General features: G+C 70.7%; 46 protein-coding genes and 1 tRNA gene. 16 read left to right on the top strand and 31 right to left on the bottom strand.

Annotated features, from left to right (window positions below):
* Nucleotides 1-3: 3 nt before the first annotated feature.
* On the bottom strand, nucleotides 4-345 hold the full coding sequence (locus tag ACWEV3_RS40110) for a hypothetical protein (protein ID WP_452618913.1): 342 nt from the start codon (nucleotides 343-345) through the stop codon (nucleotides 4-6).
* 55 nt (nucleotides 346-400) lie between these two features.
* Between ACWEV3_RS40110 and ACWEV3_RS40105 the strand changes: the two genes are divergently transcribed.
* Nucleotides 401-1807 carry an MFS transporter gene (locus ACWEV3_RS40105; protein ID WP_452618912.1) on the top strand — a complete coding sequence of 469 codons (1407 nt, stop codon included), beginning with the start codon at nucleotides 401-403 and terminating at the stop codon, nucleotides 1805-1807.
* A 17-nt stretch (nucleotides 1808-1824) separates the two neighbouring features.
* Nucleotides 1825-2313: a pyridoxamine 5'-phosphate oxidase family protein gene (locus tag ACWEV3_RS40100; protein ID WP_452618911.1), complete on the top strand. Its 489-nt coding sequence runs from the start codon at nucleotides 1825-1827 to the stop codon at nucleotides 2311-2313.
* Between the two features lie 171 nt (nucleotides 2314-2484).
* On the opposite strand, the gene ACWEV3_RS40095 is transcribed toward ACWEV3_RS40100, so the two are convergent.
* From ACWEV3_RS40095 to ACWEV3_RS40085, 3 genes are all read right to left on the bottom strand, one after another.
* Entirely contained in the window at nucleotides 2485-3018 is a 534-nt protein-coding gene (locus tag ACWEV3_RS40095; RefSeq protein ID WP_452618910.1) for a hypothetical protein, read from the bottom strand.
* A 367-nt stretch (nucleotides 3019-3385) separates the two neighbouring features.
* The gene (locus ACWEV3_RS40090) at nucleotides 3386-4747 is read right to left on the bottom strand and encodes an SGNH/GDSL hydrolase family protein (protein ID WP_452618909.1); all 1362 of its coding nucleotides are present in this window, start codon (nucleotides 4745-4747) and stop codon (nucleotides 3386-3388) included.
* Nucleotides 4748-4870: 123 nt separating this feature from the next.
* Nucleotides 4871-5071 (bottom strand): hypothetical protein, encoded by a 201-nt coding sequence (locus ACWEV3_RS40085; protein WP_452618908.1) that lies wholly within the window; start codon nucleotides 5069-5071, stop codon nucleotides 4871-4873.
* Between the two features lie 55 nt (nucleotides 5072-5126).
* On the opposite strand from ACWEV3_RS40085, the gene ACWEV3_RS40080 reads away from it, so the two are divergent.
* Complete coding sequence (locus tag ACWEV3_RS40080) at nucleotides 5127-5507, top strand: hypothetical protein (RefSeq protein WP_452618907.1); 381 nt, start codon at nucleotides 5127-5129, stop codon at nucleotides 5505-5507.
* A 9-nt stretch (nucleotides 5508-5516) separates the two neighbouring features.
* On the opposite strand, the gene ACWEV3_RS40075 is transcribed toward ACWEV3_RS40080, so the two are convergent.
* Nucleotides 5517-5590: transfer RNA gene (locus ACWEV3_RS40075), tRNA-Thr, on the bottom strand.
* Between the two features lie 231 nt (nucleotides 5591-5821).
* Here ACWEV3_RS40075 and ACWEV3_RS40070 point away from each other — a divergent pair.
* Complete coding sequence (locus ACWEV3_RS40070) at nucleotides 5822-7255, top strand: hypothetical protein (RefSeq protein WP_452618906.1); 1434 nt, start codon at nucleotides 5822-5824, stop codon at nucleotides 7253-7255.
* A 53-nt stretch (nucleotides 7256-7308) separates the two neighbouring features.
* On the opposite strand, the gene ACWEV3_RS40065 is transcribed toward ACWEV3_RS40070, so the two are convergent.
* Nucleotides 7309-9654 carry a helix-turn-helix domain-containing protein gene (locus ACWEV3_RS40065; protein WP_452618905.1) on the bottom strand — a complete coding sequence of 782 codons (2346 nt, stop codon included), beginning with the start codon at nucleotides 9652-9654 and terminating at the stop codon, nucleotides 7309-7311.
* 191 nt (nucleotides 9655-9845) lie between these two features.
* Between ACWEV3_RS40065 and ACWEV3_RS40060 the strand changes: the two genes are divergently transcribed.
* Nucleotides 9846-10922 carry an alpha/beta hydrolase gene (locus ACWEV3_RS40060; RefSeq protein ID WP_452618904.1) on the top strand — a complete coding sequence of 359 codons (1077 nt, stop codon included), beginning with the start codon at nucleotides 9846-9848 and terminating at the stop codon, nucleotides 10920-10922.
* Between the two features lie 84 nt (nucleotides 10923-11006).
* Nucleotides 11007-11246 carry a hypothetical protein gene (locus ACWEV3_RS40055; RefSeq protein WP_452618903.1) on the top strand — a complete coding sequence of 80 codons (240 nt, stop codon included), beginning with the start codon at nucleotides 11007-11009 and terminating at the stop codon, nucleotides 11244-11246.
* Nucleotides 11247-11312: 66 nt separating this feature from the next.
* Here ACWEV3_RS40055 and ACWEV3_RS40050 read toward each other — a convergent pair whose 3' ends face one another.
* The 6 genes from ACWEV3_RS40050 to ACWEV3_RS40025 all read right to left on the bottom strand — a co-directional run bounded on the left by ACWEV3_RS40050 (nucleotide 11313) and on the right by ACWEV3_RS40025 (nucleotide 20068).
* On the bottom strand, nucleotides 11313-12536 hold the full coding sequence (locus tag ACWEV3_RS40050; RefSeq protein ID WP_452618915.1) for a DNA polymerase III subunit delta': 1224 nt from the start codon (nucleotides 12534-12536) through the stop codon (nucleotides 11313-11315).
* A 63-nt stretch (nucleotides 12537-12599) separates the two neighbouring features.
* Nucleotides 12600-12932, bottom strand: coding sequence for a hypothetical protein (locus ACWEV3_RS40045; RefSeq protein WP_452618902.1), 333 nt, complete (start codon nucleotides 12930-12932; stop codon nucleotides 12600-12602).
* 63 nt (nucleotides 12933-12995) lie between these two features.
* Entirely contained in the window at nucleotides 12996-15866 is a 2871-nt protein-coding gene (topA, locus tag ACWEV3_RS40040; RefSeq protein ID WP_452618901.1) for a type I DNA topoisomerase, read from the bottom strand.
* A 179-nt stretch (nucleotides 15867-16045) separates the two neighbouring features.
* The gene (locus ACWEV3_RS40035) at nucleotides 16046-16639 is read right to left on the bottom strand and encodes a hypothetical protein (protein WP_452618900.1); all 594 of its coding nucleotides are present in this window, start codon (nucleotides 16637-16639) and stop codon (nucleotides 16046-16048) included.
* 211 nt (nucleotides 16640-16850) lie between these two features.
* Nucleotides 16851-17453: a hypothetical protein gene (locus ACWEV3_RS40030; protein WP_452618899.1), complete on the bottom strand. Its 603-nt coding sequence runs from the start codon at nucleotides 17451-17453 to the stop codon at nucleotides 16851-16853.
* Nucleotides 17454-17692: 239 nt separating this feature from the next.
* Nucleotides 17693-20068, bottom strand: a complete 2376-nt coding sequence (locus ACWEV3_RS40025; protein WP_452618898.1) for a sodium-translocating pyrophosphatase — start codon at nucleotides 20066-20068, stop codon at nucleotides 17693-17695.
* A gap of 443 nt (nucleotides 20069-20511) precedes the next feature.
* Here ACWEV3_RS40025 and ACWEV3_RS40020 point away from each other — a divergent pair, with 443 nt between their 5' ends.
* On the top strand, nucleotides 20512-22890 hold the full coding sequence (locus tag ACWEV3_RS40020; RefSeq protein ID WP_452618897.1) for a DEAD/DEAH box helicase: 2379 nt from the start codon (nucleotides 20512-20514) through the stop codon (nucleotides 22888-22890).
* A 102-nt stretch (nucleotides 22891-22992) separates the two neighbouring features.
* Here the strand turns inward: ACWEV3_RS40020 and ACWEV3_RS40015 are convergent, their stop codons facing one another.
* From ACWEV3_RS40015 to ssd, 8 genes are all read right to left on the bottom strand, one after another.
* Nucleotides 22993-23664 carry a bifunctional DNA primase/polymerase gene (locus ACWEV3_RS40015; RefSeq protein WP_452618896.1) on the bottom strand — a complete coding sequence of 224 codons (672 nt, stop codon included), beginning with the start codon at nucleotides 23662-23664 and terminating at the stop codon, nucleotides 22993-22995.
* 329 nt (nucleotides 23665-23993) lie between these two features.
* Nucleotides 23994-24341, bottom strand: a complete 348-nt coding sequence (locus ACWEV3_RS40010) for an Rv3654c family TadE-like protein (RefSeq protein ID WP_452618895.1) — start codon at nucleotides 24339-24341, stop codon at nucleotides 23994-23996.
* Entirely contained in the window at nucleotides 24338-24721 is a 384-nt protein-coding gene (locus ACWEV3_RS40005; protein ID WP_452618894.1) for a TadE family type IV pilus minor pilin, read from the bottom strand. The genes ACWEV3_RS40010 and ACWEV3_RS40005 overlap by 4 nt, the downstream gene beginning before the upstream one ends.
* Entirely contained in the window at nucleotides 24721-24930 is a 210-nt protein-coding gene (locus ACWEV3_RS40000) for a DUF4244 domain-containing protein (RefSeq protein ID WP_132484423.1), read from the bottom strand. The genes ACWEV3_RS40005 and ACWEV3_RS40000 overlap by 1 nt, the downstream gene beginning before the upstream one ends.
* A gap of 34 nt (nucleotides 24931-24964) precedes the next feature.
* Nucleotides 24965-25666 (bottom strand): type II secretion system F family protein, encoded by a 702-nt coding sequence (locus ACWEV3_RS39995; protein WP_452618893.1) that lies wholly within the window; start codon nucleotides 25664-25666, stop codon nucleotides 24965-24967.
* A complete protein-coding gene (locus ACWEV3_RS39990; protein ID WP_452618892.1) occupies nucleotides 25663-26463 on the bottom strand; it encodes a type II secretion system F family protein in 801 nt (266 codons plus the stop codon). Before ACWEV3_RS39990 ends, ACWEV3_RS39995 begins: the two co-directional genes overlap by 4 nt.
* Nucleotides 26457-27626: a TadA family conjugal transfer-associated ATPase gene (locus tag ACWEV3_RS39985; RefSeq protein ID WP_452618914.1), complete on the bottom strand. Its 1170-nt coding sequence runs from the start codon at nucleotides 27624-27626 to the stop codon at nucleotides 26457-26459. Before ACWEV3_RS39985 ends, ACWEV3_RS39990 begins: the two co-directional genes overlap by 7 nt.
* A gap of 155 nt (nucleotides 27627-27781) precedes the next feature.
* On the bottom strand, nucleotides 27782-28867 hold the full coding sequence (ssd, locus tag ACWEV3_RS39980; RefSeq protein WP_452618891.1) for a septum site-determining protein Ssd: 1086 nt from the start codon (nucleotides 28865-28867) through the stop codon (nucleotides 27782-27784).
* A gap of 685 nt (nucleotides 28868-29552) precedes the next feature.
* Between ssd and ACWEV3_RS39975 the strand changes: the two genes are divergently transcribed.
* From ACWEV3_RS39975 to ACWEV3_RS39960, 4 genes are all read left to right on the top strand, one after another.
* The gene (locus ACWEV3_RS39975) at nucleotides 29553-30392 is read left to right on the top strand and encodes an HAD family hydrolase (RefSeq protein ID WP_093268185.1); all 840 of its coding nucleotides are present in this window, start codon (nucleotides 29553-29555) and stop codon (nucleotides 30390-30392) included.
* A gap of 510 nt (nucleotides 30393-30902) precedes the next feature.
* Nucleotides 30903-32678: a glycoside hydrolase family 3 protein gene (locus ACWEV3_RS39970; protein ID WP_452618890.1), complete on the top strand. Its 1776-nt coding sequence runs from the start codon at nucleotides 30903-30905 to the stop codon at nucleotides 32676-32678.
* 26 nt (nucleotides 32679-32704) lie between these two features.
* Nucleotides 32705-33952 carry an exo-beta-N-acetylmuramidase NamZ family protein gene (locus ACWEV3_RS39965; protein ID WP_452618889.1) on the top strand — a complete coding sequence of 416 codons (1248 nt, stop codon included), beginning with the start codon at nucleotides 32705-32707 and terminating at the stop codon, nucleotides 33950-33952.
* A gap of 10 nt (nucleotides 33953-33962) precedes the next feature.
* Nucleotides 33963-35699: a serine hydrolase gene (locus ACWEV3_RS39960; RefSeq protein ID WP_452618888.1), complete on the top strand. Its 1737-nt coding sequence runs from the start codon at nucleotides 33963-33965 to the stop codon at nucleotides 35697-35699.
* Nucleotides 35700-36179: 480 nt separating this feature from the next.
* Here ACWEV3_RS39960 and ACWEV3_RS39955 read toward each other — a convergent pair whose 3' ends face one another.
* On the bottom strand, nucleotides 36180-37031 hold the full coding sequence (locus tag ACWEV3_RS39955; RefSeq protein ID WP_452618887.1) for an MBL fold metallo-hydrolase: 852 nt from the start codon (nucleotides 37029-37031) through the stop codon (nucleotides 36180-36182).
* Between the two features lie 64 nt (nucleotides 37032-37095).
* Between ACWEV3_RS39955 and ACWEV3_RS39950 the strand changes: the two genes are divergently transcribed.
* Nucleotides 37096-37509: a MarR family winged helix-turn-helix transcriptional regulator gene (locus ACWEV3_RS39950; RefSeq protein ID WP_452618886.1), complete on the top strand. Its 414-nt coding sequence runs from the start codon at nucleotides 37096-37098 to the stop codon at nucleotides 37507-37509.
* Between the two features lie 84 nt (nucleotides 37510-37593).
* Nucleotides 37594-37986, top strand: a complete 393-nt coding sequence (locus ACWEV3_RS39945) for a PPOX class F420-dependent oxidoreductase (protein WP_452618885.1) — start codon at nucleotides 37594-37596, stop codon at nucleotides 37984-37986.
* Between the two features lie 42 nt (nucleotides 37987-38028).
* On the opposite strand, the gene ACWEV3_RS39940 is transcribed toward ACWEV3_RS39945, so the two are convergent.
* The gene (locus tag ACWEV3_RS39940; protein ID WP_452618884.1) at nucleotides 38029-39636 is read right to left on the bottom strand and encodes a purine-cytosine permease family protein; all 1608 of its coding nucleotides are present in this window, start codon (nucleotides 39634-39636) and stop codon (nucleotides 38029-38031) included.
* 249 nt (nucleotides 39637-39885) lie between these two features.
* On the opposite strand from ACWEV3_RS39940, the gene ACWEV3_RS39935 reads away from it, so the two are divergent.
* Both ACWEV3_RS39935 and ACWEV3_RS39930 read left to right on the top strand, forming a co-directional pair.
* The gene (locus ACWEV3_RS39935; RefSeq protein WP_452618883.1) at nucleotides 39886-40806 is read left to right on the top strand and encodes a MurR/RpiR family transcriptional regulator; all 921 of its coding nucleotides are present in this window, start codon (nucleotides 39886-39888) and stop codon (nucleotides 40804-40806) included.
* 58 nt (nucleotides 40807-40864) lie between these two features.
* Nucleotides 40865-41776 carry an N-acetylmuramic acid 6-phosphate etherase gene (locus ACWEV3_RS39930; protein ID WP_452618882.1) on the top strand — a complete coding sequence of 304 codons (912 nt, stop codon included), beginning with the start codon at nucleotides 40865-40867 and terminating at the stop codon, nucleotides 41774-41776.
* Between the two features lie 451 nt (nucleotides 41777-42227).
* On the opposite strand, the gene ACWEV3_RS39925 is transcribed toward ACWEV3_RS39930, so the two are convergent.
* The 9 genes from ACWEV3_RS39925 to ACWEV3_RS39885 form a co-directional block, all read right to left on the bottom strand.
* Nucleotides 42228-42524: a DUF1330 domain-containing protein gene (locus ACWEV3_RS39925; RefSeq protein WP_452618881.1), complete on the bottom strand. Its 297-nt coding sequence runs from the start codon at nucleotides 42522-42524 to the stop codon at nucleotides 42228-42230.
* A gap of 33 nt (nucleotides 42525-42557) precedes the next feature.
* On the bottom strand, nucleotides 42558-43991 hold the full coding sequence (locus tag ACWEV3_RS39920; RefSeq protein WP_452618880.1) for an MFS transporter: 1434 nt from the start codon (nucleotides 43989-43991) through the stop codon (nucleotides 42558-42560).
* Nucleotides 43988-44446, bottom strand: coding sequence for a MarR family winged helix-turn-helix transcriptional regulator (locus ACWEV3_RS39915; protein ID WP_452618879.1), 459 nt, complete (start codon nucleotides 44444-44446; stop codon nucleotides 43988-43990). The genes ACWEV3_RS39920 and ACWEV3_RS39915 overlap by 4 nt, the downstream gene beginning before the upstream one ends.
* Nucleotides 44447-44533: 87 nt before the next feature.
* On the bottom strand, nucleotides 44534-44902 hold the full coding sequence (locus ACWEV3_RS39910) for a LysR family transcriptional regulator (RefSeq protein WP_452618878.1): 369 nt from the start codon (nucleotides 44900-44902) through the stop codon (nucleotides 44534-44536).
* Nucleotides 44903-45034: 132 nt separating this feature from the next.
* Nucleotides 45035-45403 (bottom strand): MerR family transcriptional regulator, encoded by a 369-nt coding sequence (locus ACWEV3_RS39905; RefSeq protein ID WP_358567385.1) that lies wholly within the window; start codon nucleotides 45401-45403, stop codon nucleotides 45035-45037.
* A complete protein-coding gene (locus tag ACWEV3_RS39900) occupies nucleotides 45390-45584 on the bottom strand; it encodes a hypothetical protein (RefSeq protein ID WP_452618877.1) in 195 nt (64 codons plus the stop codon). The genes ACWEV3_RS39905 and ACWEV3_RS39900 overlap by 14 nt, the downstream gene beginning before the upstream one ends.
* On the bottom strand, nucleotides 45581-46762 hold the full coding sequence (locus ACWEV3_RS39895; RefSeq protein ID WP_452618876.1) for an MFS transporter: 1182 nt from the start codon (nucleotides 46760-46762) through the stop codon (nucleotides 45581-45583). Before ACWEV3_RS39895 ends, ACWEV3_RS39900 begins: the two co-directional genes overlap by 4 nt.
* Nucleotides 46763-46883: 121 nt before the next feature.
* The gene (locus ACWEV3_RS39890; RefSeq protein WP_452618875.1) at nucleotides 46884-47816 is read right to left on the bottom strand and encodes a nucleoside hydrolase; all 933 of its coding nucleotides are present in this window, start codon (nucleotides 47814-47816) and stop codon (nucleotides 46884-46886) included.
* A gap of 34 nt (nucleotides 47817-47850) precedes the next feature.
* Nucleotides 47851-48597, bottom strand: a complete 747-nt coding sequence (locus ACWEV3_RS39885; protein WP_093268140.1) for a Fic family protein — start codon at nucleotides 48595-48597, stop codon at nucleotides 47851-47853.
* A gap of 215 nt (nucleotides 48598-48812) precedes the next feature.
* On the opposite strand from ACWEV3_RS39885, the gene ACWEV3_RS39880 reads away from it, so the two are divergent.
* Nucleotides 48813-49024, top strand: a 212-nt coding sequence (locus ACWEV3_RS39880) for an acetyl-coenzyme A synthetase N-terminal domain-containing protein (protein ID WP_452618874.1), incomplete at its 3' end; no start/stop codon positions are given.

The raw sequence follows: 49024 nt of genomic DNA, 5'->3' as shown, positions 1-49024 counted from the left end.
CCGCTACCCGCACCGCCACGCAAAACGAGGTTGGAAAGACCCCATTGAAATCGAACCTTCGATTTCAATGGAAATTGCGGACGACCTGGGGAGACCTGCGGAGCGGATGTTGGCGACGACGTCGGGGACCAGGATGCGGCCGAGGAGCGTGCCGTCCGGGTCGTAGCAGTGCACGCCGCCGTCCATGGCTGCGGCCCAGAGCCGGCCGGCGTCGTCGAAGCGGAGGTTGTCGGTGCGTGAGGCTCGCCGCCGCATGCCAGGAACTTGAGGAAGCGATGTCCCCGGCGGGAGACCGGTAAGCCTGGCTGAACGAATGTCGAGATCTTCGCCGTTGTTCGCCCGCACGCCTCGGCAGATCGTGTTGGTACGAGGTTTTTTCCAACGAGAACGAGGAATTCAGATGCGTGCGCGCGACTGGGGAGTGCTCTTCGCCATGTGCGGAGCGATCTTCCTGGAAGGCATCGACGTGGCGATGCTCAACGTGGCCCTCCCCGCCATCAGGGCCGAACTCGGTATGTCCACCGGCGAACTGCAGTGGGTGATGAGCGCCTACGTCCTCGGCTACGGCGGGTTCATGCTGGTCGGCGGCCGGGCCGCCGACCTCTTCGGACGCCGCCGGATGTTCGTCTTCTGGCTGGCCGTCTTCCTGCTCTTCTCCGGCCTGGGCGGGCTCGCCTCCGAAGGCTGGATGCTGATCGTCGCCCGATTCGTCACCGGCGTCGCCGCCGCCTTCATGACCCCGGCCGGGCTGTCCATCATCACCACCAGCTTCGAAGAAGGCCCGCAGCGCAACAAGGCCCTGCTGATCTACTCCGGCACGGCGGCCGGTGGCTTCTCGATCGGCCTGGTCGTCGGCGGCCTGCTCACCTCCGTCCACTGGCGGTGGGTGTTCTTCGCACCGGTCGCGATGTCGTTGCTCATCCTGGTCGCCGCGCTCGCCCTGGTGCCCAAGTCACCGCGCCCCGAACGGACCGGCCAGCGCATCGACCTGGCCGGCGGCATCACCATCACCGCCGCCATCGTGCTGCTCGTGCTCGGCGTCGAACGCGCCACGCACACCGGAATCAGCTGGACGCTGGGCACGTTCGCCGCGGGGCTGGCCTTCCTCGCCGCCTTCATCGCCATCGAACGCCGAGTCGCCGCGCCACTCGTCCGGCTGGGCATCTTCCGCTCCTGGGCGGTGGTCCGCGCCAACGCCATCGGGGTGCTCTTCGTCGGCGCGTTCTTCGGATTCCAGTTCCTCGTGGTGCTGTACCTGCAGGAACTGCGCGGCTGGTCGACGCTGCAGACCAGCTTCGCGATGATCGTCATCGGCCTCGACGCCGTCCTCTCGCCCACGCTCACCCCCAAGCTGGTCAACCGGTTCGGCAATGCCCGGGTGACCTTCGGCGGGCTGCTGCTCGCCGCGCTGGCGTACGCGCTGTTCCTGCCGGTCGGCGCGGACTGGGCGTACCTGATGATGCTCCCGAGCCTGATCCTGCTGAGCCTCGCGTTCTCGCTGGTGTACGGCCCGCTCACCATCGTCGCCACCGACGGGATCAACGAGGCCGACCAAGGTCTGGCGGGCGGGCTCCTCTACACGTCGTTCCAGTTCGGTGCCGCGCTCGGGCTGTCCACGGTCACGGCCGTCAACATCGCCGCCACGGCCTCCGAAACCCCGGCCGCGATGCTCGACGGCTACCACGCGGCCCTCGTCGTTCCCCTCGCCGCCGCGCTGATCGCCGGCCTCATCAGCGCGTTCGGGCTGCGATCCCGCAAGAGCCCGGCTGTCGAGCCGGACGACGCCAAGATCCTCACCACGCACTGACCGCACAGGAGCCCGGCATGACCACCAGGACAACCGACTTCGCGGACGTCCAGGACACGTTCAACAGCTACCTCCGCGACATCAAGTACGCCACGATGATCACCGTCGACAGCCGGCACCGCCCCCGGGCCAGGGTCCTGCTCCCGGTCTGGGAAGTCGTCGACGGACGGCCGGTCGGCTGGCTCGCGGCCTACAAGACGCCGATCAAAACGGCGCACCTCGCCAACAACCCGCACACGACGTACTCGTACTGGAACCCGCGCCAGAACGCGGTCTTCGTGGACAGCACCTCGGCCTGGGCGGACGACGAGGAGTCCAAGCGCCACGCCTGGAACGTGTACGTCGAAGGAGGCCCACGAGGAGTGGGCTACGACCCGATCCACTACTGGCGAGGAGGCCCGGGGGACCCGGAGTACGCGGTGATCCGGATAACCCCCTGGCGAATCCAACTGGTCCGGGGAACGGACCTCCACACCACGATCTGGCAACCAGAAAAAACCGGCTGAACCAGGCGCCCAAGCACGGTCGGCTCGCCCGAACCCGGCGAGCCGACCACTCACGTCGGCTCTCCGGTCCGCCCGACCAAAGAGATTCAGTGCGCTTCTTGACCGGAAACCGCCCTTGAGCGTCGTCCGCCGGACCGTTCGGAGGCACGAACTCGCTGCGATGGGACTGGGTCAGGGCTGGTACCGCGCGGCGATCTTGATGACCTGGCCGCTCTCATCGAACCAGATCTTGGCCGACTGGTTGTCCTGCTGGATGAAGTCATCCAAGGTGATCGGCACTACCCCCAGCCCCTCCGAGTCGAGCTGGGGCTCGGCGGTCGGCGTGGCGCCTTCGAACGGGCTCAGCAACTCGACATCCGGAGCGAGCGCGACCACCTGAGTCGGTCCGCCTGCGCTGACCGGGCGGGGAGCCGCCATGGAGGAGTCGTCCCACTTGCCTTCGACGTAGAAGACCATCCAGTCCCCGTTGTCCTTGGCGAACTCCAGATCGACGGCAATGTCAACGGTGTACCTGTTCGAGGCGATGACGTCTGCCCCGGCGCCCGTCTCCGAACTGGCCGTACCCCCGGCACTCGCGACGCCTGCCGCCGGTCCGGGCGGGGTCGATGCCGACTGCCCGGCCAGGGACGTGCACCCGCTCACGAACACCGCCGCGGCCAGCAACCCACCGGGAATCAGAACGGCCATACGACTGATCTTGCGCATCTGTCTCTCCTGCAACCGGGTTGTTCTCCGACTCTTCGATCAAACAGACGTGCCGGGACCACGGCGGTTGTCAGCAGTCGGAAAAACGATCATCCACCCCCGGACCCACTGCCCGAACGGGCATCGCGGGTGCATGGAGAGCCAGGATCGTGGGGAACGGCTGGCCAATGAGCCTCCCCGCGGGGCGGCTTGGCGCGTCCCGCGCGCCGTGGCGGCGCGGTTGACTTCGGGGCACATCCTCGCGATCGACCGTTCCGCAAGGCGATCGCTCAACTCAAGACGGCCTCGGCCCAGGAGATCGCCTCGGGCCGCATGAGCATCCGGCAGATCACGGCGGAAGATTTCGTGCTGGAACCCAAGCTCAACCTCAGAGCTGGTCGAGGTCGATGCTGTTCGTGATCGCGTGGTACCCGGTGTCGGTCGGATGCAGGCGGTCGTCGTAGACGTAACCGGGCCGGGGCAGCCCTTGGCGTGCGGGGTCGGCCATCACCCGGTCGAAGTCGATGACCGAATCGAACTCGCCGCCGGTCCGAATCCATTGGTTGACCTCGGCGCGAACCTCGTCGGCCGCGTCCTGGTCGTAAGGCATCGGGAAGCCCCGCAACGGAATGATGGTTGCGCCGACCGCCTTGACGCCGCGGGCGTGCGCAGCCCGGATGAGCTCCCGGTAGCCCTCGATCATCCGTTGCGCGGAAATCTGGCCGTCCGGGGGGAAACAAGGCTCCGGGCTGGTGAGGTAACCGCCCAACAGATCGTTGCCGCCCAACTCGATGACGACGGTTCGAACGCCCGGCCGGGACAGCACGTCCCGCTGGAACCGGGTGAGAGCGGCTTCCCCGTAACAAGGTGAGTCGGACAGCAGCCGGTTACCGGCGATCCCGGCGTTGGCCACTGCGGTCGGGCGATGTGCTTCGGCAAGACGCTCGGCCAGGATGTCTGGATACCTGCTGTTGGCGCCGGAGGTCGAGCCGACCCCGTCGGTGGCGGAGTCGCCAAAGGCGACCACCGTGTTCCGCTGCGGCAGGGCGGGGTCGGAGGTCTCGACCGCGGTGAGGTAGTAGGTGGACTCAGTGGACTCGGTGTAGGCATCACCGCCACTGTCCTGGAGGTGGTCTCCGACGGCGCGGTAAGACGCGACCAACCCCATCCGGTGGAAGGTCGCCGGGCCGGTGGGATCGGTGAACCGCAAAGTCACCGCCAGCTTCTCCAGCGGCGTGGTCGGCAGCGGAACCGGATCGCTTACCAGTTCCTGACCTGCCGGGATCACCGTGGCCGGAGCACCGGCGAAGGTGAGCGTTCGCATGGTGTCGGGCCACACCTGGGCGTTTGCGCCATTAGCCAGGCCGGGCCGGGCCGGATTGGCCGTGCCCGGCAAGCCGACCGTCGCACCCGCCACCCGCAACGGCGAACTGCCGTAGACGTTGGACAACCTGATCCTGACCTGGGAACCGCCGGTGCTGACCCGGACCACCTGGCGAAGCGTCTGGTCGGCGAAGCCCTGCTGCGACCAGTTCGGCCCGAGGTCGTCGTTGCCGGCCACCGGTCGTTGAGCCGACGTCGCCCACGCCACCGCCCACTCCGAGCCGGTGCCGGCTGCCCCGGCGGCCGGTTCGGTGGCCGACGGCGACGCGCAACCGACGGCACCTAGCAGCGAGGTTCCGACCAGCACCGCCCCGGCGAGTGCCGTGACGATCCCCGGCCTTCGCCGGGACGTTTTCGAGGTGGGCATGGAAGCAGCTCCTCCGTGTCGCTGGCGCCCTGTCGGCAGGGCGGTGACCAGTACGACTGATCCCACCGCTTCACCGACCGGGAGTCATTACGGCTGCTACCCGAATCTCGGGTATGCCTGGCCCTACCCGTCGCGAGCCATGGTGATCGGTGCCGGATGTCTCGGTTCGTCCGTCGAGGGCGAACCGCATTGAACCGTCCACAATGAAATCATTCTGGCCGGCTTGATCTCTTTTTCCCGGTTCAACGCGGTCTTGATGGCTACCTTGAGGCGGTAGCGCTCGCTGCGAGCGTTTTGCGCGAGCGCCCCGTTGGCGTCCTGCACGATGCCGCACCGCCAGATCGATAGGCGCCGACCGAGCCGGTGCGAGTCCGGGCTTGTGATCCCCAACAGCAAGGGCGGCGTGCTCCACTACAGCAACTTCAAGCGGGCCGTCTCTGCGGCCGACCTGACCGGCGTCACACCGCACAGCCCCCGGCACGCCTACGCCTTGCGGGCGGTTGCAGTCCGGCGTGCCGATCGAGGCTCTGTCGAAGCTTCTGGGCATGCCTCCGTGCTAACCACCGAGCGGTATGCCCACCTTGCTGACACCCAGTGGGACGCCTTCGGCGAGCCGCAGGGACCGCGGCCAACACCGTTCGATCAGGACGCCACCGACGAGCTTGCCGCGAACGCTGCACCACGCTTGCGCCCCGAAAACGACACTGCGGCGGGAGCCGAGATCATCGATCTCTTCTCCCGCCGCAGGTCAGCGGGTTGACCGCTGCTGAGCCGCCTAAGGGAATCGAACCCTTGACCTACGCATTACGAGTGCGTCGCTCTAGCCGACTGAGCTAAGGCGGCGTTGCGTGGTCAAGTGTAGCTGGCCCGGGCCCGAGGTCGTTCTCGACCCCCACCGCTCCGCATCCTCCAGGTTTTCCCTGGTCAGGAACCCGGCCAGGGAATTCCGGTACCCCGGCTCCCGGCAGGATCCCACCTCTTGCCGAGGGCTCTCGCCAACTTCTTCCGTCACCTCCTGGGATTCGGCTCGTTGGATCGGCAGTGATTCCTGTCACGCGATCGGGAGGTCGCCGGATGCGGGCTCTTCGCCGCTTCAGCACGTGTTCCGCCGTGGGGCTGGCCCTCGCCGGGTTGTCGTTGCCCGCCGCCTTCGCGCAGAGCACGCCGCCGACCACGCCCATCCCCGCGCCCGAGAACCCCGGGCAGCCTCCGGCGTCCGAGCCGACCTCGGCTCCCGGTCCGATCGTCGCCGATGCCGGCACCATGGTCGGGATCGTGCGCATCCTGCCGGACACCGTGCCGACCGACTCCATCATCGACGATCCCGAGTTCGAGGAGCAGTTGCCCAAGCAGTCCGTGGCCGAGGCCGGGATGGGCCGGGCGATCGCGCAGGCGAACTCCACCGCGTTCTTCGCCCACGAGCGGGCCATCGCCGAAGCCTCGCCGTTCGGCGTGGCGCTGTTAGGCAAGACGCCGCAGATGCCGACCGGGCTGGCGCAGACCGCGCTGCCCGATCACGCCGCGCCGACCAGCGGCGGTCTCCCCATGCCCGCGTCGCCGACGGATCAGCTGGTCAAGCTGAGCGGCTTGGACGGCAGCGTGCACGCGCGCTGGGACGAGCAGACCGGGCCGTGCGTGTCACCGATCGCCGATGCCCGGATGTCGCTGGGCAGCGCTTCGGCGGTCAACGCGCTGCCCGGCGGGCTGTCGCTGGACGGGCTCCTGAGCGGGGCACCGACCGCGGACGGCACCGGGTCCTTGCTGCACGTGCCGGATGCCGTCAACGCGCATTCCAACGTGCAGCTGGTTTCCGTCGCCGGGCAGACCGGCAAGGCCGTGCAGTCGACCTCGACGCTGCAGGTTGCGAGCGTCCGGCTGTTCGCCGGGACCTCGCAGGAGATCCGCGTCGACGTCGTCGGCGAGCCCCGGCTGGTCGCCACGGCCACCGGCGACCCCTCGACGTCCACTGTGGACTACAAGGCGCCGGTGCTGCGGGTCAGCCAGGGCGGCGAGGAACTCGGCGTGCTGGATGCGGCGCATCCGGACCTGGACCTGCCGCTGCCCGGGCTGGACCAGCGGATCGTGGACGCCGGCGTGCTGCGGATGAGCGTCGGGGAAATCCGGCACGACGTCGTCGGCACCGAGGTCCGGGCGGCGGCGAAGCTCTTCGACCTGCAGCTGCTGCGCGGCCACCCGGTGGGGCTCCCGACTTCGCTGGTGCAGATCACCTTCGGCGAGCAGATCGCCCGCGCCGAGGCTCCGGCGGGCGGCGTGGACTGCGACGGCTCGGCGGCGGTCGCGCCGCCGGCGGGGACCGGCCCGTCGGCCCACCTCCCGGACGTTCCGCCGCTCGCCCTGACCAGCAGCTCGTACTACGTGATCCCGCTGTTCTGGACCGGCACGGCGCTGCTGCTCCTGGGCTCGATCCTCATCGCCGCCCTCCCCCGCCGCGGCTGTCCGCCTGGAACGCAGGGCGTCGATTTCGCGCGAAATCGACGCTCCTCGTGAGGGGCGGGTGGCGATTTCGCGCGAAATCGCCACCCCAGCCCGGCCCGGCGAGTTCAGGTGGCGGCGGGGTGGTTCGTCCGGGTGGCGGGGTCGAGCCGGGCCGGGGTGGCGTGCTGCGCCCGGTAGGCGCGGCCGAGGTGCGCTTGGAGCCGGGCGTGCCGGAACTGGTGGACGGCACCGGCCTGGCGCAGCACTCCACGGTCGTACGCGTCGTCCAGGAAAGCGATCACCTGCCAGGGAAGCCGGCCCGTCAGCGGCAGCCAGACGCGCGCCAGGAGAACCCACTGCCCCCAGGCGGTGAACGCCGCCGCGTAGGCGATCGCTCCGCTCGTCCCGCCCACTGCGCCGATGATGAGCCCGTCGAGCAGCGGCCAGTTGAGCGGTCCCAGCGAACCTTGGAAGAGATCGACGACGAGCCGCCCGCCGATGGCGATCAGGAGCATGGCCAGGGGCGCGAACAACGCGGTCTGGCGCACCACCGCCGAACGGTTCGCGGCCAGCATGCCGATCGGGGTGGCCGCGGAGTTGATGTCGAGAGGCGTCTCCAGCACGGACACGAGCGCGAGTCCCGTCCCGAGCGCCAGGCCGAAGATGAGCCCGAACACGAGGAAGTTGACGAGCGTCAGCTCGATCGCCAGGTCATCCGGGATCGGGGTCTCGCTGAGCATCGTGCGCATGAACGTGCTCACCGGCGCGTATCCGAGCGCCACCACGAACCCGCCCAGCAGCCCGGCGCCGAACCTGGTGACGGCGGTGCGGGCGCGGCGGCCGGTTCTCCTGCCCTTGCCCAGCAAGCGCACCCGCATGCGGGACGGCTCGAACCCGACACCCCCGTACACGACCAGAAGCCCGTACAGCAGCCCGAAGGCCAGCCCGAGCTCGGTGCCGGTCATCAAGCCGTCCAGCAGGGCCAACCCGATGCCGAACCCGATCCCGTGCTGGATCGCGTAGGAGGGCAGGAAGACGAGCGCATCGACGACGGCGGTGACGAACGCGGACGCCAGCACGACGGCGAGGATGCGCGACGAGCGGCGCAGCGAGCCGCCGACCAGCCACCACTTGAGATCGCCGGTGCCGAGCCGGTCCAGGTTGTCGGCGAGGTAGCCAAGCCAGTGCCGGGCCCGGTCCGGATCCCAGTTCCGCCGCCCGGCGGACGGCCGCGGGCGGTAGACGGCGGGCACGAAACTGCTCAGCAGGTGGTCTTCGAGGGCCGCCGGCGTCGGGAAGCGGTCGATGTCCAGCAGGTCGGCCGGGTCCTCTCCGGTTTCGCCGTAGACGGTCCGGGCGAGGCCGACCATCAGCGGCGTGCTCAGCACCGCGGCGAGGTTGGCGCTCGCCTCGCTGCCCGGGCGCTCGCGCAGCTCGTCCAGGACGGAATCCCAGGCGGTGCCCCGGCGCGCGGTGCGCGGCAGGTAGTTGATCAGGTCGGCGCGGCCGAGTTCGACCAGCTCGACACCGGCGGCGCCGGCCAGGGCGGTCGCCTCGACGGCCGCGGCGTACTCGTCGGGCCGGCTGGTCAGCAACAGCGGTAGCGACGTGGTGTTGAGCGCTTCCACCGCGCTGCGGTGCAGGCCGTGGGCGATCTCGTCGAACCCGTCGAGGACCGGCAGCACGCGGCCGGTTTCGACCAGCGCGGCGGCCAGCGTCGACCCGTTGGGGGCGCTCGCGACCAGGCCCGGGTAGTCGCGGGAGAGCTGGTCGATCAGCCAGTCCCGCAGCGCGGTGGCCGCCGGGTCCCACGATCCGACGCTGAAGATCACCGGCACCGGGTCGGTGGCGGCGCGGGTCCGCAGGTGGTCCAGGGTGAAGCGCAGCGCCAGGATCGTCTTCCCGGATCCGGCGCGCCCCAGCACCGCCAGCCGGCCGGACGGGATGCGCCGGTAGACGTCCGCGATCTCGGTGAGGTCGCCGGTCAGGTCCAGCGGATCCGCCGTGGATCCGGGCGGCACGCGGCGGATGTTGTCCGGGTGGTCGGTCAGGTCCGCGGACACCGGCTGCCACCGCACCGGCAGCGGGAACGGGTCGTGGATCCGGCGCTGTTCCGCCTCGCGCTGCCAGCGGGTGGCGACCGCTTGCGCGAGTTGATCCGCGGCTTCGGTCAGCGCATCCCGCGGCGCGCTGGGCGGATCGACGTCCGGCGCTGCCCCGGGGACCTCGACGGCGGTGTCCTCGGCAGGCGCGCTGCCGACTCCGGCCAGCAGTTCCCGGTGCTCGTCGGGCGAGAGGTCCAGCGCGTCCGCCAACAGCTTCACCGTCCCGATCCGGGGATCGGTGGGCGAGTTGTTCTCCAGCCGGCGGATGGTGCGCACGCCGACCCCGGACCGCTCCGCCAGCTGCTCCTGCGTCATTCCCGCCCGACGTCGCAGCTGACGCAGTAGCGGACCGAACCGGCTCGTCACTTCGGCGCCTCTCGATGCGGCGTGTCCTGGCTCGGGGACCTTAGCGCGAAGAACGCGAGGACCGGCCGTATTTGGCCGGTTCGTGCCCTGGCCCGCTGACCAGCGCGAACAACATCATCTTCGGCACCGGCCGGCACCCGGCGGCCGGCGCTCGCCGAGGCGGCGAGGTCAGCCTTCGACAGGGGAACCGCATGACCCGTTTCCGGAAATCACTGTGGCGGGCGGTCGCGATGGCGGCCGGCCTGACCGTCGCTTCGACTCTCGTCGCCACCGCCGCGACCGCCGAAACCGAGCCGCCGCGCCTCGACGACGGCTTCGGTCTGACCGTGGTCCGCCAGCCCGAGTGGGTCGACGACGCCCACCGGACGTTCGTCTTCTCCGTGGCCTCCGACCAGGTTCCGAATCCCACGCTGCTGCCGGGCCAGACCGCGGGACAGCACGACATCATGGTCACCCTGCCCGAGGGCTACACCGGCAACGCCGACCGCTATCCGGTGCTGTACTCGCTGCACGGCAACCCCGACCGGGCGAACACCCAGGTCAACCAGCAGATCACCGAGCAGGCGACCAAGGACGCGCCGCTGATCACGGTGCACCCCAACGGGGTTCGCAGCTGGTACTCGAACTGGGTGAACCCCGGCGGGCTGGGGCCGCAGAACTGGGAGAACTTCCACCTCGACCAGGTCATCCCGCTGATCGACGCGAACCTGCGGACCATCCCGAGCAGGGAAGGCCGGGCCATCGCCGGCCATTCGATGGGCGGGTTCGGGGCGTTCCACTACGCCGAGCGCCGGCCGGAGCTGTTCAGCTACGTCGGCAGCTTCTCCGGCGGCCTCGACCTGCTCAACCAGGCGCAGCGGGCGGCTGTGATCGGCACCGAGCTGCTACCGGAGTCGGGCACGCCGACCGTCGCGGTCGATGCGATCTTCGGCTCGCCGGTCTGGCCGCTCGACGGGGTGTGGAACGCGCAGAGCCCCGCCCAGCACGTCGAGTCGCTGCGCGGCATGGGCGTGGCCATGTACACCGGCAACGGCGGCGACCTGACCGCCAACCCGCCCCAGGCCGTCGTCGAGAGCGTGGCCAGGGACACCAACCTGGTGACCGCGGCGAACCTGAACGCCGCCGGAATCCCCCACTACTTCGCGGATTACGGCGACGGCAGCACGTGGGCGCCGGGCTGCACCGGGAAGCACGCCTCGGTGCCGTGCCTGCAGAAGGACATGGAGCACTACGTCTCGCTGATCATGCAGCGCCTCCAGCACCCCTGATCTGCCGCAACCGGGAGTCTGGTCGGTCGGGCGGCGGGGAGGCGCCCGGCCGGCCGGGGCGGCACGCGCTGGGAGAGAAACGGCATGGCCGACGAGAAGTACCGGTACTGGTGCGGGGAATGCGACTACCGGACGCCCTGGCGCACCGAGTCGGCGGGAGCCGAGGAGCAGATCGAGCACTACGACCGCCGCCATCCGGGCACGCCGCCCGGCGGCCGCGTCGAGCTCTGCGCGAAGAAGACCGACGGTGTCGGATGCCTTGTGCTCCTGGCGGTCCTGTTCCTGCTTCTGCTGGCGGCGTTCACGTTCCGGTACTGGCCGTGACGCGATGGCATCGGCGGTGCAAGATCGTTCAGGGCTCCTCGCAGGCCCTGAACGTCCACTGTGGAGTCAGCCGGTGTAGAGGGTGGCGAGCATGGCCTCCACCGCGATGATGGGCTTCACGTTCTGGGTCAGCGCGAGCCGGCATTCCAGGACCGAGTCGAGGCGGCGCAGCGCCGATTCCGACGTCCACTCCCCGGCCGCCTTCGCCACCGAGCGCTCGAAATCCGGGTGGTTGAGCGGCGCCGTCGAACCCGTGCGCATCACCAGCACGTCCCGGTAGAAGCCCGCCAGGTCGACCAGCGCCAGGTCCAGCGCATCGCGCTGGGAACGGGTGGCGCGGGATTTCTGGCGCTTCTCAAGCTCTTTCAGCGCGGCGTTCGCGCCGCGGGTCGCCGACGCCGTGCCCTTGCCGGTGCCGCCCGCGCCCATCGCGGTTTTCAGCTCTTCCTTCTCGGCCTCGTTGCGATCCTCGTTCGCGGTGACCGCTTCCGTCTCGGCCAGCTTCACCAGCCCGGTGGCCGCCGTGAACACGTCCGAGAACCGGCGCAGCCCCAACGGGATACGCAGCACCGACTCGCGCCGCTCCCGCGCCTCCTCATCGGTCGCCAGTCGCCGCGCCCGGCCGATGTGCCCGCCGCACACCGACGACGCCCACTGCGCGAGCTCCGCGTCCACGCCGTCGCGCTCGTGCAGCACCTCCGCGATCGCGCCGGCCAACGGCGTGCGCAGCTGCACCACGCGGCACCGGGAGCGGATCGTGACGGACACGTCCTCGGGGTGATCGGACGGCGCGCACAACAGGAACACGGTCCTCGGCGGCGGCTCCTCCACCGCCTTGAGCAGCGCGTTCGCCGCGCCCTCGGTGAGGCGGTCGGAATCTTCGATCAGCACGATGCGCCACTGGCCGGTGGTCGGGCGCCGCGCCGCGGCCTGCACGAGAGCCCGCATCTCCGCGACCGAGATCGACAGGCCTTCGGGCGCCACCAGGCGCACGTCGGCGTGCGTGCCGTGCAGCACCGTCCGGCACGCCGGGCAGTGCCCGCAGCCCGGCTGCTCGGCATCGGAGCACTCCAAAGCGGCGGCGAAGGCACGGGCCGCGATCGACCGGCCCGAACCGGGCGGCCCGGTGAACAGCCACGCGTGCGTCATCGAACCCGGCGGAACCGGCTCGCCCCGCACCTGGCGGTGAGCAGCGCGCACGGCGGTGTAGAGCGTCCGCACCGCGTCGGGCTGCCCGACGACCTCCGCCCACACCCCGGTGCTGGGCACGTCCGGAGCGTCGGTTTGCATCACGTCGCCTCCAGTACTTCGCGAACACCCAGACTGTACGGGGCGGCACCGACCGGCCTGCGGTCAACCGGAGAACGCTTCGAGCACCCGGCGCAGCACCGCCAGGGCGACGAGCACCGCGACGGCCAACACGATCAGGAAGCCCACGACCGCCCCGGGCGTGCGGCGCGGCCTCTCCCCCGGCGGCTCAAGACGAGGTGTCTGGGGGCTGGCCGCCGGAGCGCGACGGCGCCGAATCGGCCTGCGCACGTCCTCCGCCGTACTAGGCGGCGTCCAGGGCTGCGGCGGCGCGGTCCGCTGCTGCGGCACCGCGAACGTGCCGAACAGGGCATCCGGACGAACCGGCAAGGGCGGCAACGGTTGCGTGCCGTCGAGACCGTGCAAGGCATCCCGCATGTCCGCCTCCCCGAGGCTTCCGGTAATCGGAAGTCTCCGCCTCGGGGCGGCGGAACACCAGGATCAGGACGACTTCGAAGTGGAACTCGCCCGCTTCTTCGCAGCCGTCGTCTTGGACGCCGTCGACTTCGCCGCGGTCGTCTTCGAAGCCGTCGTCTTCGACGCGGTCTTCTTGGCCGGGGCCTTCTTCGCCGGCGCCTTCTTCTTCGCCGGGGCCTTGGCCCGCCGCTCCGCGAGCAGCTCCACCGCGCGATCCATGGTCAACGACTCGACGTCATCGCCCTTGCGCAGCGAGGCGTTCGTCTCGCCGTCGGTGACGTACGGGCCGAAGCGGCCGTCCTTGATCACCAGCGGCTTGCCGGTGTCCGGCTCCTCGCCGAGCTCCCGCAGCGGGGCCGCGGCCGCCCGCCGACCGCGCTGCTTCGGCTGCTCGTAGATCTTGAGCGCCTCTTCCAGCGTGATCGAGAAGATCTGGTCCTCGGTCTCCAGCGACCGCGAGTCCGTGCCCTTCTTCAGGTACGGGCCGTAGCGGCCGTTCTGCGCGGTGATCTCGTTGCCGGACTCCGGGTCCTTGCCCACGACCCGCGGCAGCGACAGCAGCTTCAGCGCGTCGTCGAGCGTCACGGTGTCCAGCGACATGTGCTTGAACAGGCTGCCGGTGCGCGGCTTGTTCTTGTTGCCCTCGGGCAGGACCTCGGTGACGTACGGCCCGAACCGGCCTTCCTTCGCGACGACCTCGTGCCCGGACTCCGGGTCGGTGCCGAGGCTGCGGCCCTCCATCGGGGTGGCGAACAGCTTCTCCGCGATCTCCACCGTGAGCTCGTCCGGCGGCAGGTCGTCCGGCAGGTTCGCGCGCTGCGACGAACTGTCGGCGAGCGTCCGCTCCAGGTACGGGCCGTAGCGGCCGACCCGCACGTAGACGGTGCGGTCCTCGTCGTCGTTGAACATCGGGATGGAGTTGATCTCCCGCGGGTCGATCTCCTCGACCCCGGAACCGACCAGCTTCTTCAGCCCGCCCGCGCGACCGATGGAGCCCTCCGGCCCCACATCGCCGCCGAAGTAGAAACCGGACAGCCAGCTGGTCCGCTCCTCGCGCCCTTCCGCGATGCGGTCCAGCTCGTCCTCCAGCGCGGCAGTGAAGTCGTAGTCCACCAGCCGGCCGAAGTGCTTCTCCAGCAGCCCGACCACGGCGAAGGCGATCCACGACGGGACGAGGGCGGAGCCCTTCTTCCAGACGTAGCCGCGCTCCTGCACGGTGCTGATGATCGACGCGTAGGTCGACGGGCGCCCGATGCCCAGCTCTTCCATCGTCTTCACCAGGCTGGCCTCGGTGAAGCGCGGCGGGGGGTTGGTGGTGTGCCCGTCCGGCGACAGCTCCGGCGCGGTGATCGCCTGGTCCTGCACCAGCTGCGGCAGCCGCGACTCGGCGTCGTCGGCGACCCCGCCGGCCTCCGAGTCGACCGCCTCGACGTAGGCCTTCAGGAACCCGGCGAAGGTGATCGTGCGACCGGACGCGGCGAACGTGCACTCCTCGCCGCTGGTGGCGGTGCCGGTGATGCGCACCGACAGCGTGGTGCCCTTCGCGTCGGCCATCTGGGACGCGATGGTGCGCTGCCAGATCAGCTCGTAGAGCTTGTAGCCGTCGACGTCGTTGCGCAGCTCGCCCGCGACCTCGCCAGGGGTGCGGAAGCTCTCGCCCGCCGGGCGGATCGCCTCGTGCGCCTCCTGGGCGTTCTTGACCTTGCGGTTGTACTGCCGCGGCTGCGGCGACAGGTACTGGTCGCCGTAGAGGTCCCGGGCCTGGTTGCGCGCCGCGTTGATCGCCGTCTCGGACAGCGTCGTCGAGTCGGTACGCATGTAGGTGATGTAACCGTTCTCGTACAACCGCTGCGCCGTGCGCATCGTGCGGTCGGCCGAGAACCGCAACTTGCGGCTGGCTTCCTGCTGCAGCGTGGAGGTCATGAACGGCGCGTACGGCTTCCGCGTGTACGGCTTCTCCTCGACGCTGGACACGTGCAGCTGCACGTCGGCGAGCGCCGCGGCGAGGCTGCGCGCCTCCTGCTCGGTCAGCACCCTCGTGTCGGCGTTCTTCAGCCGCCCGTCCGGGCCGAAGTCGCGACCGGTGGCCAGCTTCGCGCCGTCCACGTTGACCAGGCGCGCGCCGAAGCGACGCGGCGAGGCGTCCGCGCCGGCGTCCATCGTCGCGGAGATGTCCCAGTACTCGGCCGGGACGAACCTGATCCGCTCGCGCTCCCGCTCGACCACGATCCGGGTCGCCACCGACTGCACGCGGCCCGCCGACAGCTTCGGCATGACCTTCTTCCACAGCACCGGGCTGACCTCGTAGCCGTACAGCCGGTCCAGGATGCGGCGGGTCTCCTGCGCGTCCACCAGGTCGTGGTCCAGGTCGCGCGGGTTCGCGGCGGCCGCCTGGATCGCGGATTCGGTGATCTCGTGGAACACCATCCGGCGCACCGGCACCTTCGGCTTCAGCGTCTCCAGCAGGTGCCAGGCGATCGCCTCGCCCTCGCGGTCACCGTCCGTCGCGAGGTAGAGCTCGTCGACCTGCTTGAGCGCGTCCTTGAGCTCGGTGACCGTCGCCTTCTTGTCCGAGCTCACCAGGTACAGCGGCTCGAAGTCGTTGTCGACGTCGACGCCCAGCCGGGCCCACGCCTGGCCCTTGTACTTCTCCGGCACGTCCTTGGCGTTCTTCGGCAGGTCCCGGATGTGGCCGCGAGAAGACTCGACGATGAAGTTCGAACCCAGGTAGGAGGCGATCTTCTTCGCCTTCGCAGGCGACTCGACGATCACCAAGCGCCGACCCGCGGAGCCAGCCCCGTTGGGGGACCCCGAAGCCCGGCCGGTCCCGCCGGCCTTCTTCGTCCGTGTCGACCCAGCCACGCTTACCTGCTCTCTTCTTCCGGAGGCTTCCATTGCACCCGGTGCTACCCGACAAGTTCCTCAGTGTGCCCCTTATGCGCCGATTCGCAGCACGCCGGGAAGGCACAGGGTTGCACATAACACGCTGAGACTCGTCCACGTCTTCTTGTACGAACGTATCGGGTGACGGTGGTGTTCCGTTGCGTGACCTGGCGTGATGTGCGTCAAACCGGTCAGGACACCAACGGCCACGTTCGCTCGATCGCACCATCGGGCATCGGACCGACGAGCTCGGCGAGGCGGTTGAGCCCCCGCCGACCGGTCACGCGCAGCGCCGGTCCGCCGGCGCGCGGGCCGACCGGCTTCGCCGGGAGGCCGCAGCCGCGCAGCGCCGTGACCAGCGGCGCATGCGTGTCGGGCGCGTGCGGATCGAGCCCGAGGCGGTAGCCGGTGGGCTCGGCGGAGCCGGCGGTCAGCGCCCAGAGCCGGAGGGCGGCGCCGTCCGGGACGAAGTCCGGCGGGACCGACTTCACGGCGCCGCGCAACCAGCGGGCGGCGAGGCCGGTGAGGTCGGCGCGGAAGGCGGTGCGGATCAGCGGACGGCCTTCTTCGGAGCGGCCGAGCTCGGCCTCCACGCCGCGTTCGGCGCAGGCCGCGACCAGGGAGCGGGCGCGCCATTCGGCGTCGACCACCACGGACAGCCGGGCCGCGGTGCCGCGACCGAAACCGACCGCCTGCCCCGGACCGCACAGCATGCCCGCGAGGTCGGCGACGTCTGGCTGCCGCGCCTCGGCCGAGTAGAAGGACAGCTGGTCCACGGCCCGCATGCTAGAACAGCAGTTCGACCTTGGCCAGCACATCCACCCGTTTGGTCACGGGTCCACCGCAGTTTCAATTGAAACCGACCCCCCCACGAGCACCAGACGACAGTTTCAATTGAAACCGTCATCGGGGTTGTGAGTTGGAGCGAACGGCCTGTTCGCCTCACGAATCGAGGTGACAGGCCGTTCGCGTCACCATCCAGCCCGGTGGCCGTTCTCAGCGCGGGGGTTGCTGCTGGGGCGGGGCGAAGAACTGCTTGCACTCCGGGGCCTGCTGCGAGGCCGCCTTGAGCTCCTCGTTCCGGTCCAGCGCCGCCAGCTCGTCCTTGAGGTCCAGCTGCTGGCCCTTCTGCAGCTCCTGCTGCATCGCGGCCATGCCCTCCTGGAAGCTCTGCTCGTTGGTCGGATCGACCTGCTTCGCCTTCTCGGCCGCCGACGCCAGCAGGTCGCGGACCTGCGTGAAGCCCTGCTGGAAGCCGTCGTTGACCGAGTCCGCGCCCGCGATCGGCGCCGGCCCGAGGGCCCGCAGGCCGTTGATGGTGTCGTCGGCGGAGCGCACCGCCGAGTCGATGCGTTCGGTCACCGTCTGCTTGACCGTGGCCGTGTTCGTCTTGTCGATTCCCGGCAGCTGCTTCTGGGAGGTGGCGAAGTCACCCACCAGCCCGCACATCCGGCCTGCCCACGCGACTCCCTCCGGACTCGGGGCGGCCGGCTTCGGCGGCGGGGCGGGAGCGGGGGCCTGCGCCGGGCCTGCCGCGCACCCGGCGAGTGCCAGCGGGACGGCGGCGAGCACCGCGATGGACGTCGAACGGATCTTCATGCGCACTCCTCGCAGAGATCGGAGTTGCCTTCGGCGTGCGCTCGCAGACTCTTCCCCACCGCCTACTGCGCCCTGGAAGGCGGGGTCGCCCATCCGGCGAAACCCCAGCGCACGAAAAGGGCGCCGCCCCGCTCGGGGACAGCGCCCTTCCAGATCCGCACCGCCGGCGCGATCGGAGCGAACGGACTGCCCGCCTCGGCAACCGAGGTGAACGGTCCGTTCGCTTCGCCGCCGACGCGTCAAGCCGCGCCGTTGACCGCCTTGTCGTCCGAGGTGGATGACTCCGCGATCGCCGTGGAACGGCGCTTGGAGACCACCACCGCCACGATGATCACCACGACCGCGACGGCCGCGATGACGCGCCCGACCACCGGGTTCGCGTCCGCGCCCACGGTGAAGGTCACCACGGCCGGCGCGATCAGCACCGACACCAGGTTCATCACCTTCAGCAGCGGGTTGATCGCCGGACCGGCGGTGTCCTTGAACGGGTCGCCGACGGTGTCGCCGATGACCGTGGCGGCGTGCGCCTCGGACCCCTTGCCGCCGTGGTGGCCGTCCTCGACCAGCTTCTTCGAGTTGTCCCACGCCCCACCGGAGTTGGCCAGGAAGATGGCCATCAGGGTGCCGGTGGCGATGGCGCCGGCGAGGTAGCCCGCCAGCGGGCCGACGCCCAAGCCGAAGCCGACCGCGATCGGCGCCAGCACCGCGAGCAGGCCGGGCGTGGCCAGCTCGCGCAGCGAGTCGCGGGTGCAGATGTCGACGACCCTGCCGTACTCGGGGCGCTCCGAGCCGTCCATGATCCCGGGCTTGTCGCGGAACTGCCGCCGCACCTCGTAGACCACGGCCCCGGCCGCGCGCGACACCGCGTTGATCGCCAGGCCCGAGAACAGGAACACCACGGACGCCCCGATGATCACGCCCACCAGCACGTCCGGCGCGTAGACGAAGAACGTGGAGGCGTCGATGTGGCCGGCCACATCGACCAGCGCGGCGCCGATCGCGTCCGTGTAGGACCCGAACAGCGCGGTCGCGGCCAGCACCGCCGTGGCGATCGCGATGCCCTTGGTGATCGCCTTGGTGGTGTTGCCCACGGCGTCCAGCTCGGTGAGGATCTTCGCGCCCTCGCCCTCGACGTCACCGGACATCTCGGCGATGCCCTGCGCGTTGTCGCTGACCGGGCCGAAGGTGTCCATCGCGACGATCACGCCGACGGTGGTCAGCAGGCCGCAGCCGGCGAGCGCGACGGCGAACAGCGCCACCGGCAGCGAACCGGACAGCAGGAACGCGCCGAACACCGCCGCGCCGATGATCAGCGCGGTGTACACGGCGGACTCGAAGCCCACCGACAGGCCCGAGAGGATCACGGTGGCCGCGCCGGTCAACGAAGACTTGCCGACGTCGCGCACCGGGCGGTGCTCGGTGGCGGTGAAGTACCCGGTGAGCTTGAGGATGACCACCGCGAGCAGGATGCCGATGATCACCGCGACCAGCGCGATCACCGCCGGGTTGCCGCTGGTGGCGCGGATCTCCTCGGATACGCCGGTGAGCTCGCCGAAGGAGCTCGGCAGGTACAGCAGCGCGGCGATCACGCAGAGCACCGCGGAGATGCCCGCCGAGATGTAGAACGACCGGTTGATCGCGGTCAGCGCGCTCTCGCCGGCACGTGCCTTGGTGATGTAGACGCCGATCACCGCGGTGATCACGCCCAGCGCGGGCACGATCAGCGGGAACAGCAGGCCGTGCAGGCCGAACGCGGCGGTGCCCAGGATCAGCGAGGCGACCAGGGTGACCGCGTAGGACTCGAACAGGTCGGCCGCCATGCCGGCGCAGTCACCGACGTTGTCGCCGACGTTGTCGGCGATCGTGGCGGCGTTGCGCGGGTCGTCCTCCGGGATGTTCTGCTCGACCTTGCCGACCAGGTCGGCGCCCACGTCGGCGGCCTTGGTGAAGATGCCGCCGCCGACCCGCATGAACATCGCCAGCAGGGCCGCGCCGAAGCCGAAGCCCTCCAGCACGCGCGGGGCGCCGCCGGCGTAGACCAGCACCACCAGCGCGGCGCCGAACAGGCCGAGGCCGACGGTGATCATGCCGACCACGCCGCCGGTGCGGAACGCGACCCGCATCGCCTTCTCGCGACCCTCACCTTCCTCGCGGGCGGCCGCCGCGACGCGCACGTTCGCGCGGGTGGACAGCCACATGCCGAGGTAGCCGATGGTGGCCGAGAACGCGGCGCCGAACAGGAAGAAGATCGATCGCCCGATCGTCTCGCCGGTGCTCTCCGAGGGCAGCGCGAACAGCACCAGGAACACGATCACGGCGAAGATCGCCAGGGTGCGGAACTGCCGGCTCAGGTAGGCCGAGGCGCCTTCCTGCACGCCCTTGGCGATGTCCTGCATCTTGGCCGTGCCTTGGCCGGCGGACAGCACCTCCTTGATCAGGACGTAGCCGAAGGCCAGGGCGGCCAGGGCGATCACCATCACGGCACCGACGACGACGTAGTCGGCGCCGCCGAGCTCGATACCGGTGGCTTGTTGGGCGAGGTCCATCCGGGTTTGCGAGCTCGGTGGTGCAGCGCCCTGGGCCCAGCCGTGCTGGACCGGGGTGAGCAGGGACATCCGTCCTCCTGGGTTGTGCTCGGTTCAGCACCGGGGCTCCGCAACGCTCGACGGGGCTCCGGTGCGCGGTAGGCGGCCCCGCCCGGTACGGCCGGTGATCGGTTGCTGGCCGTCCGTGGCGACGTCGTGGCTCGGGAGTCTATTCAGGCCACGAGTGGCTTACCTCACGGTGTGATACGCAACTCGTCTCGACGTGGGATTCTGTTACGAAAGAATCGATTCAGATAGGTACTTGATCACCCAATTGGGCAAAGGTTGATTTGGCCCAAACGGGTTACATGGGGTATGAGGCACGACTCCGACGGTCCACCGGGTCGCCGCCGGAGTCAGCGCCTCCGCCCCGGACCGCGGCAAGAACCAGCCGATCGAGCGATACCGACACGGATGCGGGAACCGGGAACGCGTGCGCGGTGCGCGATCGGCGCTGTGCGAGGCTCGCTAGCGTGCGCGCAGCGGACCAGGACAAGGGGCGGCGGTTACTCGACCGCGCGGTAGCCGGCATTCCGGCCGACGAAACACCGTTGCGGCACGTCGCGCACCTGCCCACCCGCCCGGCCCGCACTGCCGACTGGCCGGAGTGGGCCCCGCCGCGGCTGGTGGACGCGTTCCGCGAGCGCGGCGCGCGGGAGCCGTGGGTGCACCAGATCGAGGGAGCCGAGGCGGTCCGGGCCGGCGAGCACGTGGTCGTCGCGACCGGCACGGCCTCCGGGAAATCGCTGGTCTACCAGCTGCCGGTGCTCTCGCGGCTGCTCGAAGACGATCGGGCGACCGCGCTGTACCTCGCCCCCACGAAGGCGCTCGGGGCCGATCAGCTGCGCACCATCGGCGAGCTCGGCATGGCGGAGGTCCGGGCGGCGAGCTACGACGGCGACACGCCGCAGGTCGAGCGGGACTGGGTGCGAGCGCACGGCCGGTGGATCTTCACCAACCCGGACATGCTGCATTACGGCGTGCTGCCCGGGCATGGCCGCTGGGCGCGGTTCTTCCGGCGGCTCAGCCACATCGTGGTCGACGAGTGCCACACCTACCGCGGGGTGTTCGGCTCCCACGTCGCGCTGCTGCTGCGCCGCCTGCGCCGCGTCGCGCAGCACTACGGCGCGGACCCGGTCTTCGTGCTCGCCTCGGCCACCGTGTCCGACCCGGAATCACTGGCCGAGCGCCTGACCGGCGTCTCGTGCCGCGCCGTGACCGACGACGGGTCACCGCGCGGGGCCCGGACGGTCGCGTTCTGGGAGCCGCCGCTGCTCGACGAGATGATCGGCGAGAACGGCGCCCCGGTGCGCCGGGCGGTCGGCACCGAGGCGGCGCGGATCATGACCGAGCTGGTCATCGAGGACGCCCGGACGCTGGCGTTCATCCGGTCCCGGCGCGGCGTGGAGCTGGCGGCGCTGTCCGCGCAGCGCGCGCTGTCCGAAGTGGACGAATCGCTCGCCGCGAAGGTGGCCGCCTACCGCGGCGGTTACCTGCCCGAGGACCGCCGCGAGCTGGAACGTTCCCTGCTCTCGGGCGAGCTCCGCGCGGTGGCCACCACCAACGCGCTGGAACTCGGCGTCGACATCTCCGGGCTCGACGCCGTCGTGGTCGCCGGGTATCCCGGCACCCTCGCGTCCTTCTGGCAGCAGGCCGGACGCGCCGGGCGGGACGGCGACGGCGCTCTGGTCGTCTTCGTCGCGCGAGACGATCCGCTGGACACCTACCTGGTGCACCACCCGTCCGCGGTACTCGAGCGCCCGGTCGAGGCGACGGTGCTCGACCCGACCAATCCGTACGTTCTCGAACCGCACCTGGCCTGCGCCGCCGCCGAGCTGCCGCTCGACGAGGACTCCTTCGACGTCTTCGGCGGCGAACCGGCGCGGCGGGCCGTGGCAGCGCTCACGGCGGACGGGGTGCTGCGCAAGCGCCCGCACGGCTGGTTCTGGACCTCCCGCGAGCGTCCACATCGGAACGTCGAGCTGCGGGGCGCCGGCGGGCATCCGATCGCCGTCGTGGAAGGCGAATCCGGGCGCATGCTCGGCACCGTGGACCCGGACTCGGCCTGCGGGACGGTGCACCCGGGGGCGGTCTACCTGCACCGCGGCGAATCGTTCGTGGTGGACGAGCTGGACCTGGAGACCGGGATCGCCCTGGTGCACGAGGAAAGCCCCGATTGGACGACCTCGCCCCGCAACGTGGTGGACATCTCGGTGCTGCGGACCATCGAGCGGCACGACACCGGACGCGGCGTCACGGTCTGCCTCGGCGAGGTGGAAGTCACCTCGCAGGTCGTCGGCTACCTGCGGAAACGGCCCTCCGGGGCGGTGCTGGACCAGGTTCCGCTGGACCTCCCCGCGCAGACCCTGATGACCCGGGCGGTCTGGTACACGGTCGGCGACGAGCTGCTGGTGGGCAGCGCGCCGGGGGGCGCCGGGCTGGATCCGGCGCGCATCCCCGGCGCGCTGCATGCCGCCGAGCACGCGGCGATCGGCCTGCTACCGCTGTTCGCGACCTGCGATCGATGGGACATCGGCGGGGTTTCCACCGCGCTGCACGCCGACACCGGGGAGGCAACGGTGTTCGTGCACGACGGTCATCCGGGAGGGGCCGGATTCGCCGATCGCGGTCATGCCGCATTGGTCCCATGGTTGGCCGCGACGCGGGAAGCGATCGCTTCCTGCGACTGCCCGGCGGGATGCCCGTCCTGCGTCCAGTCGCCGAAGTGCGGGAACGGCAACGAGCCGCTGGACAAGGCGGGGGCGGTGGCTGTTCTCGATGCGGTGTCGGCCGCGCTCGGGGGCGGCGCCGGCGGATCGGCTGGGCTGCACGACCGTCCACAAGAGAGCTGAGCACGAAGGGCTGGTGCGTGCTCGGAGGAGACGCGTTCGGTCGTGTCGGGGAGCCCGGGCGCGGATGCCGATCCGGTCGGCGTCGGTGCGGCCGGCAGGTGGTCACCTGCCCGCTGCGAGAAGTTCCGCCACGTTCTCCGGACTGCTGTTGTCAAGGAGTTCGAGACCCGTGCGGAGCGCGTCCTGCACGAAGTCCGGGGTGGGCAGCTGCCAGGCGCAGACCTCCGGCTTGACCCGCCAGTGCACCGCACCGCCGGGGTAGGCCGTCGGGGGCATCGGCACCCAGCTCCCGTTGCTGTGCAAGATGATTCCGCCCAGCTCGGCCAGCTCGGGGTAGAGCTCGCCGCCGCCGGACATCAGGAAGTACCAGCGGCCGTCCGGGGTGGCCACGATCGGCACCGGGAAGCCGAGTGCGCGCAGCACCAACGCGGCGCGGTGGCCTAGGTTCGAGTCGACCTCGATGGCGTCGACCGTGGTTCCGGTGGCGACCAGCAGGCCGTAGGGCCGCTCCGTCCACCAGGACGTGACCTCGTCGGGGTTGGTGCCGAGGCGGTCCTGCCAGTCGCGGTACACCGGCCGCAGGCCGGTCTCCTGGCGTCCGCGGCGACCGATCCAGCCGTCTTCTTCGGGATAGGTTCCGGGTAGCACCGGCCAACCGCGCGAGGCGAATCCGATTGCCTGCACGCGAAGTTCGATCCGGCTGCTGGTCAGCCCGGCCGGGTGGGCCGGGATGCCGCGGAAGGCGCTTTGCCACCTGTCCGCCGACCGTTGCATTTGCTCCGCCTCCTTGTTCCACAGTGGGCGCCGGACCGGCGGCTCGGGGGGTGCCTCCGGAGAACCTTCGGCAGCCGCCTGATTCTCGACCTCGTTGTCGTGAACCTTGGGTCTTGCGCTCACACCACTAATCAACGTCATCCGAACCGGGTGAGTACACCCCCAGTCGACGACCGGTAGCTGAGCCGCGACGAACGCTCCCGCCCGGAACACGTGAACTATAAGGATCATCCTGTTGAGCGGCACCGGAACGACCGCTCGCTAGGGTGAAATCCGGTCGCCCGACCGCTCGTCGACCGTTCGTCGCGGCCGGATCGATCGGCCGCCGTTCAGCTTCCCTCCGGCCCGGCACGAGCCCGTGCGCTGGCCTTTCGCCCGCCGGGGACGAACCCGGGAAGATCGGCTCGGACCGTCACGAGGGCGTCCCAGCCGTCCATCCGGCATTCCGTGAGCTCGGCTCGCATCCCGCTCGCGACCCGGTTCGCCCGCTCGCACGCGACCTGCTGCCCGTGCGGCGCATATGCGGCGGCGGCCAGCGCGGCGAGATCCGCCGCCCCTTCGGCCCGGTGGCGGGCGACGGTGACCGCGCCCAGTTGCAGGACGACGGACAGCAAGATGATCAGCGCCAGCGAGAGCACCGCCGCAACCACGGTGGCCGCTCCCCTGTCGCCGCTCATGGCGCCACCCCTGGTTCCAGCACCGCCACCGCCCGTGCTTTCAGCCAGCGACCGGGCAGGAACTCGCCGGGTAGCGGGGCGCTCACCTCGGTGCTGACCTGATCGCCCTCGACCAGCACCGAAAGCGACGCGCCGCCGGGTGCGATGCGGCCGACCGCCTCGTCCGCGCGGGGCCGGTCGCCGCGCGCCACCAACCGCGCGGCTTCGACCGCCGCATCGGTGCAGCGGAGCTGGCCGATCAGCGCGCCGATCCCGGTCAGGATCAGCGCGAACACCGCGATCACCGAGCAGATGCCCAGCGCCGCCTCGACCGTGACCGCCCCGGCGTCGCGGCAGGCCGTTCCGGCGCCGGGCGACGCCGGAACCACCTGCGCGGCCATCAGGTATCGCCGCCTTCGAGCCCGCGGGCGATGAGCCCGGCGAGCGCGTCCTTGACCGAGTTTCCGGTCACGACGTCATAGAGAAGCGAGGCGAACGCCACCGCTGCGACGGTTCCCACCGCGTATTCGGCGGTGCTCATGCCGCCGTCTCCGTGCAGCAGGGCGCGCAGTCGGCGCGTCGCCGTCCACCGGTTCGACCGGGCACTCATCTCGATCAACCTCCAATTCAGATCCACAATGGACTCACAAGGGCACCGCGAGGCGATGCATCATGCCGACCACCACGGGCAGCACCCCGAGGCACAGGAACGCGGGCAGGAAGCACAGGCCGAGCGGCGCCGAGATCCACACCGTTGCGCGTTGCGCGCGTGCTTCGGCCTGCTCGGCAACCGCAGCTCGCGCGTGGGCAGCGATTTCGCCCGCCACGTCCGCCAGCGCGCTGCCGGTCCGGGCGGTGCGCCGGGCCGCCCGGGCGAGTTCTGCGGTGTCCGGGTTCCGCAGCGCCGGTTCCCAGCCGGTCGCGGCGTCCGCACCCAGCGCGAGGTGGTCGGCGACCTCGCGCAGAGTTCGCTGCGCCGCACCGGTGAGTTCGTCGGCTACCGCGCGCACGATCACCGGCACCGGCAGCCCGGCTCGCATCCCGGCGGCCAGCAGGTCCCAACCGGCGGCCAGCGCGAGCGGATCCGTCCGGTCGCGGCGCCGGTCCGCGAGCGCCGACCACCGGCGCACGGCGAAGGCGGCGGCCAGCCCCATCGAGATCCCGACGACCGGGCCCAGCACCTGCACCGCGCCAGCCCCGACGGCCAGCGGCAACGCCCAAACCACAATGGACTTCCTGGGACGCCCGCGAGCCGGCGAGCGCGGGCCGAGCGACCGGAGCCGCACCCGCGCCGAGCTCGGCGGCACGAGCAGCAGAGCCGCGGCCGCGAGCAGCAGTTCGATCACGGCTGCACCACCGCCCTGGTCAGGCGCAACGTCCAGCCGATCCCGGCGCCCAGCAGGGCCACTCCGACCAGCAGGAGCAGTTGCCCGAGCAGCCCGCCGGCCAGGACGGTGATCGGCCCCGCCCCGACGGCTTCGCCGAACAGCAACCCGAAGACCGGCAGCCCGGTGAGCACGGCGGCGGTCGATCGCGGGCCGGCCATCTTCGCCTCGACGTCCCGCCGGAACGCGGTCCGCCGCTCGACGTCGCGACGCACCGCCTCGAGCAGGTCGGCCAGCGCAACGCCATGCCGCTCCGCCAGCGCCCAGGCCCTGGCCATCCGGTCCTGCGGCCCGCGCAGCTCGGCGATCCCGTCGTGCCCTTCGAGAGCCGCCGCGACATCGCCGCCGAGCCGGACCGTGGTGGCCATGTCCTGGAACACCCCGGCCACCGCCGGACCGGCCTCTGCCGCCGCGCCCTCCGCAGCGGCGGCCGGGTGGGCTCCAGCGCGCAGCTGCGCCACCAGCAGCCGCAGCCCCGCGGTCAGCTCGTCGGCCCGGTCCAGCCGATGTCGCCAGTCCCGCTGCGTTCGCCAGTACTTCGCGCCGAGCAGCGACAACGCAACAGCCGCACAAGAACCGGCCGGACCAGCGAAGCCCCAGCCCGCGACGGCACCGGCTGGAATCACGAGCAGCCGACCGACACCCCGGAACGAGGGTCTGGCAACGCGCACCGGCTCGGCGAGGAGCCGGTCGCGCGCCCTGATCTCCGGCCAGCAGAGAGCGGCTACGGCCAGCACGACCAGCGCGTGGATCAGCACGGCAACGCACCTCCTCTCGCGGCCAGCAGCGCCGCCAACGCGTCCTTGCCCTGCCCCCACCCGCTCTCGGCCTGCCAGGCCGGGAGCACCTCGACCAGCTCGCCGTTGCGCCGCAGCACGCCTATCCCGGCGAGGTGCCTTCCGCGCCGAGCGCTCCGGCGAACGTGCAGCACCACCTGCACTGCCGCAGCGAGCTGGCTGTGCAGGGCCGCGCGCGGCAGCCCGCCGAGCGCCGCCAGCGCCTCCATCCGGGCCGGAACCTCTTGCGGCGAGTTGGCGTGCAGCGTGCCCCCGCCTCCGTCGTGGCCGGTGTTCAGCGCGGCCAGCAGCTCGCGCACCTCACCGCCGCGCACCTCGCCGACGACGAGCCGATCCGGGCGCATGCGCAGCGCCTGCCGGACCAGGTCGCGGACCTGGATCTCGCCTGCTCCCTCGACGTTCGCCGGGCGGGTGAGCAGCCGGACCACGTGCGGATGACGCGGGTAGAGCTCGGCGGCCTCCTCGACGCACACGATGCGCTCGGATTCCGCGACCTCGCCCAGCATCGCCGCCAGCAACGTCGTCTTGCCGCTGGCAGTACCTCCGACGACCAGGAAGGCCAGCCTGGTGGCGACGATTTCGCGCAGCACCGCGGCGGTCGGGCCGTCGAAGGCACCGGAACCGCACAGCGCGTCGAGATCGTGCGCGGCCGGGCGCAGCACGCGCAGCGAGATGCAGGTACCTTCGCCCGCAATCGGCGGAAGCACCGCGTGCAGCCGGACCGGCCCGGATGCGCTCTCCTGCGGCAACCAGGCATCGACCCACGGCTGGGCGTCGTCCAGCCTGCGGCCGCTGGCCACCGCGAGCCGCTGCGCGAGGCGGCGCACCGCGTCTTCGTCGGCGAAGCGCACCGCCGCGCGCTGGAGCCCTTCGCCGCGGTCGACCCACACCTTGTTCGGCGCGGTGACGAGCACGTCGGACACCGCCGGATCGCGCAGCAGCGGCTCCAGCACGCCTGCCCCGCGGAATTCCTGCTGCACCAGGCGAAGTGCGGCCAGCACGTCGGCGTCGGCGACCAGCCCGCCCGACTCCTCCCGCACCGCGGACGCGACGGCGGCCGAGGTCAGCGTGGCACCGCTGCCGACCAGCCGGTTGCGCACCCGCTCCAGCAACTCACCGTCGATCGAATCGGCCACAGTGGACGATTCCGCCGATCCGCCGGGGATCGGGCCGACTTCCAGGACACGACTCATGGACATGACTCGACTCACTTCCGTTCCGATGGAGCACCGAAAGAGCTGATTCCCCGCGCCGCCCGACCGGCGCGCTTCCCCTGTCGTCAACCAGCCACTGTGGACGGTTCCGGGCGGCCGAGCGCGGCCAGGACTTCCCGCGCGACCCGGGCCACCGGGCCCCGCCGCACCGGGCCGGCCGCGGCGAGACCGCCGCGATCCAGGACCGCCGGCAGACGCGGCTGCGGCCGCATGACCGCCAGGACCTCCGCGCCCACGGCTCGCGCCACGTCCGCCGTGCGCAGCCCACCGGGCGCGGGCCCCCGGACCACCAGCCGGACCGGACCGGCCGCGTGTTCCCGGATGCTCGCCACCGCTCGTGCCGCTGCCGCGCAGGCACGCACCTCGGCAGGCACGACGACGACCGCCAGGTCCGCGTCGCGCAGCCCGGCCGCGGCCGCAGCCGGAAGGGTGCGCGGGAGATCGCAGACCACGGTGTCGCCGGCCCGACGACCAGCGCAGAGCACGGCTCGCACCGCCTCCGGCGTCAGCCCGGTCGGCGGCCCGTCGCGGTCGCAGGACAGCACCGTGATCGCGCCGCTGCCGATCCGGCGCTTCGGCAGCGCCTCGTGCAGCGCGCTCGCGGCGAGCCGGCCGGCGTTGACGGCCAGCCCCGACCAGCGCAGGCCGTCGGCAGCCTCCGCGCCGACGGCGAGATCGACCCCGCCGCCGAGCGGATCGCAGTCGACCAGCAGCGACCGTTCTCCGCTGCGCGCGGCGAACACCGCCGTCGCGGTGGCCAGCACGGACGCTCCCGCCCCACCGCAACCGCCCAGCACCGCGAGCACCCGGCCGCCCTGCGCCGGAGCGTCGCCGGCATCCGCCAGCAGCTCGATGAGACCCGCCTCGTCGGCAGGCAGTTCGAGCACGCGCTCGGCGCCGATCTCGAACGCGGCACGCCAGAGATCGGGCGTCGGATCCTTCGACAGCACAACGACTCCGCGTCTTCGCGGCAGCCCATCGGCCGCGCCGAGCGCAGCGGCGTCGAGCAGCACCAGCGGCGCGGTCCGCCAGCTCGGCGGCGCCGGGCCCGGCACGTGTTCCACTTCGCCGCCGGCCGCCGCGGCCAGCCGGGAGACCTCTTCGGCCAGCGCGGAATCCCGCGCGACGAGCAGCGGGCGTGCAGCAGTCATGGCGATGCCTCCGGCAATCGAATGGTGGGGATGGATGCGCGCCGAATTGGCGCTCGATAACCAAGGTGGCCGGATCATCGGCAGCTGCCAACCGACTTTTCCAAATCTGTGGACAAACCGATGACCTGTGGATAACTCGCATACCCCGAAAGCGCGACATCGCCCGCGAAAAACGGAAGGAGTTCACATTGGTTTCCGGCGGAATGGGCCGCGGCGGAGCCCCGGAAAGGGGACGGCCCCCGCCAGGGGGGAGGGGCGGGGGCCGTCTGCAGTTCAGCTCCGGGGGGTCGAGCTGAACCTGCCCGGTAGCACCGGACTCCTCTCACTCTAGCTCGTAGATCCCCCGCAATGCCCCCCGTCCATTTGAGCGAACGTTCTCGCTCTCAGTGCGCACTGAACCGGTCAGTAGCCGACATTCGAGTCAAGAAAAAACTCCCGCTAGACGAAAACAACGCCCGACACCACACACAGCGTGAGTTCTCGACGCGTGACGCCCCGTCCCCGCCCCAGGCGCACGAGATCGCGCCGCCCGGGCCCTCGGAACTAGCAAATCCCGGGCGGTCGACGGCGCGACAACGGGCCCGGCGACTAACGGATCGATTGCCGAAAACGATGCGCAAGGCCACCACCGGGAATGGAAAACCCTTCGGTAATGCGCGCCCGCAGCCCGCCGAAGCGGGCTCGTATGCTGTGCGGCGTGACAGAGCCCGCGAACCCATCGACCCACACCGGACGCCGGGTGGCCGCGTTCTTCGACCTGGACAAGACCGTCATCGCCAAGTCGAGCACCCTCGCCTTCAGCCGCCCCTTCTTCCAGGAAGGGCTGATCAACCGACGGGCCGTGCTGAAAAGCGCCTACGCCCAGTTCGTGTTCATGCTGGCCGGCGCCGACGCCGACCAGATGGACCGGATGCGCGCGCACATCACGTCGCTGTGCACCGGCTGGGACGTCGAGCAGGTCAACGCGATCGTCGAGGAAACGCTGCACGACATCGTCGATCCGCTGGTCTACAAGGAAGCCACGCAGCTCATCGCGGAGCACCAGGAGCAGGGCCACGACATCGTCGTGCTGTCGGCCTCGGGCGAAGAAGTGGTCGCCCCCATCGCGAAGCTTCTCGGCGCCACGCACTGGTCCGGCACCCGGATGGTCGTGGTGGACGGCCGCTACACCGGCGAGATCGAGTTCTACTGCTCCGCGGAGAACAAGGCGACCGCCGCCCGCGAGCTCTCCGACGAATACGGCTACGACCTCGCCGAGTGCCACGCTTACTCGGACTCGATCACGGATCTGCCACTGCTGGAAGCCGTCGGGCACCCGACCGTCGTCAACCCCGACCGCGGACTGCGCAAGGAGGCCGTCCAGCGCGGCTGGCCGACGCTGTCCTTCGAGCACCCGGTGTCGCTGCGCGCCCGGATCCCCACCCCGTCCCGCGCGGCGGTGACCGCGGCCGGCGTCGGCATGGGCGCGGTGGCCGCGGCCGGTGCGGCGTGGTGGGGCCTGCGGGCCTGGCGCCGCCGGCGCTGACCGCCACAGCGGGCGCGCGACACCGCACCGCCGGCGAAGATCGCCATCCGAAAACCCATACCTACGGCCTGCATCCGAACCCTTGCAGTGACGCGCGTCACCGACTACAAAGGAGGTGCGGACCCTGGTTGGCCAGGGATGTTACGGAGGAGAAGTAACATCCACCCCGATCAGACTCCGCGCGCGAGGCCCGGAGCACCCACGCGTTGCCGCACACAAGGCTGGTCGTTCCACGGGGTTGCGTACCGGGACGCCGGACGCCTAGCCCGGAAGTTACGACAAGAGTGCACGCTTGGTAACCCGAGTACTCGCGCAGAGGGGCGGCGGCCCGTCGATCTGATCGACGGGCCGCCGCCGTATCTCTGTCTCGTTCCTCCTTCGCGGGACCGTCCGCGACCACACCGGTGCGCAGCGTTGACCGGGGCCGAACGTGTGAGTAACTTCCGAAATCGACCGATTTCGTGGTGAACACTTTCCGCCCGGCGTTACCCCGCCCGCAGGGAGGCCAACGTGAAGACCCGAGCGCGCCGAGCCGCCATCGCGCTGAGCGCCGTCGCCATCGGTGCCGCCGCGCTTACCACCACCGGCGGCACCGCAGCCCCGAAGCAGCCGAAGTCACCCGCCGAGCTGCTCAAGCAGATGACGCTGGAGGAGAAGGTCGGGCAGCTGTTCGTCACCTACGCCTACGGCCGCACGGCGGACACCGCGCACCCGCAGAACCAGGCGGAGTTCGGGGTCGACACCCCGGCGCAAGTGGTGCAGAAGTACCACCTCGGCGGCATCATCCACTTCGCCTGGACCGACAGCCTCTACGACCCCGAGCAGATCGCCGAGCTGTCCAACGGCCTGCAGGACGCCGCGCTCAACTCCGGCGCGAAGGTGCCACTGCTGATCTCCACCGACCAGGAGCAGGGGCAGGTCACCCGGATCCTGGAACCCGCCACCCAGTTCCCGGGCAACATGGCGCTCGGCTCCGGCCGCAGCACCGACGACGCGGTCCGCGCGGCCGCGATCACCGGGCAGGAACTGCGGGCGATGGGCCTGAACCAGAACTTCGCGCCGAGCGGAGACGTCAACGTCAACCCGGCGAACCCGGTGATCGGGGTGCGGTCGTTCTCCTCCGACCCGGCACTGGCCGCGCAGCTCACCGCCGCGCAGATCCGCGGCTACGAAGACTCGGCGAAGCCGGGCGAGACGGTGTCGGCCGCGGTCAAGCACTTCCCCGGGCACGGCGACACCAGCCAGGACAGCCACACGTCGCTGCCGGTGATCGAGCACGACCGGCAGCAGTGGGAGCAGCTGGACGCGCCGCCGTTCAAGGACGCGATCGCCGCCGGGACCGACATGGTCATGAGCGGTCACCTCATGGTCCCCAAGCTCGACGACTCCGGTGAGCCGTCGACGCTGTCCCCGAACGTGCTCACCGGGATGCTGCGCGACGAGCTCGGCTTCAAGGGCGTGATCGTCACCGACTCGCTGAAGATGGACGGGGTGCGGGAGAAGCACCCGGACGCCGAGATCCCGGTGCTCGCGCTCAAGGCCGGTGCCGACATCATGCTGATGCCGTTCAACGTGCAGGTCGCCATCGACGGCGTGGTCAACGCGGTGCGCAGCGGCGAGCTCACCGAGCAGCGCATCGACCAGAGCGTGGAGCGCATCCTGGCGCTGAAGGCCGCGCGGGGCGTGCTGGACAACCCGTTCGTCGACGTGTCCAAAGTGGACCAGATCGTCGGGACGCCGGAGCACCTCGCCGAGGCGCAGGCCATCACCGACCGCACCACGACCGTCCTGCGCAACGACGGGATGCTGCCGCTGCAGAAGCCGGGATCGATGTTCGTGACCGGCGCCGGCGACAAGGCGACCGCCGCGCTGGCCGAACGGATCAAGGCGCGCGGCCCGCAGGCGTCGGCCCTGGCGACGGGCTTGAAGCCGACGCCGGAGCAGATCGGTCAGGCCGTCGAGGAGGCCAAGCGCAACGACGTCACCGTGGTGCTGACCAACGCCGCGTGGAGCGAGGCCAACAAGACGCAGCTCGACCTGGTCCGCGCCCTGCAGCAGACCGGGAAGCCGGTCGTCGCCGTCGCCGTGCGCGACCCGTACGACGCGGCGCACGTCGACCTGCCCGGCTGGATCGCCACCTACTCGGACAAGGCGGTGGCGATGGAATCGCTGACGAAGGTGCTCTTCGGCGAGATCTCCCCGGTCGGCAAGCTGCCGGTCCCGGTGCCCGACCCCGGTCAGCCCGGTGTCGACAAGTACCCGTTCGGCCACGGCCTGAGCTGGTAGCCCGGGTGAAAGCGGAAGGGGCGGGCATGGGTGTGAATCGACGGGGCTTCCTGACCGCCGCGGCGCTGGCGGTGCCCGCGGCGGGCCTCGCGACGAGTTCCGCGTGCGCCGCCCCGCGGTCCACCGACCTCGGCCCGGGCGTCAAGACCGGGGCGGACGTCCTCGCCGCGCGGAACTGGCAGGACATCACCGGCCGCCGGGTCGGGGTGGTCACCAACCCGACCGGCGTGCTCGCGTCGCTGGAGCACGTCGTGGACGTCATGCACGCCAGCGGCGCGGTGGACGTGGTCGCGGTCTTCGGGCCGGAGCACGGGTTCCGCGGCACGTCGCAGGCCGGCGGCTCGGAGGGCGACTACCGCGACCCGCGCACCGGCCTGCCCGTGTACGACGCGTACGGGGCCGACGCGGCGAAGCTGGCCGAGATGTTCCGCAAGGCGGGCGTCGAGCAGGTCGTGTTCGACATCGCCGACGTGGGCTCCCGCTTCTACACCTACATCTGGACGATGTTCACCGCGATGCAGGCGGCTCACCAGGTCGGAGCGGCGTTCCTGGTGCTGGACCGGCCGAACCCGATCGGCTCCCGGGTCGCCGGCCCGCGGCTGGACCCGCGGTTCGCCTCCGGCGTCGGGCTGCTGCCGATCGTGCAGCAGCACGGCATGACCGTCGGCGAGCTGGCGCGGCTGTTCGACCGCGAGTACCTGCCGAGCCCGCTGGAACGCCTCGACGTGATCCGCGTGGAGGGCTGGCGCGGGCGCGGCGCGGACGCCGGCCTGCCGTGGGTCCCGCCCAGTCCGAACATGCCGACCCCGGACACCGCGGCGGTCTACCCCGGGACCGGGCTGTTCGAAGGCACCGTGCTGTCCGAGGGCCGCGGCACCACCAGGCCGTTCGAGATCATCGGCGCGCCCGGCATCGACTGGCGCTGGGCGGAGGAGCTCAACGCCGCCGGACTGCCGGGACTCCGGTTCCGCGAAACCTACTTCGTGCCGACTTTCTCCAAGCACGCCAACGCAACCTGCGGCGGCGTGCAGGTCTACCGCTCGGGCGAGGTCGACGCGATCGGCGCCGCCGTCGCGATGATCACCACCGCGCGCCGCCTGTACCCGCAGGTCTTCGGCTGGCGGCCCGACAACATGATCGACAAGCTGTCCGGCTCCGACCGCCTGCGCACGATGGTCGACGCGGGGGCCGACGTGCCCGAGATCGTCGGCCCCTGGCAGGACGACGTGGCGGACTTCCAACGACAACGCGAGCCGTACCTGCTGTACCGCTGAGGGGGACGCGATGGGCAAGACCATTCTGGTGGCGGTCGCGCTGCTTTCGGTCACCGCGCTGGCGGGGTCCGCCACGGCGTCGCCCGGCCACGTGTACGGGCACTTCGACCGCCCGCAGGACGGCTTCGCGCCGGCCGGCACCTTGTTGTCCGACGGGAGCCCCGAAGACGTCGGGCTCGATCCCCGCCCGATCGACGCGGCACTGCAGCAGATCGCGGCCTGGACGGACAAGACACCGGGCCGCGAGCACCCGATGTACGCGGGTGCGGTAAGCCTGCTGGCGCACGAGGGCGTCGTGGTGCGCCGTTCGGTGGCCGGGCACGAACTGCGCTACGCGGACGGCAACGGCACCGAACTGCCTGCCGAGCAGCGGGAACCGATGCACCGCGACACGATCTTCGACGTCGCGTCGATCAGCAAGCTGTTCACCTCGATCGCGGTGCTGCAGCTGGTCGACGACGGAAACGTGCAGCTCGACGCGCCGGTGGCCACCTACCTGCCGGAGTTCGGCGTCAACGGCAAGGAATCGATCACGGTCGAGCAGCTGCTCACCCACACCTCCGGGCTGCAGGCCGAGGCCCAGCTGTGGAAACTGCCGCCGGAGCAGCGAATCCCGTCGATCATGCAGCTCACCCCGAAACACCCGCCGGGCACCAACTACACCTACTCCGACCCGAACATGATCACGCTCGGGGTGCTGGTGGCACGCGTCTCGGGCGCACCGCTGGACCAGGTGGTGGCGGAGCGGATCACCGGGCCGCTGGGCATGACCGACACCGGCTACAACCCGCCCGCCTCCGAGCTGCACCGCATCGCGGCGACGGAGTACGAGGCCGAGCCGCCGCGCGGCATGGTCCGCGGGCAGGTGCACGACGAGAACGCCTGGGCGCTCGGCGGCGTCGCCGGGCAGGCCGGGGTCTTCTCCACCGCCGACGACCTCGCGGTGCTGGGGCAGGCCGTGCTCAACGGCGGGACCTACGGCGGCAGCCGCATCCTGTCCGAGGAAAGCGTCGAGATGATGCTGACCGACTTCAACGGCGCTTTTCCCGGCAACTCGCACGGCCTGGGCTTCGAGCTGGACCAGCGCTGGTACATGGCCGGGCTCAGCGGGCCGCGGACGGCCGGGCACACCGGCTTCACCGGCACGTCGCTGGTGATCGATCCGGCGTCCCGCTCGGTGGCGGTGCTGCTGACCAACCGGGTGCACCCGTCGCGGGAGTGGGGGTCGAACAACGCCGCCCGGCAGGCCTTGGCGCAGGGCATGGCCCGCGCCCTCGGCGTGGCGCCGGCGCGGGGCTCGGAGTCGTGGTTCTCCGGGCAGGGCGGGACGTTGACGACGGACGTGCTGGGGCCGGTCAGCGGCCCGACGCAGGTGTCGTTCTTCGCGTTCGTGGACACCCAGCGCGACGGCGACGGCACGGACCCGCTGCTCGTGGAGTCCAGTGTGGACGATGCCGGGTGGCGGCCGGTGCCGCTGCGGGCGTCCGGTCCCGGCGCGCCTGACGAGCCGCAGGATTCGTTGGCCGGGGCCGGGCATCGGAGCTGGTGGAAGGTGCGCGGCACGGTCGACGCGAACGCCGGCCAGCAGCTGCGCCTGCGGTGGCGCTACGCGCCGGACGGCCAGTACACCGGGCGTGGCGTGAACGTGGACGGAGTCCACGTGGCCGACCGCGACGCGACGCTGCTGGACGGCGAGCTCGAGGCCGCGCGGCTCCATCCCGAAGGCTGGCTCTCCACCGGCCGCTGACGCAGGGGTCCGCAATTTCCATTGAAATTGCGGAAGTTGTCCACAGCCTCCGGCGTGTCGTGTGCCCGACTCGCCGGAGGTCCGCAATTTCAATGGAAATCGGACCTTCGATTTCAATGGAACTTGCGGACCGTCGGCGTGTCGCACCCCGACACGCCGACGCCTGTGGACAAGTCCTGCAACTTCAATGGAAATCGGAGCTCCGATCTCCAACTGAGCCTTTTTCATCCTGGTCGGCCCGCAGTCGCGGGTCGTGAAGCTGCACGTCGATGGCGTGTCGCATGCGCCGCAGGCGCATAGCCCACCTACGCAGCTCGCACCGCCGCGGGTTCTCAGAGGTTCCCTGGCGAGGACGGCCCCTCCGCCGTGTATTGGACCAGTAGGGGCACCCACAGTCCAGGGAGCCTCTGAGGTTCCGCTACCCGCACCGCCACGCAGAACGAGGTTGAAAAACCTCATTGAAATTGCGGTGGAACCCGGTTAGGGGAGGGGGGTCCAGGTGGGGCCGGTTGGTTCGGTGGTGACCCGGCCGAACTGGACGTCCGCGAAGTGGATCCCGAAGCCGATCGTGTTCGGCTCGCGGAGCTCGCGCAGCAGGTCCTGTCGCGACCTGACCGCCGCGTCGTGGTCGACGTCCGCCCACACCGGCCACGTCGGGTTCTCGATCTGCACCGCGCTGTGCAGCGCGTCGCCCAGGACGATCAGGCGCCGGCCGCCCGAGGAGATCTCGTACGAGGCATGGCCCGGCGTGTGACCGTAGGCGGTCCGCACCCGCACGCCCGGGAAGACCTCCTGTCCATCGTGGACGGTCTCCACCTGCTCGCCCAGCCGGTCCAGCATCCCCTCCGTGACGTCCGGGGCGTGCTGGTCGCGGCGCTCCCACTCGCGCTCGGACAGCAGCACGCGCGCCTTCGGGAACGCCCCGTGGTGCGCCCAGCCGATGTGGTCGGTGTGCAGGTGGGTGATCGCGACGGCTTCGATCTCGTCGGGTTCGCGGCCCAGCGCGGCCAGGTTGTCCAGCAGGTCGCGGCCGTGGATGGCACCGATGGCCGGGTTCGCCGGATCGTCCGGCGAACCCGCCGGCCCGTACCCCGCGTCGATCAGCATCGCCCGCGAACCGCTCTCGACGAGCAGTCCGCCGATGCTGGCGACCAGCTGCCCGGCCTCGTCGAGGTGCCGCGCGTGTTCGCGCCAATCGGCTTCGGTCGTCCCCGGGAACCAGCCGCGCGGCTTGAGGCCCACGACGCCGTCCGGGACGTAGCTGACGCGCAGGTCGCCGAGGTCGATCGAGCGGATTCCGGCCACGGTGTTCCAGCGTTGTGCATCGTTCATGACACCAGAACTTACAACTTGAACTATTAAAGTTGCAACAGTTCTAGCTTGCTAGACTCGCCGCATGGACGAGCCGACGGGCGCACGCGAGCTCTGCAGCCTGATCAGCGAGCTCGCGCACAACATCGACGAGCACGTGCGCGGCTGCGTCGCCGACACCGACCTCACCGCGCCCCAGGCGATCGCGCTGCGCGAGCTGAGCGAGCCGCTGACCATGCGCGAGCTCGCCGACCGGATGCACTGCGCGACGTCGAACGTGACCTTCGTGGTCGACCGGCTGGAGAAGCAGGGCCTGGTCACCCGCCAACCGCACCCGCGCGACCGCCGCGCCAAGCAGCTCACCCTGACCGCCGAAGGCGAGCGGCAGCGGGCGAGCATCATCGACCGCTTCTCGGTGAACACCCCGCTGGCCGGGCTCACCCAGGCGGACCAGCAGGCCCTGCACGACCTCCTCCGGCGGGCCCTCGCCGACCGCTAGCGGCGGGCCGCCGTTCGAGTCGCGGGGCGGGTCGCGGGCGGGCAGGGTCGTACCGCAGCCGCAAATCGTTCGGAGGGAGTCGAAGTGTCGGCGATTCCGCAGGACCGCGAGGAAATCCTGAACAAGCGCGCCTTCGCCCACGTGGCCACCATCGGGCCGCACGGCGAACCGCAGTCGAGCCCGGTGTGGATCGACTGGGACGGCCGGTACCTGAAGTTCAGCCAGACCAAGACGCGGCAGAAGTACCGGAACCTCAAGCGGGAGCCGCGCATCGCCATCTCCGTGCACGACCCGGACCAGCCCTACCGGTACGTGGAGGTCCGTGGCAAGGTCGCCAAGATCGAGGACGACCAGGACCGCGCGTTCATCAACAAGATGGCGAAGAAGTACCTCGACGAGGACGAGTACCCGTGGCCCCAGCCCGGCGAGGAGCGCGTGGTCGTCTACGTCGAACCGGAGCACTCGACGAAGCAGTGATGGCGGGGGGCGCGATTTCGCGCGGAATCGCGCCCGCCCCGGTCACGTCGGCGGGAGGACGTGGGTGCCGGTCCGGTCCGTGGTCAGGCAGAGGGAGCAGATGATCGTGTCCGGGACCGCGGAGGCCAGCACGTCCGGGCGCTCGAAGGTCTGGTCGCAGACGTCGCAGGTGTAGGCGGTGTCCACCGGGGTGCCGTCGGCGTCGAAGCGCGGTTCCGGGATGCCGTCGTCGGTGCGCCGCAGGTAGTAGCGGCCCCGCGTGACCGCCGCCAGCAGCGGCGTCAGCACCGCCGCGATGGCCACCGCCGCGATCGGCGAGTACGGCTGGACCGCCGCGCCGAACGCGCCGAAGTACATCGCGATCGAGAAGCCCGCCGAGGCCAGGAACGCCACCACCCCGACCGGGTTCACCGCGTGCAGCATGCCGCGGCGGAACTCCGGCTCCTTCGGCGACAGCCCCAGCACGTACTTGTTGATCAGGATGTCGGTGGCCACCGTGACCACCCACGCGATCGCGCAGTTCGCGTAGAAGCTGAGCACCGAGTTCAGGAAGGCGAACATGTTCGCCTCCATCAGGACCAGCGCCACCAGCAGGTTCAGCAGCACGAACGCGATCCGGCCCGGGTACCGCCTGGTGATCCGGGTGAAGGAGTTGGTCCAGGTCAGCGAGCCGGAGTAGGCGTTGGTGACGTTGATCTTCACCTGGCTGAGCACCACCAGCACCACCGCCAGCGGGATCGCCAGCCAGGCGGGCAGGAACAGCTCGTAGATGCCCATGAACTGCTGCACCGGCTCGGTGGCCGCCGCGCCCGCCACGCCCATGATGAAGAACGCCAGGAAGGCCCCGGTGGCCTGCTTGACCGCGCCGAAGACGACCCAGCCAGGGCCCGCCACCAGCATCGACGCCCACCAGGACCGCTTGTTCCCGGCGGTGCGCGGCGGCATGAAGCGCAGGTAGTCGATCTGCTCGCCGATCTGCGCCATCAGCGACAGCGCCACCCCCGCGCCGAGCATCACCGACGCGGCGTTGAGCCCACCGCCTGCCGCCCCGCCGAACGCCAGCCAGGAACTCACCGAGCCCGGGTCGACGACCACCAGGTAGCCGATCGGGCCGACCATCAGCAGCAGCCACAGCGGCGTCGTCCACACCTGCAGCTTGCTCAGCGCCTTCATGCCGTAGATGACCAGCGGCACCACGACGAGCGTCGTGATCAGGTAGCCGAGCCACAGCGGCACGCCGAGCCCGACTTCCAGGCCCTGCGCCATGATCGCGCCCTCGGTGGCGAAGAAGATGAACGTGAAGCTGCCGAAGATCACGCTGGTCAGCACCGAGCCGTAGTAGCCGAAGCCGGCGCCGCGGGTGATCAGGTCGAGGTCGATGTTGTAGCGCGCGCCGTAGTACGCCAGCGGCAGCCCGGTGACGAAGATGATCACGGCCGCGACCAGGATCGCGACCAGCGCGTTGAGCGTCCCGTAGCCGAGCCCGATGCCCGCGCCGATGGAGAAGTCGGCGAGGTAGGCGATGCCGCCGAGCGCCGTCGTCGCCACCACGCCCGGCTTCCACCGGCGGTAGCTGCGCGGGGCGAACCGGAGGGTGTAGTCCTCCAGCGTCTCCCGCACCGCCTGGTCCTTCGTCTCCGCCACGACCATCCGCTGCCTCCCGTCGAACGCACGAGCGGAAGGCAGTGTTCTGCATCGATGTTTCGAGCACGGGCGGTGCGCGTTTCCGGATCATGACGCCGGGTGTGAATCGCATCGTCGCAGCGTCGGACCGGGAATTACCCCTTTCGGAGTAGTTGGGTTCCGAGGCAACCTGGGTATGAGATTGCCGCGTCTTCCCCGTGGAAACCCGGAAGAGGCCCATTGACCTGCACAAGCGATGGTTAGTAAGTTTCCCACATGGTCACTGACGACACGTTCCGCGAATCGGGCGAGTCCAGCCCGCTCGTCAAGATTCGCTCCCTGCTGCCCGGCCTGGCGCGGGCGGAGCAGCGCGTGGCCAACATCGTGCTCGCCGATCCCGCGTCGATAGCCCGGCGCAGCATCACCGAGGTCGCCGAGGCCGCGGGCACCAGCGAAACCACCGTCACGCGGTTCTGCAAGGCGATCGGCGTCGGCGGCTACCCGGACCTGCGGATCGCGCTGGCCGCCGACACGGCGCGCACGTCCGTCCGCGACCGCGAGCTGGGCAGCGACATCGCCCCGGACGACGACCTCGGGCAGATCATCGAGAAGGTCGGTTACGCCGACGCGAAGGCGGTCGAGGAGACCGCCGGGCAGCTGGACGCCGCGATCCTGCAACGGCTCGTCGACGACGTCGCCACCGCCCGCCGCATCGACGTCTACGGCGTCGGCGCCAGCGCGTTCGTCGCGCTCGACCTGCAGCAGAAGCTGCACCGCATCGGCCTGACGTGCTTCGCGTGGGCCGACACGCACAACGCGCTGACCTCGGCCGCGGTGCTGCAGGAAGGCGACGTCGCGATCGGCATCTCGCACACCGGCGCCACCAGCGAGACGGTCGAGGCGCTGCGCGAAGCGCGGCGGCGCGGCGCCACCACCGCGGCGCTGACGAACTTCGCCCGCTCGCCCATCACCGAGGTCGCCGACCACGTGCTGACCACCGCGGTGCGCGAGACCACCTACCGCTCCGGCGCCATGGCCAGCCGCATCGGCCAGCTGACCGTGATCGACTGCCTGTTCATCGGCGTCGCGCAGCGACACCTGGACCAGGCGAAGGCCGCGCTGGAGGCCACTTACGAGGCGGTGGGCGGCCACCGCCTCGACAGCCGTCCGGACCGCCGGCGGCAGAAGGAGACGTGATGCGCGACCCCGACCCGCACCCCGAGCGGGTGCTCCCGCAACTGCCGCAGGAGGCGTGATGAGCCCGGACCGCGCGGTCCGCGTGGACGCTCCCACCGAGCGCAGCAACCCCAGGACCAGGGATATCGACCTGCTGCCGACCCTGGACATCCTGCACGTGCTCAACGGCGAGGACCGGACGGTGCCGGTCGCGGTCGGCCAGGTGCTGCCCGAACTCGCCCGCGCGGTCGACATGGCCGTCGCGGCGCTGCGCGCGGGCGGCCGCGTGCACTACGTCGGCGCGGGCACCTCCGGACGGCTCGCGGTGCTGGACGCCGCCGAGCTGATCCCGACCTTCAACGTGCCGCCGACCTGGTTCATCGCACACCAGGCGGGCGGCCCGGAGGCGTTCCGGCGCGCCGTGGAGAACGCCGAGGACGACGTCGATTCCGGCGCCGCCGCCATCCGGGAGGACGCCAGCGGACTCGACTTCGTCCTCGGACTGGCCGCGTCCGGGCGCACCCCGTACGTGCTGGGCGCGTTGGACGCCGCGCGGCAGCTCGGGGCGGGAACGGCTCTGGTGACGTCGAACCCGGACGTCGGGCCGGTGCCGGCCGACGTGGTGATCGCGGTGGACACCGGGCCGGAACCGATCAGCGGGTCGACCCGGATGAAGGCGGGCACCGCGCAGAAGCTGGTGCTGACCTCGTTCTCGACCGCGGTGATGATCCGGATGGGCCGCACCTACTCGAACCTGATGGTCAGCATGCTCGCCACGAACGCGAAGCTGCGCGGCCGCACGATCGGGATCCTGCAGGAGGCGACCGGTGCCTCGGAAGAGGTGTGCTCGACGGCGCTCACGGCGGCGGACGGAGACCTCAAGACGGCGTTGGTGCACCTGCTCACCGGCGTCGACATCGAGCGCGCGGCGGCGGCGCTGGCGGTCGCCGACGGACACGTCCGCGACGCCCTCCGCGCCGTGGAGGACTGACCGGGAACTCCGTTTCTACTGTTCAGGGCCCGTGTGTACTTTGTGCTGCTATAACAGCAAAAAGTGCGCACGGGCTTTTAGCAGCGGAAACGGAGCTTCAAGCTGCTGCCATCACCTTGCTCCGACCGGAATCCGCACGTCGACCACCGAAAACTTGGTGACTCTCAAAGCTGCGCGGTGCCGGCTCCGGCGTGGACCGCTTCGGCCAGGCGGCCTGATCCGTGGACAACATTGAAGATCTACCGTCTTGATTCCGCTGGTGAGGGTGCTGGCGCGCCTGGACCGCGCCTGCTCGTCCTGACGAACCTCGAACTCGACCGCTGACAGACGATCAAGACCGAAGACAGCCGCCCACGACCAGCACGAGCACCCGCGAACCCCGCCACACCAGCAGCCGCACCAGCGAAAACCAAGATGGTGGATCTTCAGTGGAGATCCGACTGGACCTCGGTCAGTCGAGGCCTTCGGTGATGCGGAAGTCGCGCTCGAAGCCGTCGGGGAGTTCGGCCAGCGCCTGCTGGTAGGCCGCACTCTCGTATGCGGCGACCGCCTGTTCGAAGCTGTCGAACTCGATCAGGACGACGCGCTCGGCGATTCCGGCTTCGTGCGCGACGACCCGGCTGCCGATGCTGGCGAGCACCCGCCCGCCTGCGGCCTTGACGGCCAGACCGGCCAGTTCGTTGTAGACATCAAGCCTCTCGGGGTCCTCGATGGTGGGGTAGACGCTGACCCAGTAGCCCTTGGGCATGGAACCTCCAGTGTTGCGATGAGTGCATCTGACTTACGGGTTGGTCTCGGACGAGCGTCGGCGGGCGAGGGCGAGGCTTGTCAGCGTCGTGATCGCCATGGCGCCGATGCCGACCAGCGCCGCGGCGGTGTAGGCGCTGTCGTCGGGGAAGAGGTGGCCGGGGCCGGTGCCCGCGGCGAGGATCAGGCCGCCGATGGCGCTGCCCAGGGAGTACCCGACGCTGCGGACGACGTAGTTGAAGCTCATGGCGCTCGACGTCTCGCTCTTGGGGGTGACGGCCAGGATGACGCCGGGCATCGCGGCCGAGAAGCTGCCGACGCCGAAGCCCAGCACGCCCATGGCCGCGAGCAGTTCGGCCAGGTTGGACCGGGCGGTGGCGAACAGGACGAACCCGCCGCCGACGATGGCGGCGCTGCCGGCCAGGAGCAGGGGGCCGTTGATCCGTTCGCGGACCCGCGGCGTGAGCTTGCCGGCGACGAACCCCAGCACGGAGAACGGGATGAGGACCAGCCCCGCCACGAAGGTGGTCAGTCCGAAGCCGTAGCCGGCGCCGTGCGGCGTCTGCGCGTAGCGAGTGATGAGCGTGAGCAGGAGGTACATGCCGATCCCGCCGACGAACATGGCGAGGTTCGCCCCGGCGACCGCCGGGTGCCGCACCGCCCGCACATCGACCAGGGGCGTCGTGCTGCGCAGCTCGACGACGGCCCAGACGCAGAGCAGCACCACCGCGACGACGGCGAGGCCCGCCGCCACGGCGAGGTGCCGGCTCCACAGATTCCGTTCGCCGGCGAGGAACAGCACCAGGAGCAGCGCAGCGGCCAGGACGACCGCGCCTGCCACGTTCACGTGGGCGGAGCGGCCTTCGGGAGCTGCGGGCATGGAGCGCCACGCGGTCACGAAGGCGGTGGCGGTGACGAGCAGGCCGAGGCCGTAGGCGGCCCGCAGTCCGCCGAACTCGGCGAGCAGCGCGGCCAGCGGGTAGCCGACGCCGGCTCCGATGATGGAGACCACTGAGATCAGGGCGATCGTGGCCGCGCTGCGCTCCTCGGGAAGATGGTCGCGGGCCACGCCCATCATCAGCGCCGTGAGACCGAGTCCGACGCCTTGGGCTGCTCTGCCCACGAGCAGCCACGCGAACGGCAGCGGCAGCACGGTGAGCGCGCTGCCGACGACGACGATCGCCAGCGTGGCGAGAATCGTGGCCCGCCGGTGCGGACCGGCTCCGAGCCGGCCGAGGACGGGTGTGGCGACGGCGCCGCTGAGCAGGGCGATGGTCAGCGTCCACTGCGCGCTGCCGAGGGAGACGTGGAACGTGGTCGCCACGCTGGTGATGAGGGGCGCCCCGAGGCTGGCGACCGCCGCCACGACCAGAGCGATGAACACCAGGGCGGGGACCAGCAGCCGCGCCTCGGAACGCGCCACCGGGAACGCCTTCACCGCGACCCCGCCGACCGGCTGCCCGGTCACTGCTTCGGTCCTTCGCGGTCCTGGCTTTCGAGCTCTGCCAGATGCTTCAGCGCCGGAAGGGCCGCCACCAGCGCCTCGACCTCGTCGCCGGTGAGCTCGCCGATCAACCGCTCGAACGCGTGGACGCCCGCCTGGCGCCGCGTCCGGACATAGGAGGCGCCGGCCTCGGTCAGGCACACCAGCGTGACCCGCTTGTCGGACGCGTCGCCCCGCCGCTCGACCAGGCCGGACTCCTCCATCACCCGGACCAGGGTGGTCATCGCGGGCTGGGTGACGCCCTCGACCGCGGCCAGATCGGTGATGCGCCGCGGGCCGGTCCGGTCCAGGGTGGCCAGGGCGGCGGCGGACGTCAGGCTCATGTCCCGGGGCAGGCGTCTCGCGGCCCTGGTGGCCAGGTTGTAGAGGGCTGCCCCGATGGCGGCGGACGCGCCAGGAGCGGTGTCTTGACGACTCACGCACGAAGCATAGCATTTTTATATTCATTGTTTATGGAAATGGTCGACTGGCACGAACGGCCTCGACCGCTGGGAGCCGGTGACGTCTCAGTGCCCGGCGATAGAACGGCGGCCCGCGCTTCGGCTCGCGACGTCGCATTCGCCGCGCCGCGAGGTTTCCATCGAGTCAGGGGGTTCCGCCTCGATGAGCCGGATCCGCAGGTCCGGGTGGTCGCGCGCGATGTGCGCGGTCGCGGCGGGCACGATCGTCGCGCTGGCACTCGGGAAAGAGCAGATGCGCAGGTTTCCCGCGCGCAGCTGTCGGATCGCCGCGATCTGGTTCTGCGCGGCGTCGAGGTCGTGCGGAACAGATGCGGCGTGGCGGGCCAGTACCTCGCCCGCTTCGGCCAACCGCATGGTCCGGCCGGCGCGGGTGAAAAGCGGTGTGCCGACCAGCGCGCGCATCTGCTGGCTCACCGCGGGCTGGCTGTAGCCGAGCCGCGCCGGAGTACGAGCCGGTCTGCACCACCTCGTGGAACATCCGGATGTACCGCGGATCGACCATGCAGAGAATCTCGCATGTTCGCCCGGCACTGCCGAGACGGCGCTTCAAGCCGCCCGAACGGCCGAACCGCGCAACTCCCCGAGCTGATCGCGCAGCTGATCACGCACCCGCGTCAAATCGTCGATCCGCTGCTGGACCAGCGCCAGCCGCTGCTCGAACACGTCGATCTTGGGCGTGCGGTCGGCGCAGGTGTGCACCGGATCGGCCAGGCATCCGTCGATGAGCCGCAGGTCGGCGGAGGTGAGTCCGGCGGCGAGCAGGAGCTGGATGTTCGCCACCACCGTGACCGCGTCCGAGCCGTAAACCCGGTAGCCGTTCGCCGAACGCTCCGGCCGCAGCAAGCCCTGCTCCTCGTAGTAGCGCAACGCCCGCGTCGTGGCGCCGGTGGCGTCGGCCAACTCACCGATCCGCATGCCGCCTCCCCTGGTCCGGATCGACGGTAAACCTTGACGCCAGCGTGAAGGTCAAGCCCCGGTTCCAGCGCCGCGCTGTCCGCTCCTGGGAGTCGGCGAACTGCACCCCTTCGAACGCTCCGCCGACCTCGCCGCGGTTCGCGCGGAACTCCCGGATCACCTCCCGATTCACGTCGTTCATCGCGACACCTCGACCATCCGCTGGTCACCGGCCGATTCGACCACTGCGATCACCAGGGCCAGCACAGCGAGCACCCCGCCAGCCACCGGAACCATCCACAGTGGAAATCCGTGCCCGATCAGCCGCCCGCCGAACCAGCCCCCGGCGGTGATGCCGAGGTTGAACGCGGAGCTCTGCACGGTGAGCGCGAGCGTTCTGGCCTGTTGCGATGCGACGGCGAGCAGCCTGGTGTTCACCACCGGGATCACCGCGTAGTAAGCGGCACCGAAGGCGAACAACGCCGCGACGGTGAGCGGCTTGTTCGCGGCAACGGACCCCAACAGCAGCAATGCGGCAGCCAGCGAGGCGAGCGCGCCGCAGATCGCCGGCATCAGGGCGCGATCGGCGAGCCTCCCGCCGAGCACGTTGCCCGCGGTGCCACCGATCCCGAAGACCAGCAGCAACGCGGTGACGGTCATCGGCCCGAAACCGGTGACGTCCGTGAGCATCGGGGTGATGTAGGTGTAGGCGGTGAACGCGGCGGCGGCTCCCAGCGCCGTCATCGCGACCGTGACCTGCACCCTGCGATCACCGAGCACGCGCAGTTCTGCGAGCCGTCCGGCAACGGCCCGCTGCCCGGTCGGCAGCAGCAGCCGCAACAGCGCCGTCGCGGCGAGCGTCAATGCGGCCAACGCCCAGAACATCGCCCGCCAGCCGAGCCACTGGCCAACCGCGGCGCCGATCGGCAACCCGATGACCGTCGCCAAACTGAGCCCCAACGACACTCTCGCCACCGCCGACGCACGCCTTTCCGGTGGCACGAGATCCACGGCGACGCCGAAGAACAGCGGCATCAGCGCGGCATGCGCCGAGGCCGCCAACACCCGGGAACCGACCAGCAACGGGAAGGACGGCGACAACGCCGCGACCACGTTGCCCCCGGCGAACAGCAGCATCAGCGCGAGCACCAGCGGCTTGCGGGCAAGACCTCCGGTCGCCAGCGCGAGCACCGGCCCGCCCACCACGACCGTCAGTGCGAACACGCTGATCAGCATGCCTGCGATCGGCAGCGAGACGCCGACCTCAGCGGCGATCTCCGGCAGCAGGCCCGCAAGCATGATCTCGCCGGTACCGAGGAGGAAGGCGCAGCCGGTGAGCACCAGCAGAAGCAGGCCTGGGCGGGGTTCCGTTGCACTCATGGCACCGAGCGTCCGCGTTCACGCCAGGCGTGAAGGTCAACCCGGCGTGCGCAGGACCACTCGCACCATCAGCGTCCCTTGTGGACGAAAGAGGGCCTCGACCGGCGCCCTTGCCCGCGAGTCAGCCCGGGAGGCCGGCGGCGACGTTGCGGTAGGCGTCGGCGACCAGGCTCCAGAAGCCCTCGGAGTCGAGGGTCGTGGCGACGTCGGCGTTGTGGACGTCGGCCGGGGCCCGGAAGTCCGTGACCGTCATGCCCGAGGTGAACCGGCCCTGGGTTTCGACGTCGACGCGGGCAGGCACCGTCTCGAACAGCCCCGGGTCGATCACGTAGGCGACCGCGCACGCGTCGTGGATCGCCGGGCCCTCGTCCTGGTAGCTGATGTGGCTGCCGTAGAAGTCCAGGCACGGCGTGATCAGCTCGGACTCCAGCCGGCCGAGCCCGGCGAACCGCGCGCGCACCGCGGCGTTCGCCCGCGCCTGGTAGGTCAGGTCCAGCCCGATCATCACCGTCCGCCAGGGCGCGTCGAACGCGACGGCGGCGCCCTCGGGATCGGCGAGGATGTTGAACTCGGCGGCCGGGTTGGTGTTGCCGCGGGTGTAGGAGCCGCCCATGATCACGAACTGCCCGGCCCACTCGGCGATCCGCGGCTCCTTGCGCAGCGCGAGGGCGATGTTGGTGAGCGGCCCGACCGCCACCAGGCTGATCTCGCCGGGCGCGGCGGCCAGGGTGTCGATGATGAAGTCGACGGCGTGCCGGCCGCTCAGCTCCGACTTCGGTTCCGGCAGCACGACGCCGCCGAGACCGGTGTTCCCGTGCACGTCCCCGGCGGTCCGCGGCTCGCGCACCAGCGGTCGCCCGGCGCCGCGCGAGACCGGGGCGTCCATGCCGTAGTAGTCGTGCAGCCGCAGGGCGTTGTCGGTGGTGTGCTCCAGCTCGACGTTGCCGCCGACGGTCGTCACGCCGACCACGTCCAGCTCCGGGCTGCCGTGCGCCAGCGCCAGCGCCAACGCGTCGTCGATGCCCGGATCGCAGTCGATCAAAATCTTCTTCACGCCGTGTCCCTCGCCTCCAGCCCTCGCGGGAAGTTCAGCCCTCCTGGACGGCGTCGGCGATCGACTTCGCCTCGCGCGCCCCGGCCTCCAACGCCTTGCAGCAGTACACGATCCAGGCCGCGACCGCGTCGATCTCGCCGGTGGCGAAGCCGAGGGCCAGCTCGGCGTACTCCTCCTGCCGCCGGAAGTACGCGACCTCGGGAACCACCAGGCCCTTCGGGTCCAACCCGCTGCCGATCACGCTCAGCCTCGCCGCGGCCCGCGCGATCACGCCGTCGGCGGTGCCGAACGGCTGCAGCGCGAGGAGCTCGCCGTGCACGACGGCGGCCAGCACCGGGCCCGGGCCCTGCGCCTCCCGATCGGTGATGATCTCGGCGAGCAGGTCGAGCCGCTCGGCGATCACCGGGTCGGCCTGCGGGCGGCCGAGCAGGTCCGGGTCGTCGATCAGGTCCGCGGCCGCGAGCACGTGCATCCGGGCCAGCGCCTGCCGCGGCGCGCGCTGCCAGGTGGGCAGCAGCGTGCCCATCGCCTCGGCGATCCGCAGCGAGCCGGCCAGCAGCGGGTCGGTGACCTCGCCGGACTCCGGGATCTCGGCCGCGCCGCCCGCGATGGCCGCCGATGCGCGAGCCGCCCGGACCGATGCCTCGGCCGCGGTGGCGGGCCAGCCGCGCCGGTTGGCCGGGTGCCGGTGCACCTCGTCGATCGCCGCGCGGGCGGCGGTCACGGCGTCGGCGACGCCGTCCAGCTCCAGCAGCGGCACCAGCGATGGCTTCTCGTTCACGCCCGACGACGCTACCGGCACGCCATCCCCCCATCGCCCGGCCGTGCTGCGACATGTGACACAGTGGCCGCGCTGCCGCCCTGCGTAATGCGGCGATTTCGGACCGCATTGTCGGATTGGTCTGAACCATTCGGACGAACCCTCTGTTGCAGTGAGCCCGATCGCATTACGGTTCCCATAGCACTGACATCCCCGCACCAGGGAGGTTCTCGGCAATGACCCAGCCCGACGGGCAGAGCAACACGCTCGACAACCTGCTCACCGAAAGCAGGGCATTCCCGCCGTCCCAGGAATTCGCGGCGCAAGCCAACGCCACGTCGGCACTGTTCGAGGAAGCCTCGGCCGATCGGGAGGCGTTCTGGGCGAAGCAAGCCGAGCGGCTGGCCTGGGACACCAAGTGGGACCAGGTCCTGGACTGGTCGAACGC

The organism is Saccharopolyspora sp. NPDC003752 (assembly GCF_053605825.1).
This window is presented reverse-complemented; position numbering and strand designations above follow the sequence as displayed.

What these genes read in the sequence shown, in the direction of transcription:
- ACWEV3_RS40050 (WP_452618915.1), bottom strand. Translation starts at nt 12,536, where the DNA reads ATGCAAACCGACGCTCCGGACGTGCCCAGCACCGGGGTGTGGGCGGAG.
- ACWEV3_RS39975 (WP_093268185.1), top strand. Translation starts at nt 29,553, where the DNA reads ATGCTGTGCGGCGTGACAGAGCCCGCGAACCCATCGACCCACACCGGA.
- topA (WP_452618901.1), bottom strand. Translation starts at nt 15,866, where the DNA reads ATGGAAGCCTCCGGAAGAAGAGAGCAGGTAAGCGTGGCTGGGTCGACA.
- ACWEV3_RS39965 (WP_452618889.1), top strand. Translation starts at nt 32,705, where the DNA reads ATGGGTGTGAATCGACGGGGCTTCCTGACCGCCGCGGCGCTGGCGGTG.
- ACWEV3_RS40010 (WP_452618895.1), bottom strand. Translation starts at nt 24,341, where the DNA reads ATGAGCGGCGACAGGGGAGCGGCCACCGTGGTTGCGGCGGTGCTCTCG.
- ACWEV3_RS40035 (WP_452618900.1), bottom strand. Translation starts at nt 16,639, where the DNA reads ATGCGGGCCGTGGACCAGCTGTCCTTCTACTCGGCCGAGGCGCGGCAG.
- ACWEV3_RS39930 (WP_452618882.1), top strand. Translation starts at nt 40,865, where the DNA reads ATGAGCCCGGACCGCGCGGTCCGCGTGGACGCTCCCACCGAGCGCAGC.
- ACWEV3_RS39900 (WP_452618877.1), bottom strand. Translation starts at nt 45,584, where the DNA reads ATGAACGACGTGAATCGGGAGGTGATCCGGGAGTTCCGCGCGAACCGC.
- ssd (WP_452618891.1), bottom strand. Translation starts at nt 28,867, where the DNA reads ATGACTGCTGCACGCCCGCTGCTCGTCGCGCGGGATTCCGCGCTGGCC.
- ACWEV3_RS40095 (WP_452618910.1), bottom strand. Translation starts at nt 3,018, where the DNA reads ATGCGCAAGATCAGTCGTATGGCCGTTCTGATTCCCGGTGGGTTGCTG.
- ACWEV3_RS39960 (WP_452618888.1), top strand. Translation starts at nt 33,963, where the DNA reads ATGGGCAAGACCATTCTGGTGGCGGTCGCGCTGCTTTCGGTCACCGCG.
- ACWEV3_RS39950 (WP_452618886.1), top strand. Translation starts at nt 37,096, where the DNA reads ATGGACGAGCCGACGGGCGCACGCGAGCTCTGCAGCCTGATCAGCGAG.
- ACWEV3_RS39925 (WP_452618881.1), bottom strand. Translation starts at nt 42,524, where the DNA reads ATGCCCAAGGGCTACTGGGTCAGCGTCTACCCCACCATCGAGGACCCC.
- ACWEV3_RS39940 (WP_452618884.1), bottom strand. Translation starts at nt 39,636, where the DNA reads ATGGTCGTGGCGGAGACGAAGGACCAGGCGGTGCGGGAGACGCTGGAG.
- ACWEV3_RS40055 (WP_452618903.1), top strand. Translation starts at nt 11,007, where the DNA reads ATGGCCGACGAGAAGTACCGGTACTGGTGCGGGGAATGCGACTACCGG.
- ACWEV3_RS39935 (WP_452618883.1), top strand. Translation starts at nt 39,886, where the DNA reads ATGGTCACTGACGACACGTTCCGCGAATCGGGCGAGTCCAGCCCGCTC.
- ACWEV3_RS40105 (WP_452618912.1), top strand. Translation starts at nt 401, where the DNA reads ATGCGTGCGCGCGACTGGGGAGTGCTCTTCGCCATGTGCGGAGCGATC.
- ACWEV3_RS40060 (WP_452618904.1), top strand. Translation starts at nt 9,846, where the DNA reads ATGACCCGTTTCCGGAAATCACTGTGGCGGGCGGTCGCGATGGCGGCC.
- ACWEV3_RS39955 (WP_452618887.1), bottom strand. Translation starts at nt 37,031, where the DNA reads ATGAACGATGCACAACGCTGGAACACCGTGGCCGGAATCCGCTCGATC.
- ACWEV3_RS40025 (WP_452618898.1), bottom strand. Translation starts at nt 20,068, where the DNA reads ATGTCCCTGCTCACCCCGGTCCAGCACGGCTGGGCCCAGGGCGCTGCA.
- ACWEV3_RS40000 (WP_132484423.1), bottom strand. Translation starts at nt 24,930, where the DNA reads ATGAGTGCCCGGTCGAACCGGTGGACGGCGACGCGCCGACTGCGCGCC.
- ACWEV3_RS39905 (WP_358567385.1), bottom strand. Translation starts at nt 45,403, where the DNA reads ATGCGGATCGGTGAGTTGGCCGACGCCACCGGCGCCACGACGCGGGCG.
- ACWEV3_RS40005 (WP_452618894.1), bottom strand. Translation starts at nt 24,721, where the DNA reads ATGGCCGCGCAGGTGGTTCCGGCGTCGCCCGGCGCCGGAACGGCCTGC.
- ACWEV3_RS40045 (WP_452618902.1), bottom strand. Translation starts at nt 12,932, where the DNA reads ATGCGGGATGCCTTGCACGGTCTCGACGGCACGCAACCGTTGCCGCCC.
- ACWEV3_RS40015 (WP_452618896.1), bottom strand. Translation starts at nt 23,664, where the DNA reads ATGCAACGGTCGGCGGACAGGTGGCAAAGCGCCTTCCGCGGCATCCCG.
- ACWEV3_RS40100 (WP_452618911.1), top strand. Translation starts at nt 1,825, where the DNA reads ATGACCACCAGGACAACCGACTTCGCGGACGTCCAGGACACGTTCAAC.
- ACWEV3_RS40090 (WP_452618909.1), bottom strand. Translation starts at nt 4,747, where the DNA reads ATGCCCACCTCGAAAACGTCCCGGCGAAGGCCGGGGATCGTCACGGCA.
- ACWEV3_RS40030 (WP_452618899.1), bottom strand. Translation starts at nt 17,453, where the DNA reads ATGAAGATCCGTTCGACGTCCATCGCGGTGCTCGCCGCCGTCCCGCTG.
- ACWEV3_RS39895 (WP_452618876.1), bottom strand. Translation starts at nt 46,762, where the DNA reads ATGAGTGCAACGGAACCCCGCCCAGGCCTGCTTCTGCTGGTGCTCACC.
- ACWEV3_RS40070 (WP_452618906.1), top strand. Translation starts at nt 5,822, where the DNA reads ATGCGGGCTCTTCGCCGCTTCAGCACGTGTTCCGCCGTGGGGCTGGCC.